This window comes from Ruegeria sp. CDSC025, from assembly GCF_059610805.1.
Genome location: NZ_JBXWOJ010000008.1, coordinates 114,052 through 168,896 on the forward strand (window position 1 = coordinate 114,052; position 54,845 = coordinate 168,896).

General features: G+C 57.7%; 60 protein-coding genes (2 of these 60 only partly in view). 27 read left to right on the top strand and 33 right to left on the bottom strand.

Annotated elements, in window-relative coordinates; translation table 11 throughout:
• The 3 genes in view from leuS to holA are tightly spaced (each overlapping or abutting the next) and all read left to right on the top strand, a layout consistent with a single transcriptional unit that may run on beyond the window.
• Positions 1 to 1,587, top strand: the 3' portion of a protein-coding gene (gene leuS, locus AC2FH8_RS13010) for a leucine--tRNA ligase (RefSeq protein ID WP_496689929.1). It extends 951 nt beyond the left edge of the window; the window shows 1,587 of its 2,538 coding nt (coding positions 952–2,538); its start codon lies off the left edge, out of view; it ends in the stop codon at positions 1,585 to 1,587.
• Entirely contained in the window at positions 1,574 to 2,077 is a 504-nt protein-coding gene (lptE, locus tag AC2FH8_RS13015; protein ID WP_142637105.1) for an LPS assembly lipoprotein LptE, read from the top strand. Before leuS ends, lptE begins: the two co-directional genes overlap by 14 nt.
• Complete coding sequence (holA, locus tag AC2FH8_RS13020; RefSeq protein WP_271949662.1) at positions 2,074 to 3,102, top strand: DNA polymerase III subunit delta; 1,029 nt, start codon at positions 2,074 to 2,076, stop codon at positions 3,100 to 3,102. Before lptE ends, holA begins: the two co-directional genes overlap by 4 nt.
• Here the strand turns inward: holA and AC2FH8_RS13025 are convergent.
• Positions 3,099 to 4,271, bottom strand: a complete 1,173-nt coding sequence (locus AC2FH8_RS13025) for a TIGR03862 family flavoprotein (protein ID WP_496689930.1) — start codon at positions 4,269 to 4,271, stop codon at positions 3,099 to 3,101. The two genes, holA and AC2FH8_RS13025, sit on opposite strands and share 4 nt — an antisense overlap.
• Before the next feature lie 47 nt (positions 4,272 to 4,318).
• On the opposite strand from AC2FH8_RS13025, the gene AC2FH8_RS13030 reads away from it, so the two are divergent.
• Positions 4,319 to 4,615, top strand: a complete 297-nt coding sequence (locus AC2FH8_RS13030; protein ID WP_496689931.1) for an HNH endonuclease — start codon at positions 4,319 to 4,321, stop codon at positions 4,613 to 4,615.
• On the opposite strand, the gene AC2FH8_RS13035 is transcribed toward AC2FH8_RS13030, so the two are convergent.
• The 3 genes from AC2FH8_RS13035 to AC2FH8_RS13045 are packed head-to-tail and all read right to left on the bottom strand — an operon-like array spanning position 4,616 to position 6,698.
• Positions 4,616 to 5,353 (bottom strand): VOC family protein, encoded by a 738-nt coding sequence (locus tag AC2FH8_RS13035; protein WP_496689932.1) that lies wholly within the window; start codon positions 5,351 to 5,353, stop codon positions 4,616 to 4,618.
• Complete coding sequence (locus AC2FH8_RS13040; RefSeq protein WP_142637113.1) at positions 5,350 to 5,958, bottom strand: enoyl-CoA hydratase/isomerase family protein; 609 nt, start codon at positions 5,956 to 5,958, stop codon at positions 5,350 to 5,352. Before AC2FH8_RS13040 ends, AC2FH8_RS13035 begins: the two co-directional genes overlap by 4 nt.
• The gene (locus tag AC2FH8_RS13045) at positions 5,955 to 6,698 is read right to left on the bottom strand and encodes an SDR family oxidoreductase (protein ID WP_142637115.1); all 744 of its coding nucleotides are present in this window, start codon (positions 6,696 to 6,698) and stop codon (positions 5,955 to 5,957) included. Before AC2FH8_RS13045 ends, AC2FH8_RS13040 begins: the two co-directional genes overlap by 4 nt.
• A gap of 139 nt (positions 6,699 to 6,837) precedes the next feature.
• Here AC2FH8_RS13045 and AC2FH8_RS13050 point away from each other — a divergent pair, with 139 nt between their 5' ends.
• The gene (locus AC2FH8_RS13050; protein WP_496689933.1) at positions 6,838 to 8,367 is read left to right on the top strand and encodes a DUF2125 domain-containing protein; all 1,530 of its coding nucleotides are present in this window, start codon (positions 6,838 to 6,840) and stop codon (positions 8,365 to 8,367) included.
• A gap of 35 nt (positions 8,368 to 8,402) precedes the next feature.
• On the opposite strand, the gene AC2FH8_RS13055 is transcribed toward AC2FH8_RS13050, so the two are convergent.
• Positions 8,403 to 9,137 carry an FkbM family methyltransferase gene (locus AC2FH8_RS13055; RefSeq protein WP_496689934.1) on the bottom strand — a complete coding sequence of 245 codons (735 nt, stop codon included), beginning with the start codon at positions 9,135 to 9,137 and terminating at the stop codon, positions 8,403 to 8,405.
• A 164-nt stretch (positions 9,138 to 9,301) separates the two neighbouring features.
• Between AC2FH8_RS13055 and AC2FH8_RS13060 the strand changes: the two genes are divergently transcribed.
• The 4 genes from AC2FH8_RS13060 to lpxK are packed head-to-tail and all read left to right on the top strand — an operon-like array spanning position 9,302 to position 13,652.
• Positions 9,302 to 10,648: a TldD/PmbA family protein gene (locus tag AC2FH8_RS13060; protein WP_496689935.1), complete on the top strand. Its 1,347-nt coding sequence runs from the start codon at positions 9,302 to 9,304 to the stop codon at positions 10,646 to 10,648.
• A complete protein-coding gene (locus AC2FH8_RS13065) occupies positions 10,635 to 11,435 on the top strand; it encodes an inositol monophosphatase family protein (protein ID WP_142637123.1) in 801 nt (266 codons plus the stop codon). The genes AC2FH8_RS13060 and AC2FH8_RS13065 overlap by 14 nt, the downstream gene beginning before the upstream one ends.
• A complete protein-coding gene (locus AC2FH8_RS13070) occupies positions 11,432 to 12,667 on the top strand; it encodes a 3-deoxy-D-manno-octulosonic acid transferase (protein WP_496689936.1) in 1,236 nt (411 codons plus the stop codon). Before AC2FH8_RS13065 ends, AC2FH8_RS13070 begins: the two co-directional genes overlap by 4 nt.
• A complete protein-coding gene (lpxK, locus tag AC2FH8_RS13075; protein WP_496689937.1) occupies positions 12,654 to 13,652 on the top strand; it encodes a tetraacyldisaccharide 4'-kinase in 999 nt (332 codons plus the stop codon). The genes AC2FH8_RS13070 and lpxK overlap by 14 nt, the downstream gene beginning before the upstream one ends.
• A gap of 36 nt (positions 13,653 to 13,688) precedes the next feature.
• On the opposite strand, the gene AC2FH8_RS13080 is transcribed toward lpxK, so the two are convergent.
• Together AC2FH8_RS13080 and AC2FH8_RS13085 are read right to left on the bottom strand one after the other, a co-directional pair.
• Complete coding sequence (locus tag AC2FH8_RS13080) at positions 13,689 to 14,351, bottom strand: DsbA family protein (protein WP_496689938.1); 663 nt, start codon at positions 14,349 to 14,351, stop codon at positions 13,689 to 13,691.
• 14 nt (positions 14,352 to 14,365) lie between these two features.
• Entirely contained in the window at positions 14,366 to 14,872 is a 507-nt protein-coding gene (locus AC2FH8_RS13085) for a DUF721 domain-containing protein (RefSeq protein WP_496689939.1), read from the bottom strand.
• Positions 14,873 to 14,953: 81 nt separating this feature from the next.
• Here AC2FH8_RS13085 and mutY point away from each other — a divergent pair, with 81 nt between their 5' ends.
• Positions 14,954 to 16,009: an A/G-specific adenine glycosylase gene (gene mutY / locus AC2FH8_RS13090; RefSeq protein ID WP_496689940.1), complete on the top strand. Its 1,056-nt coding sequence runs from the start codon at positions 14,954 to 14,956 to the stop codon at positions 16,007 to 16,009.
• Positions 16,010 to 16,067: 58 nt separating this feature from the next.
• Positions 16,068 to 17,204: an alkane 1-monooxygenase gene (locus AC2FH8_RS13095; protein ID WP_496677844.1), complete on the top strand. Its 1,137-nt coding sequence runs from the start codon at positions 16,068 to 16,070 to the stop codon at positions 17,202 to 17,204.
• Between the two features lie 84 nt (positions 17,205 to 17,288).
• Here the strand turns inward: AC2FH8_RS13095 and AC2FH8_RS13100 are convergent, their stop codons facing one another.
• From AC2FH8_RS13100 to AC2FH8_RS13115, 4 genes are all read right to left on the bottom strand, one after another.
• On the bottom strand, positions 17,289 to 18,671 hold the full coding sequence (locus tag AC2FH8_RS13100; protein ID WP_496689941.1) for an adenylate/guanylate cyclase domain-containing protein: 1,383 nt from the start codon (positions 18,669 to 18,671) through the stop codon (positions 17,289 to 17,291).
• A gap of 145 nt (positions 18,672 to 18,816) precedes the next feature.
• Positions 18,817 to 19,920, bottom strand: a complete 1,104-nt coding sequence (locus AC2FH8_RS13105; protein ID WP_142637139.1) for a site-specific DNA-methyltransferase — start codon at positions 19,918 to 19,920, stop codon at positions 18,817 to 18,819.
• Positions 19,921 to 20,026: 106 nt separating this feature from the next.
• The gene (rnhB, locus tag AC2FH8_RS13110) at positions 20,027 to 20,644 is read right to left on the bottom strand and encodes a ribonuclease HII (RefSeq protein ID WP_496689942.1); all 618 of its coding nucleotides are present in this window, start codon (positions 20,642 to 20,644) and stop codon (positions 20,027 to 20,029) included.
• A 109-nt stretch (positions 20,645 to 20,753) separates the two neighbouring features.
• Positions 20,754 to 21,242: a hypothetical protein gene (locus tag AC2FH8_RS13115; RefSeq protein ID WP_496689943.1), complete on the bottom strand. Its 489-nt coding sequence runs from the start codon at positions 21,240 to 21,242 to the stop codon at positions 20,754 to 20,756.
• A 175-nt stretch (positions 21,243 to 21,417) separates the two neighbouring features.
• Here AC2FH8_RS13115 and AC2FH8_RS13120 point away from each other — a divergent pair, with 175 nt between their 5' ends.
• The 3 genes from AC2FH8_RS13120 (at position 21,418) to AC2FH8_RS13130 (ending at position 24,032) form a co-directional block, all read left to right on the top strand.
• The gene (locus tag AC2FH8_RS13120) at positions 21,418 to 21,705 is read left to right on the top strand and encodes a hypothetical protein (protein ID WP_496689944.1); all 288 of its coding nucleotides are present in this window, start codon (positions 21,418 to 21,420) and stop codon (positions 21,703 to 21,705) included.
• Complete coding sequence (locus AC2FH8_RS13125; RefSeq protein ID WP_496689945.1) at positions 21,677 to 22,378, top strand: winged helix-turn-helix domain-containing protein; 702 nt, start codon at positions 21,677 to 21,679, stop codon at positions 22,376 to 22,378. The genes AC2FH8_RS13120 and AC2FH8_RS13125 overlap by 29 nt, the downstream gene beginning before the upstream one ends.
• An 82-nt stretch (positions 22,379 to 22,460) precedes the next feature.
• Entirely contained in the window at positions 22,461 to 24,032 is a 1,572-nt protein-coding gene (locus tag AC2FH8_RS13130) for a DUF427 domain-containing protein (RefSeq protein ID WP_496689946.1), read from the top strand.
• Between the two features lie 49 nt (positions 24,033 to 24,081).
• On the opposite strand, the gene AC2FH8_RS13135 is transcribed toward AC2FH8_RS13130, so the two are convergent.
• The 6 genes from AC2FH8_RS13135 to AC2FH8_RS13160 all read right to left on the bottom strand — a co-directional run bounded on the left by AC2FH8_RS13135 (position 24,082) and on the right by AC2FH8_RS13160 (position 27,804).
• Entirely contained in the window at positions 24,082 to 24,873 is a 792-nt protein-coding gene (locus AC2FH8_RS13135) for a DUF1217 domain-containing protein (protein WP_271949615.1), read from the bottom strand.
• A complete protein-coding gene (flbT, locus tag AC2FH8_RS13140; RefSeq protein WP_271949613.1) occupies positions 24,870 to 25,271 on the bottom strand; it encodes a flagellar biosynthesis repressor FlbT in 402 nt (133 codons plus the stop codon). Before flbT ends, AC2FH8_RS13135 begins: the two co-directional genes overlap by 4 nt.
• Positions 25,271 to 25,645 carry a flagellar biosynthesis regulator FlaF gene (gene flaF / locus AC2FH8_RS13145; protein ID WP_496689947.1) on the bottom strand — a complete coding sequence of 125 codons (375 nt, stop codon included), beginning with the start codon at positions 25,643 to 25,645 and terminating at the stop codon, positions 25,271 to 25,273. Before flaF ends, flbT begins: the two co-directional genes overlap by 1 nt.
• A gap of 77 nt (positions 25,646 to 25,722) precedes the next feature.
• Positions 25,723 to 26,970, bottom strand: coding sequence for a flagellin N-terminal helical domain-containing protein (locus AC2FH8_RS13150; protein WP_271949609.1), 1,248 nt, complete (start codon positions 26,968 to 26,970; stop codon positions 25,723 to 25,725).
• 209 nt (positions 26,971 to 27,179) lie between these two features.
• A complete protein-coding gene (locus AC2FH8_RS13155) occupies positions 27,180 to 27,539 on the bottom strand; it encodes a flagellar biosynthesis protein FlgN (protein WP_281973048.1) in 360 nt (119 codons plus the stop codon).
• Complete coding sequence (locus tag AC2FH8_RS13160; protein ID WP_142637161.1) at positions 27,532 to 27,804, bottom strand: rod-binding protein; 273 nt, start codon at positions 27,802 to 27,804, stop codon at positions 27,532 to 27,534. The genes AC2FH8_RS13155 and AC2FH8_RS13160 overlap by 8 nt, the downstream gene beginning before the upstream one ends.
• Positions 27,805 to 27,916: 112 nt before the next feature.
• Here AC2FH8_RS13160 and AC2FH8_RS13165 point away from each other — a divergent pair, with 112 nt between their 5' ends.
• From AC2FH8_RS13165 to AC2FH8_RS13175, 3 genes are read left to right on the top strand one after another with little or no spacing between them, the layout of a single operon-like run.
• A complete protein-coding gene (locus AC2FH8_RS13165; RefSeq protein ID WP_496689948.1) occupies positions 27,917 to 29,128 on the top strand; it encodes a flagellar hook-length control protein FliK in 1,212 nt (403 codons plus the stop codon).
• Between the two features lie 2 nt (positions 29,129 to 29,130).
• On the top strand, positions 29,131 to 29,796 hold the full coding sequence (locus AC2FH8_RS13170; RefSeq protein ID WP_496689949.1) for a flagellar hook capping FlgD N-terminal domain-containing protein: 666 nt from the start codon (positions 29,131 to 29,133) through the stop codon (positions 29,794 to 29,796).
• 54 nt (positions 29,797 to 29,850) lie between these two features.
• Positions 29,851 to 30,720, top strand: coding sequence for a phosphotransferase family protein (locus AC2FH8_RS13175; protein WP_496689950.1), 870 nt, complete (start codon positions 29,851 to 29,853; stop codon positions 30,718 to 30,720).
• A gap of 3 nt (positions 30,721 to 30,723) precedes the next feature.
• Here AC2FH8_RS13175 and AC2FH8_RS13180 read toward each other — a convergent pair whose 3' ends face one another.
• The 5 genes from AC2FH8_RS13180 to AC2FH8_RS13200 all read right to left on the bottom strand — a co-directional run bounded on the left by AC2FH8_RS13180 (position 30,724) and on the right by AC2FH8_RS13200 (position 36,009).
• The gene (locus AC2FH8_RS13180) at positions 30,724 to 32,025 is read right to left on the bottom strand and encodes an NAD(P)/FAD-dependent oxidoreductase (RefSeq protein WP_496689951.1); all 1,302 of its coding nucleotides are present in this window, start codon (positions 32,023 to 32,025) and stop codon (positions 30,724 to 30,726) included.
• Positions 32,022 to 32,840, bottom strand: coding sequence for an ABC transporter permease (locus AC2FH8_RS13185; protein ID WP_142637169.1), 819 nt, complete (start codon positions 32,838 to 32,840; stop codon positions 32,022 to 32,024). Before AC2FH8_RS13185 ends, AC2FH8_RS13180 begins: the two co-directional genes overlap by 4 nt.
• Complete coding sequence (locus tag AC2FH8_RS13190) at positions 32,837 to 33,727, bottom strand: ABC transporter permease subunit (protein WP_142637171.1); 891 nt, start codon at positions 33,725 to 33,727, stop codon at positions 32,837 to 32,839. Before AC2FH8_RS13190 ends, AC2FH8_RS13185 begins: the two co-directional genes overlap by 4 nt.
• Positions 33,727 to 34,854: an ABC transporter ATP-binding protein gene (locus AC2FH8_RS13195; RefSeq protein ID WP_281995444.1), complete on the bottom strand. Its 1,128-nt coding sequence runs from the start codon at positions 34,852 to 34,854 to the stop codon at positions 33,727 to 33,729. The genes AC2FH8_RS13190 and AC2FH8_RS13195 overlap by 1 nt, the downstream gene beginning before the upstream one ends.
• 69 nt (positions 34,855 to 34,923) lie before the next feature.
• A complete protein-coding gene (locus AC2FH8_RS13200) occupies positions 34,924 to 36,009 on the bottom strand; it encodes a polyamine ABC transporter substrate-binding protein (protein ID WP_281995445.1) in 1,086 nt (361 codons plus the stop codon).
• Between the two features lie 141 nt (positions 36,010 to 36,150).
• Between AC2FH8_RS13200 and AC2FH8_RS13205 the strand changes: the two genes are divergently transcribed.
• Both AC2FH8_RS13205 and AC2FH8_RS13210 read left to right on the top strand, forming a co-directional pair.
• Positions 36,151 to 36,834, top strand: a complete 684-nt coding sequence (locus AC2FH8_RS13205; protein WP_271949594.1) for a GntR family transcriptional regulator — start codon at positions 36,151 to 36,153, stop codon at positions 36,832 to 36,834.
• 75 nt (positions 36,835 to 36,909) lie between these two features.
• On the top strand, positions 36,910 to 38,307 hold the full coding sequence (locus AC2FH8_RS13210) for an aspartate aminotransferase family protein (protein WP_281995446.1): 1,398 nt from the start codon (positions 36,910 to 36,912) through the stop codon (positions 38,305 to 38,307).
• Positions 38,308 to 38,380: 73 nt separating this feature from the next.
• Here AC2FH8_RS13210 and AC2FH8_RS13215 read toward each other — a convergent pair whose 3' ends face one another.
• Positions 38,381 to 39,679 (bottom strand): lytic murein transglycosylase, encoded by a 1,299-nt coding sequence (locus AC2FH8_RS13215; RefSeq protein ID WP_496689952.1) that lies wholly within the window; start codon positions 39,677 to 39,679, stop codon positions 38,381 to 38,383.
• 62 nt (positions 39,680 to 39,741) lie between these two features.
• Positions 39,742 to 40,455, bottom strand: a complete 714-nt coding sequence (locus AC2FH8_RS13220; RefSeq protein WP_496689953.1) for a helix-turn-helix transcriptional regulator — start codon at positions 40,453 to 40,455, stop codon at positions 39,742 to 39,744.
• A 67-nt stretch (positions 40,456 to 40,522) separates the two neighbouring features.
• Between AC2FH8_RS13220 and AC2FH8_RS13225 the strand changes: the two genes are divergently transcribed.
• Together AC2FH8_RS13225 and AC2FH8_RS13230 are read left to right on the top strand one after the other, a co-directional pair.
• Complete coding sequence (locus AC2FH8_RS13225) at positions 40,523 to 41,236, top strand: glutathione S-transferase family protein (protein WP_496689954.1); 714 nt, start codon at positions 40,523 to 40,525, stop codon at positions 41,234 to 41,236.
• Complete coding sequence (locus AC2FH8_RS13230) at positions 41,233 to 41,631, top strand: DUF1801 domain-containing protein (RefSeq protein WP_496689955.1); 399 nt, start codon at positions 41,233 to 41,235, stop codon at positions 41,629 to 41,631. Before AC2FH8_RS13225 ends, AC2FH8_RS13230 begins: the two co-directional genes overlap by 4 nt.
• Before the next feature lie 31 nt (positions 41,632 to 41,662).
• Here AC2FH8_RS13230 and rnr read toward each other — a convergent pair whose 3' ends face one another.
• Genes rnr through dapE form a run of 3 tightly spaced genes read right to left on the bottom strand, consistent with a single transcriptional unit; the run spans position 41,663 to position 45,690 of the window.
• Positions 41,663 to 43,924 (bottom strand): ribonuclease R, encoded by a 2,262-nt coding sequence (rnr, locus tag AC2FH8_RS13235; protein ID WP_496689956.1) that lies wholly within the window; start codon positions 43,922 to 43,924, stop codon positions 41,663 to 41,665.
• Positions 43,925 to 43,971: 47 nt separating this feature from the next.
• Entirely contained in the window at positions 43,972 to 44,547 is a 576-nt protein-coding gene (locus AC2FH8_RS13240; RefSeq protein WP_281995450.1) for a TIGR04282 family arsenosugar biosynthesis glycosyltransferase, read from the bottom strand.
• A gap of 3 nt (positions 44,548 to 44,550) precedes the next feature.
• The gene (gene dapE, locus AC2FH8_RS13245; protein WP_281995451.1) at positions 44,551 to 45,690 is read right to left on the bottom strand and encodes a succinyl-diaminopimelate desuccinylase; all 1,140 of its coding nucleotides are present in this window, start codon (positions 45,688 to 45,690) and stop codon (positions 44,551 to 44,553) included.
• Between the two features lie 208 nt (positions 45,691 to 45,898).
• Between dapE and AC2FH8_RS13250 the strand changes: the two genes are divergently transcribed.
• Positions 45,899 to 46,957, top strand: a complete 1,059-nt coding sequence (locus AC2FH8_RS13250; RefSeq protein ID WP_496689957.1) for a transporter substrate-binding domain-containing protein — start codon at positions 45,899 to 45,901, stop codon at positions 46,955 to 46,957.
• On the opposite strand, the gene AC2FH8_RS13255 is transcribed toward AC2FH8_RS13250, so the two are convergent.
• Entirely contained in the window at positions 46,954 to 47,298 is a 345-nt protein-coding gene (locus AC2FH8_RS13255; protein ID WP_039539567.1) for a DUF8846 family protein, read from the bottom strand. The two genes, AC2FH8_RS13250 and AC2FH8_RS13255, sit on opposite strands and share 4 nt — an antisense overlap.
• Before the next feature lie 117 nt (positions 47,299 to 47,415).
• Between AC2FH8_RS13255 and AC2FH8_RS13260 the strand changes: the two genes are divergently transcribed.
• The gene (locus AC2FH8_RS13260) at positions 47,416 to 47,751 is read left to right on the top strand and encodes a cupin domain-containing protein (protein ID WP_142637196.1); all 336 of its coding nucleotides are present in this window, start codon (positions 47,416 to 47,418) and stop codon (positions 47,749 to 47,751) included.
• Positions 47,752 to 47,815: 64 nt separating this feature from the next.
• Here AC2FH8_RS13260 and dapD read toward each other — a convergent pair whose 3' ends face one another.
• Positions 47,816 to 48,643, bottom strand: coding sequence for a 2,3,4,5-tetrahydropyridine-2,6-dicarboxylate N-succinyltransferase (gene dapD / locus AC2FH8_RS13265; RefSeq protein WP_281973038.1), 828 nt, complete (start codon positions 48,641 to 48,643; stop codon positions 47,816 to 47,818).
• A 108-nt stretch (positions 48,644 to 48,751) separates the two neighbouring features.
• Positions 48,752 to 49,669 carry a serine/threonine dehydratase gene (locus tag AC2FH8_RS13270; protein ID WP_281995453.1) on the bottom strand — a complete coding sequence of 306 codons (918 nt, stop codon included), beginning with the start codon at positions 49,667 to 49,669 and terminating at the stop codon, positions 48,752 to 48,754.
• A 79-nt stretch (positions 49,670 to 49,748) separates the two neighbouring features.
• Here AC2FH8_RS13270 and AC2FH8_RS13275 point away from each other — a divergent pair, with 79 nt between their 5' ends.
• Positions 49,749 to 50,591, top strand: coding sequence for an LOG family protein (locus AC2FH8_RS13275; RefSeq protein ID WP_271949574.1), 843 nt, complete (start codon positions 49,749 to 49,751; stop codon positions 50,589 to 50,591).
• A gap of 3 nt (positions 50,592 to 50,594) precedes the next feature.
• Complete coding sequence (locus AC2FH8_RS13280; RefSeq protein ID WP_496689958.1) at positions 50,595 to 51,692, top strand: cystathionine gamma-lyase; 1,098 nt, start codon at positions 50,595 to 50,597, stop codon at positions 51,690 to 51,692.
• On the opposite strand, the gene AC2FH8_RS13285 is transcribed toward AC2FH8_RS13280, so the two are convergent.
• Entirely contained in the window at positions 51,693 to 52,076 is a 384-nt protein-coding gene (locus tag AC2FH8_RS13285) for a hypothetical protein (RefSeq protein ID WP_142637207.1), read from the bottom strand. It lies immediately after the preceding gene.
• Positions 52,077 to 52,236: 160 nt separating this feature from the next.
• Between AC2FH8_RS13285 and AC2FH8_RS13290 the strand changes: the two genes are divergently transcribed.
• The gene (locus tag AC2FH8_RS13290; RefSeq protein WP_271949567.1) at positions 52,237 to 53,157 is read left to right on the top strand and encodes a DnaJ C-terminal domain-containing protein; all 921 of its coding nucleotides are present in this window, start codon (positions 52,237 to 52,239) and stop codon (positions 53,155 to 53,157) included.
• Positions 53,154 to 53,492: a hypothetical protein gene (locus AC2FH8_RS13295; protein ID WP_281973035.1), complete on the top strand. Its 339-nt coding sequence runs from the start codon at positions 53,154 to 53,156 to the stop codon at positions 53,490 to 53,492. Before AC2FH8_RS13290 ends, AC2FH8_RS13295 begins: the two co-directional genes overlap by 4 nt.
• Positions 53,493 to 53,499: 7 nt before the next feature.
• Here the strand turns inward: AC2FH8_RS13295 and AC2FH8_RS13300 are convergent, their stop codons facing one another.
• On the bottom strand, positions 53,500 to 54,081 hold the full coding sequence (locus tag AC2FH8_RS13300) for a cytochrome P460 family protein (RefSeq protein WP_496689959.1): 582 nt from the start codon (positions 54,079 to 54,081) through the stop codon (positions 53,500 to 53,502).
• A 269-nt stretch (positions 54,082 to 54,350) separates the two neighbouring features.
• Positions 54,351 to 54,845, bottom strand: partial view of a dual-specificity RNA methyltransferase RlmN gene (rlmN, locus tag AC2FH8_RS13305; protein WP_496689960.1) — the final stretch only. 696 nt of this gene lie beyond the right edge of the window; 495 of the gene's 1,191 nt are visible here — the last part of the coding sequence; its start codon lies off the right edge, out of view; its stop codon occupies positions 54,351 to 54,353.

The window sequence follows — 54,845 nt, forward strand, 5'->3', positions numbered from 1 at the left end:
CTGCCGGTCTGGATCGCCAATTTCATCCTGATGGATTACGGCACCGGTGCCATCTTTGCCTGCCCGGCCCACGACCAGCGCGACCTGGATTTCTGCCGTAAGTACGGTTTGCCCGTCGTCGACACGTTCTTTGCGCTTGATAATGACACACCGGTCGACAAAACCGCATACGTTCCGCCGAAAACCGAAAAAGTCCGCTGGGTAAACCATTTTGCCGGGCTGACCGACGCCACCGGTGATGACGCAATCAACACCACCGTCGATTTCGCCGAAAAAGCGGGTTGGGGCGAAGGCGTTACCAAATACCGTCTGCGCGATTGGGGTCTGTCGCGTCAGCGCTATTGGGGGTGCCCGATTCCCGTGGTGCATTGCGAATCCTGCGGCGTGGTGCCCGAAAAGAAAGAAAACTTGCCGATCCGCCTGCCCGACGATGTCACTTTTGACAAACCGGGCAATCCTCTGGACCGCCACCCGACCTGGCGCGACTGCGCCTGCCCGTCTTGCGGTGCGCCATCCAAGCGAGAAACCGACACGATGGATACGTTCGTCGATTCGTCGTGGTATTTCGCCCGCTTTACGGCTCCGCACGCGGAAAAGCCGACCGATCTGGCCGAGGCTGAATACTGGATGAATGTCGATCAATATATCGGCGGCATCGAACACGCTATCTTGCACTTGCTCTATTCCCGCTTCTTTGCACGGGCGATGCAGATCACTGGCCATTTGCCGAAAAAGGCCATCGAGCCCTTTGGTGCCTTGTTCACCCAAGGCATGGTCACGCACGAGATTTATCAAACCCGCGACGCCAATGGCCGTCCGGTCTATCACCTGCCCGAGGATGTGACCGACGGCAAACTCGCCGACGGCACGGAGGTCGAAATCATCCCCTCGGCCAAGATGTCAAAATCTAAGAAAAATGTGGTCGATCCGGTCAGCATCATCTCGGCCTTCGGCGCGGATACCGCGCGCTGGTTCGTGTTATCCGATTCACCACCCGAGCGGGATGTGGAGTGGACAGCATCAGGCGCAGAGGCTGCATTCAAGCACCTGAACCGTGTCTGGAACCTCTGCGACAAGATCGGCGCGATGGACCCCGAGGCAAAAGGCGACGGGGATCAAGACCTGCTGCGCGAGATGCACAAAGCCATCCATGATGTGACGCTTGGTGTTGAAAGCTTCGGCTTTAATGCCGCCATTGCAAAGCTCTATGCGTTTACCAATACGTTGGCAAAATCCAAAGCGGGTGCAGCGGCCCAAAAGCAGGCGATAAAGACGCTGGCACAGTTGATGTCGCCGATGACACCACATCTGGCCGAAGATATCTGGGCGCATCAGGGCGGCGAAGGTTTGATCGCAACAGCCCCCTGGCCTGTCGCGGACGAAGCTATGCTGGTCGATGACACTGTAACCCTGCCGATCCAGATCAACGGCAAACGCCGCGCGGAAATCAGCGTTCCAAAAGATATGGACAAGGCAGAGGTTGAAAAAATCGCGCTCAGCACCGAAGCTGTGCAAAAGGCACTGGACGGTGCCGCGCCGAAGAAAGTGATCGTTGTTCCAGGTCGGATCGTGAATGTCGTTGTTTAATCGCAGAAGCCTTTTGTTGATGCCGCTGGCTGCTTGCTTGCTGGCGGCCGCATGCGGGTTCCAACCCGTTTACGCGCCGGGCGGAACAGGTGAAGCATTGCATGGTAAAGTTGCTGTAACTGAGCCAAATTCCGTGGAAAGCTATTTGCTTGTCCAGAATTTGGAACAGCGGCTGGGCCGGGATGCGAGCGCACAAAAGCTGTATGATCTGGATGTTAAGGTTGCTACGGCCACGCAATCTGCAGCGATCACGACTACCAACGAGACGAACCGGTATACAATCGAAGGGCGCGCGGAATTTTCCCTCAGGTCCGCTGAAACCGGGCGGATTCTGGTATCAGGAAATGTCCATGATTTCGTGGGCTATTCCGCTGCAGGCTCAACCGTCTCGACGCTTGCGGACGAACGTGACGCGACCGAGCGGCTGATGATCATCCTGTCCGATCAAATCGTGAACCGCCTTTATGCAGCACCGGGCCTGACCCAATGAAGCTCAGCCCGCGCGAGGCTGAGGGGTATTTCGCCAAACCGGACGCGGGCAAGGCAGGGTTGTTGATTTACGGATCCGATGCGATGCGTGTGGCCTTGAAACGGCAACAGGTCTTGTCAGCCCTGCTGGGAGAAGGCGCCGAAGAGGAAATGCGCCTGACCCGAATGCCAGGTGGTGATCTGCGCGGGGAACCGGCACTGTTGCTGGACGCGGTCAAGGCTGTCGGGTTCTTCCCCGGCCCACGTGCAGTTTTCGTCGAAGATGCAACTGATGTCGCCGCCCCAGCCATCATTACCGCATTCGAGGATTGGGCAACGGGCGACGCTCAGATCATCGTGACTGCCGGGCAGCTCAAACCCAGCTCAAAGATCCGTAAGGCATTCGAGTCGCATCCCGCAGCCTATGCCGTTGGGATCTATGACGATCCGCCCTCTAGGGCCGAGGTTGAACGGGTTCTGGCACAGGCCGGAGTCAATAACATTCCACCGGATGCAATGTCGGCCATCACCGAACTTGCCACGGCCATCAGCCCCGGGGACTTTACGCAAACCATTGAAAAATTGTCTCTTTACAAGCGCGGAGACGATACTGAATTGGCTCTCGAAGATATCGAGGCCTGTGCACCCAGCTCGACCGAGGCCGCTCTGGACGATGTCCTGAACGTGGTCGCCGAAGGCAGAGCCGGAGAGATTAGCCCGCTGATACGACGGCTGCAATCGCAAGGTACAAATGCGGTCAGCCTGTGTATCGGAGCAACCCGGCACTTTCGAACGCTTTACGCCTGTGCCGCCGATCCCGGTGGTGCGGCACAGGGCGTCGGCAAGCTGCGCCCACCCGTCTATGGAAAGCGGCGTGATCGTATTCTGCGACAAGCACAGGGATGGGGGGCACCCAAACTGCAGACCGCTTTGACCGTTCTGACTGATACGGATCTGTCATTGCGGTCAGCTGGGCAAACGGCCCCAGCCATGGCTTTGGTCGAACGTGCCATGATCCGTCTGGCGATGCTGGCAAAGTCGCGTTAAGCGGTCCGCGCCAGCCAGTTTGCAGCTGATCGCCCGGCCCATCGCCCTGTCGCCAGACAGGCAGTTAGCAGATAGCCACCGGTCGGAGCTTCCCAATCCAGCATCTCGCCGGCACAGAACATTCCGGGCCTGGATTTCAGCATCAACCCTTCGTCCAAAGCGCCTTGCCGAACACCTCCGACGGTTGAGATTGCCTCATCCATTGGCCGCAACCCCGCGTGGCTGAGGGGCAGAGATTTCAACGTTTCGACACTCAGACCGCTTCCCCTGTTCATCTCGTGATACAGAGCGATCTTTTGCGGAGACAGATGCAGAGATTTCTTCATCCATTGCGACTGCGTCGTCTTGGATTTCTTGGCTGCAATTTTCTGCTGCAAGGTAGTTACATCCAGATCGGGAACCAGATCAACACTCAACGGCGCTCCTTCTCGCAAAGCGGGCGTCAGGGAATAGAGCCCTCCGCCTTCAAGGCCTTTGGATGAAATCGTCGCCTCGCCGCGACTGATCACACCCCCGGCAGTCCACCCAACGGATTTGATCGCAGCCCCGTAATGCGGCTGCATATGTGCGCTCCACTCCACCGACAGGGCCGAGTTCGCCGGGGCAAATGGCGACAGGTCGACACCCGCCCCTTGCAACAGTGGGGCCCAAGCTCCATCCGATCCCAATCGCGCCCAGCTTGCGCCGCCCATGGCCAGAATCGTCGTGTCAGCCTCAATCTGTCGGTGACCTTCCGGAGTATCGAATTCCAGAGCATCGCCGTTCCATCCGGTCCACCGCCATCGGGTTTTGATTTGCACACCAGCCGCATCAAGACGCCCCAGCCAAGCCCGCAACAGGGGTGAGGCCTTCATAGCCTTTGGAAACACCCGCCCCGTTGAGCCTGTAAATACCTCTTGTCCCTGATCACGCGCCCAGTCCTGAACGGCGGCAGCATCAAATTCCGCCACCATAGGGCGTAGCCACTCAGCAGCGGGTCCATAAGACAACAAAAGTGTTTCGAGCGGTTCATTCTTGGTTAGGTTCAGGCCAGACTTCCCTGCCATCAAGAGTTTTCGGGCAACCGAGGGTTTGGCCTCGGCCACCAGCACATCATGACCTGCGGCGGCAAGTTCACCCGCCGCCATCAGGCCCGCTGGCCCGCCTCCGATCACGACGGCTTGTGCCATTGCTGTCCTCTTGCCTTTCGCGCCCTGCGGCGCGACGTTACGCTAATATGACCGACCGCGAACCGATCTGCCCCCTCTGCGACCGGCCGATCCCCGATGGGAACGGCAGCCTGCACCATCTGATCCCAAAACTGAAAGGGGGCAAGGGCGGCCCCACGGTTTTTCTGCATGTGATCTGCCACAAAGAGATCCACGCCACCCTGACCGAAGCGGAGCTGGCACGGGGTTTCAAAACGATCGATGCTTTGCGCGCCCACCCTCGCCTAGAAAGATTTCTGAACTGGATTCGCAAACGGCCCCCTGATTTTCGATCGAAAGTGCCGCGAAAACGACGTGGCCAGTGATCAGCCCGGCAGGACCGGGTCGCCAAATGCATCATGGCCGGGCTGGGCCAGGCCCTGCATCTCAAGCCCCCGAAAATCGGGGGCCCGAGCAAACGTAGCACCTGCGCTGTGCTGAAACTCGAGCGTGGTATAGGGGCGTTTCCAAAGCCATTCGCGGTTCTCAACAGACCACAGGTCGGCATTAGGGGGAACCTCGTCGGTGAAAGCATAAAAGTGCAGATCGAACCCATATTGTGCCACATCCTGCACAGATAGCAGCTGCATCCCCTGTGCACGACAAAAGGCATCCTCGGCCGCGATATTCCCGGTGCGCAAGGTGATCTGTCCAATACGCGCATCCGCGAAAGGGGCCTTGGGATCGGCGATACCGTCCGGGCGATTGCCACGGAAATCGTGTTGCAGCAGTTCGATCACGAAACCCTCGGGATCAGTCAGGTGGCACATATAGCCGATATCCAGAAACTGGTCCGGCTCTGAAACCTCGATGCCTTTTTCGCGCAAATAAGCGGCAGCCAGATCAACATCCGGCAGGGTGATGCCGATCTTCCAATATCTCTGGCCCCGATCATGTGTGTACCCGCCGCCGCCCGGCATCAAAAGCAGATCGGCATCCTGCCCGGCATATCCCAATCGCAGGCTTGCGCCCTGCCGGCGTGCAGTCATACCCATTGCATCCCCGTAAAACTCGGCAAGACGATCCGTGTCAGCCACGCGCAGACGCAGGGCAGACAACCTCATGAACATAACCGCGCAATACCGGTCGCAATTTCAGGATTGGCGGCGACACTGTCAGCCACCAGATCAAGGGAGGTCTGCATCAGGTCTTCAGGTGCAACCACGCGATCGACCAGCCCAAAGGCATAAGCCTCATCCGCAGTGATCTTTTGCCCGGCCATCAAGATCATCTTTGTCCGAGCCGGACCGATCAGGGCCGCCATGCGTGCGGGATCAGAGGGTTGTGGCAGAAAACCCAGCTTCATCACCGGATAAAAGAACTTGGCTTCCGGTACGGCGATGCGGATATCGCAGGCCAGAACCATGCCATTGGCTCCACCAGCCAGCGTTCCGTTCAGTGCGGCAACCGTCAGGCAGGGTAACGCGGCGATAGCAGCCGACAACCGCTCCCACAGATCCGAGGTCGCCAGGCCGGCACGCGCCTCTTCCAGATCGGCGCCGGCGCTGAACACTTTGCCAGCCCCGGTCAGGATCAGCGCACTTGCGTCGGTCGCGGCCTCGGCAATCTCGCACAGCTCGGTCAGCATCGCACCGGTCAGCGCATTTGCCTTGTCGGGGTTGTTGAGCGTGACTGTCCACAGCCCGTCTGCTTTGTTCAATTCAATCACGTCAATCCAACCCTTTGCCGAATATCCTCACGCCGCAGCGAAATTTCGGTGCCTAGAAACTCATCCGCGTCTGACGAACACATCCACAACAGCGCCCGCGCCGGCCAATCGGCGGGGATATGATCGGTCCAATCCAACTGGCTGACGGCGTTGATCCCGCTGGCCTTGATGACCCGCTGCATATCGGTTGCAACCGTGCCGGGCGACAGGCCCATGGCGCGGATCCCATTTGAGGATTCCTCAAGATGCAGACATTCCGTCAGCATCTTGGCCCCTGCCTTCGAGGCGCAATAATGGCTCCAGGCCTCGACTGGGTTCGACGCCGCACCGGAAGAGACCGTCAGGACAGTGCCGCCGCCCGCGGCACGCATGACCGGCAGCGCGGCGCGCATTCCATGAAATACGCCTTTGAGGTTGATGTCGATCGCTTTACCCCAAGACGCGACATCGGCGCTGGATAAATGGAAAATCGGGTCAATGACACCAGCATTGCCTATCAGAACATCCAGCCCGCCAAACTTGTTTACGCACTCTGCCACGGCCAGCTCGACCTGGGCGAAGTCACTGACGTCGCAGGCCAGTGCAATAGCGTTTTCACCAAGCGACGACGCCAGTACCTGAATTTGATCCCGATTACGCGCCACTAGCACGACATTAGCCCCTGCTGCGGCAAATACGCGCCCTGCCTCGGCCCCGATGCCGCGACTGGCCCCAGTGATCAGTACGGTTTTCCCCTGCATAAGGTTCCAGTACCTCCATTGTCCTGAGAATTAATGAACCTCTATCCTGCGAACGGGGAATGGGTCCAGCCCTTCCCCCTTGACGCCCGCCGCCACCGGCATCACCATGCGCGCAAATTTGATCAAGAAGGGTTCTATGATGTCCGTTTTTCTCCGCCGCACCTGCGGCGCAGTTCTGGCCTACACTGTCATTTCGCAGGGGGCGCTTGCCGACGTTACCCCACAGGAAGTCTGGGATGACTGGCAGTCCTATCTGGCGCAGATGGGCTATACTGTTTCAGGTGACCAGACAGATACCGGCAATGGTATCACCATCGAAAACCTGACGATGTCGATGGACCTCCCGGAAGAAGAGGGATCGTTCAGCATGGCCATGCCTGAAATGACCCTCACCGACAATGGCGACGGTAGCGTCAATATTGGTGTCCCGGAAAGTTTCCCCATGACCGTCACCGGCAATGTCGATGGTCAGGACGAGTCATTTTCAGTCGATATCGAATACGTCCACAGCGGGCTTGTTATGACCGTCTCTGGCGATCCGGATGATGTGACTTACGATTACTCTGCAGACAGCCTTGGAATCAAACTGGGTAACATCGAAGTCGACGGTGAAACGTTGCCGCCCGATGTGGTTGGTGGCTACCTTGAAATGGCGGATGTGAGCGGCACCTCGCAAATGAAGATCGGCGAAAACCGCGATATCGACCAAAGCTTTACCGCATCAGAGATGACCTACAGCTTGGCATTTCAGGATCCCGAAAGCGAAGACGCCGGGAAATTCGACGGCACGCTTGGCGATCTGGCCTTCGACGGCACCAGCATCATCCCTTCGGATTTCGATATCTCTGACCCGCAGGCATTCTATGACGCTGGTTTTGCCTTCTCGGGTCTCTTTACTTACGGATCGGGCCAGTCTTCGATGGCGGGCAGCAGCGAAGGCGAAGACTTTTCGATGGCCAGCGAATCCGAAGGCGGACGGCTTTCCGGCAGCATCGACGCGAACCGAATTGCTTATGACGTCGAACAAAACAGCGCCAAAATTGCTGTAACCACTGCGGAACTGCCCTTTCCAATCGAAATTGCCATGGAAAGTGGCGGTTTCAAGTTCGAATTCCCGGTACAGGAATCCGAAGAGATTCAACCCTTTGGGCTGGCGATAAACTTGACGGACTTCACTATGTCAGACGTTCTGTGGAGCATTTTTGACCCCGCAGCCGCCCTGCCACGCGATCCGGCCACGATTGCGCTGGACCTTTCCGGTACGGCCAAAGTGCTGACCAACTTCTTTGACCCCGAGGCCGTAGAGGCGCTTGAGTTTGCGGACGAAGCGCCGGGTGAATTGCACTCTCTGACAATCAACGAGTTGCTGGTCTCTATGGTCGGTGCGGAACTGTCCGGCGATGGCGACTTCACCTTCGACAATTCCAACACTGAGGAACTGGGCGGTCTGCCGACGCCCGCTGGCGTTGCGAACCTGCAACTGGTTGGAGCGAATGCCCTGATCGACACTCTGATCGGTATGGGTCTGATTGCCGAGCAAGACGCAATGGGCGCGCGAATGATGATGGGTCTCATGGCAGTGCCAGGGGAAGAGCCCGACACGCTGAATTCGACAATCGAGTTCAAGGAAGATGGTCAAATTCTGGCCAATGGACAGCGCATCAAATAAAAGAAACAGGGAAGGCGGCCCGGCTGCCTTCCCTTTTACGACGAGCGCCGGCGAACACGCCGGAACAGCACCGACCCACCGCTGCTGACACGTTGATCGTAGGCAAACCCAAGTGCCGAAAGATGATCGAAACAAGCCTTGATCCCATGCAATCCGATCTTACGGGTGTGGACCTCAAGATAGACTTTCTGGACATTCACAAGATCGACCCCGTCGAACAGAAACTTCTCGCCCCCTTCGATATCGACGATCAGCACGTTGGCTTCAAAGTCCCGCAGAATTTCTGACAGAGGACGTTCCGGCACGCTGACCTCACTGACATAGTCCGGATCAGGGTCCAGAGATGAGGACCAGAACGGTTCACGTATGTAAAATCGGGCGGTTCCGGGAACCCGTGTATCGCCGAGAGCAACCGCGTTCACCACCTCGACATTCGCAATGTCATTTGCCTTGTGGACACGGCCGATGAATTCACACAGCGTCGGGTTCGCCTCGATGCACTTTGCGTGGCGTACACCAAGTTGTGTCACCAGATAGGACGAGATGAAGCCGATCCCAGCGCCCAGCTCTACCACTCGATCCTTCGCGTCGATGAATTTCGGCAGACCGGTCACTTCGTCTTTTTCGTAACGCTCGGCCAGGATTGAACGCTTGACCTTAGGCGTAATGATCTGCGGATCATCGGGGATCGTAACCCCGCGCAGCGATAGATTGTTCTGCATGTTCTGGCCTGCCCGTTCTTCCTGCCCAGTCGTCTCATTCTCATCCACTTGGATCAACTACTAACCTACGGCTACGGACAAAACAGCGGAATTATTGCAGCCACATGCGAAATTCGCCTTTCTGGCCTTTCTGCAAAACCCCGAAAATGACCGCAGGTCTTGCGGGACGGACGGGCGGACGATAGGTCCAAAGAAACAAGACCGGAGGCCACATGATGCGCACACCCGAAGAGATCAGCCAACACCTGCTGGATGCGGCTCGTAAGGCCGGGGCCGAGGCCGCGGATGCCATTGTGCTGGAGGAGTCTTCGGTCTCGGTCGAGGTACGATCCGGTGCGCTTGAGGCCGCCGAACGGTCCGAGGGTACCGATCTGGGGCTGCGGGTGTTTCTGGGCCAAAGACAGGCCATCGTCTCTAGTTCAGACAGCCGGTCCGAAACTCTGACAGCCATGGCCGAACGCGCCGTCGCTATGGCCCGCGAAGCCCCCGAAGACCCGTTTACCGGCCTGGCGAATGAGGCTCAGTTGATCCGGGATTGGGACATTCAGGCATTGGAACTGTGCGATCCCGCGCCGGAGCCCACAGCTGAAGATCTTCTGAATGATGCGCTGGCGGCGGAATCTGCGGCGCTGGCGGTTGAAGGCGTCTCACAGGTTTCGGACGCTGCGGCCGCCTATGGCACCCATCGGGTGCATCTGGCAGCCACAAACGGCTTTTCCGGCGGGTATGAGCGCAGCAGCCGGTCAACCTCCTGCGTAGCGATCTCGGGCCAGGGTACCGGGATGGAGCGCGATTATGACGGCGACAGCCGCACATTCCAAAACGATTTGCGCAGCCCGGACCAGATTGGTCGGACCGCAGGCGAACGTGCTGTGGCGCAGGTTGGCGCGCGCAAGCCTGCAACAGGCGTCTATCCGGTTCTGTTCGATGAACGGATTTCATCTTCGTTGATCGGGCATCTTCTGGGCGCCAGCAATGGTTTCTCCATCGCGCGCGGCTCGTCCTGGTTGTCGGATTGTCTTGGACAACAGATTCTGCCGGAACATCTTTCGCTGATCGAAGACCCACATCGCCCGCGCATGTCAGGGTCGCGCCCCTTTGATGCCGAAGGCCTGCCCACACAACGCCGGGCGATCATCGAAAACGGTGTATTGACGGGCTGGACATTGGACCTGTCCAGCGCACGCAAGCTCAAGATGGCCTCGACAGGAAATGCTACGCGTGGCGTGTCCGGGCCTCCGTCGCCCAGCAACTGGAACCTGAGCCTGACACAGGGCGAGCACAGCCGCGCAGAGCTGCTGCGCGATATGGGCACCGGATTGTTGGTAACGTCAATGATCGGATCGACCATCAACCCCAATACAGGGGATTATTCCCGTGGTGCCTCGGGGTTTTGGATCGAGAATGGCGAGATTACCCACCCGGTCAACGAATGCACCATCGCCGGGAACCTGCGCGATATGCTGCTGCGGATCATTCCGGCCAATGACGCCCGCCCCTATTTGTCGCGCGTGGTTCCATCGCTGCTGATCGAGGGAATGACACTTGCCGGCAACTGACCTGCCCCTGCTGATTGAAGCCGCGCGCGAGTCCGGAAAGATCGCAACCCGGTATTCCGGGTCAAAAGCACAACGCTGGGACAAGCCCGATGGCGCAGGCCCGGTGACCGAGGCTGATCTGGCCGTGAACGCGATGCTCGAACAGCGTTTGCCCTCTGCCCGACCGGGTTACGGATGGCTCAGCGAAGAGACCGAAGACACCCAGCACCGCCTGTCCCGGGACCGGGTTTTTATCATTGACCCGATCGACGGCACCCGTAGCTTCACCGAAGGTTCCTCGACCTGGGCGCATTCTCTGGCTGTGGCGGAACACGGTCAGGTGACGGCGGCGGTCATTTACCTGCCCTTGCGTGACCTGTTGTATGCGGCGGCCAAGGGCCAAGGGGCCACACTAAACGGCGCGCCGATTGTCGTATCGGACACCCAAGACATCACGACGGCCGAGATCCTGGCGGCGAAACCCAATCTGGACAGCCGGCACTGGTGTCAGGGCCGGGTTCCTCAATTCCGTCGAAACTATCGCCCGTCGCTTGCCTATCGGTTGGCATTGGTCGGGCAGGGTCGCTTTGACGGAATGTTGACACTGCGCCCCAGCTGGGAATGGGACATCGCGGCAGGGGATTTGATCGTCCAAGAGGCAGGTGGCATATGTACGGACCGGCTTGGCGCCCCACTGCGCCTTAACAACCCACATCCGCGCCTGAATGGTGTCATCGCGGCAAACCCGCCATTGCACCGGCAACTGGCGGATCAGATTGACCCAGACAGTGCGGGCATTGCGCCATGAGCAAATCGCGATCCCTTAGTCTAGCGGCCTATCGCGTGCTTTCGTGGGGCGTACCCGGCAACGGGGACCAACCCTATGTGCCCCGACCATCAGGAGATCTGATCTGGATTCACATTGCCAATCCGGGTCGCCTTCACGCGATGATGGATTTCTGCCACAGACTGCTGCAGTCGCGCCTGGGCCTGTCGGTTGTCCTGTCGGCCCCACCCGAAGCGGACCTGAGTCAGTGGGACTGCGCGAAATACATACTTGTGAACCTTCCTTCGGAACAAACCGGCGCCGCGCGGGTGTTTCTGGACCATTGGCGCCCGAATATTGGCATTTGGGTTGGCGGCGGGCTGATGCCCAATGTGATTACCCGTGCCCACGAGCGCGAAGTGCCGTTGATCCTGATCGAAGCTGAAATCGACCTGAACACCGCGCGTGGGACCCGGTGGCTGCCCGATATCAGCCGGTACACTCTCGATTGCTTTCAACGAATTCTGGCTACCAGCAACGAAACGGCCCGGCAGATCCGCAAACTGGGAATCGCCTTCACCAAGGTCAGCGAGGCGCCTCCTCTGCTGATAAGTCCGAACCCTTCTCCGTGGCCCGAAGACGAACTGATCGAAACCAATCACGCCTTTTCAAGCAGACCCATCTGGCTTGCGGCCTGGGTGAAGGATAAAGAGTTCATCTCGGTCCTCAGCGCCCACCGTCAGGCCATGCGGATGCTGCCCCGGTTGACCCTAATCCTGCATGTCGCCGACATACAGGAAGCCGCCCCACTGCACAGGCGGCTCGAAGCCATGGACTTGCGCTGCATCAACTGGGACGATGGCGGCATGATTGAAGATACCACACAGATCGTCTTGTCCTCGGACCCAGAGGATTTGGGCTTGTGGTACCGTGTTTCGGCAGTGTCCTTTATCGGCAACTCGCTCGAACGGGGCGACGGGGGACAGGATCCGTTTGGTGCGACCGCCCTGGGATCGGCTGTCATACATGGCCCACATGTTGACCAGCATCAGACAGCCTACGATCAGCTGGACCAGGCAGGCGCCGCTTTGACGGTCAGAACCGCAACCGAACTTGGGGATGCCGTGGTAGAATTACTTGCGCCTGACCGCGCGGCGGATATGGCTTTAGCAGGCTGGCAGATCGTGACCGACGGCGCGCCGCAATCAGATCAGCTGATCGAACTGGTACAGGACTATCTGGACGAACGGAGCACCGACGATGCGGGCACCTGACTTTTGGAATACCGCTCCGGATCAGTTGGACCTCAGGGCCCGGCTGCTGTCCCCGTTGGGACGGGTTTATGCGGCGGCGACAGCCCGCAGACTGGCCTCGGAAACAGGTTTCAACCCAGGCGTCCCCGTTATCTGCATTGGAAACCTGAATGCAGGCGGGACCGGCAAAACACCAACCGTGATCTGGATGATCGAACAGCTGCGGGACGCGTGGCATCAGACCCATGTTGTCACCCGAGGCCACGGCGGCGCGCTGACAGGACCTGTGCGCGTCGATCCTGGCAAACATACGGCGGCAGAAGTCGGGGATGAACCGCTGCTGCTGGCCGCATTTGCGGATGTCTGGGTGGCCAAGGACCGCGCCGCGGGCGCAAAAGCCGCTGCCCAGACCGGGGCAACGGTAATCCTGTTGGATGACGGGTTTCAGAACCCTTCGGTTGCCAAAGATTTTTCGGTCATCGTAGTGGATGCCGAACATGGTTTCGGCAACGGATTGTGCCTGCCTGCGGGTCCATTACGCGAGCCTGTTGATGTCGGATTGCAACGGGCCGATCTGGTGTTGTCGCTGGGCGGCTCAGACGCGCAGACACAGTTCGCCGCCCGCTGGGGGGGGAATCTGACGGTTCCACATGCGACCGGTGCGGTCGAACCGCTGCAGACCGGAATGGATTGGACGGGCACGCCGGTTCTCGCCTTTGCAGGAATTGGTCATCCGGAAAAGTTCTTTGCCACATTGCGCCAACAGGGCGCCAAATTGCTGCGGGCCGAAGCGCTGGACGATCACCAGCCCCTGACACCGGCCCTGATGATACGGTTGGAAAACGAAGCGCGCCTGCTGGGCGCTCAGATGGTCACAACGGAAAAAGATGCGGTTCGTCTGCCAGCCGCGTTTCGCAGCAAGGTCATCACCCTGCCCGTCCGGCTGAATATGGACGAGGGCGGCCGGGTCAAACAGTTGCTACTGCAGGTCGCGCCTTCGCCCTGAAGGCGACCGGCCCTGACAGGCCGGTCGTGTTTGGATTTAGCTGCCCAGTTCGGCGTCGATCAGCTTTTTGAATTCTTCATAAGACTGATTGTCGACCTTCTTACCGTTCACAATAAAGGATGGGGTTGCTCTGATGTCGTCGCGTTCTGCGTTCTCCTGATACCAAGCCACCAAGGTCTGCGCACGATTTCCGTCCTGCAGGCAAGCATCAAGCTGGTCATTGGTGATCCCAGCTAAACGTCCGATCTTGCGCAGTTCATCCACGATCTCCGCAGGTCCACCGGCACGGGTCCATTCAGCCTGATCCTTGTAGATCAAGTCGGAGATGCCGAAGAACTTCTCGGGGCCGCCACAGCGCGCAACCATCGAGGCCCAAAGACCATATTTGTCAAAATACACCTCACGGTAGGTGAATTTGACCTTGCCGGTGTCGATATAGTTCTTCTTCAGCTCTTTATACGTCCCCTGATGGAAGGTCGCGCAATGGGGGCAGGTGTAGGACGCATATTCGACGATCTCGACCGGCGCATCCGCCGAGCCCTGAACCATTTCGATGATGGTCGAGGTATCCAGATCGGTCTGTTGTGCCTCGGCGCTGCCAACCAGCGGGTTGGACGGAGTAGAATTCGACTGCGTCAGCCAATAGCCGCCTGCGGCTATGGCGATGGCGGCGCAGATTCCGGTTGCAATACGGCTCATGAATCAGCCCTTTCTCAGCGTTTTTGCTTGGATAAAACGTTACGGCCCAGACGTTCAAGGGCTGTACGCAGATCGCCATCATGGACGCCCTGCGCAGCCCGGTCTGCCTCGGCTGCAATTTCTGGTTCGATTGTGGGTTTCGCCTGTTTCGGCTTGTGGTCGAAGCTGGCCTGCCCCTCGGCAAATCCTGTAGGAGCCGTCTGGGTGATGCGCACCCGACTAATCGCATTATAGCCATAGACCGCATTCACCTTACCGCGCAGCTGTTCCTTCTGCATTTCCAGCATCGGCGCCTGCGGGCCGGTGGTCAGCACTGTCAGCGTGGCCCCCATACCGCCCTTGCCATAGCCTACGTTAACCGGCCGCGCGATCGAGGCCACATCCTGTCCGACGATCTCGGCCCAATGGGTCAACAGGCGTGAAACGGCGAATCCCCGGCTTTCCCCGGCGCGCCTAATCTGGCCGTTCAGCAATGTCGCAGTACGTTTAAAGCCACGTGTCGAAGAACGTCTGGGCTGCATCTGGTTTCCAACTCCTGTCTCTCTATTGTAAAGGGCAGAACACCGGGCGCCAGCGAAACCCGACAAGGAGATATGTAAAACTTGCGTGACACCCACGAAATTGACTTCAACGATGAATTGCTGGCCTGGTACGACCGCAATGCCCGTGAAATGCCATGGCGCATCGGTCCTGCCGATAGGTCTTCCGGAATGCGTCCTGACCCCTATCGGGTTTGGCTGTCCGAAGTCATGCTACAGCAGACAACTGTGGCAGCGGTGCACGACTATTTCCTGCGGTTCACATCCCGGTGGCCGACAGTTGAATCACTGGCCGCAGCGCCTGACGAGCAGGTCATGGGGGAATGGGCCGGTCTGGGATATTATGCCCGCGCCCGCAATCTGCTGAAATGCGCGCGCGTTGTGGCTGAAAGTCATGATGGCTGTTTTCCCGACTCACACGATGAGCTGCTGAACCTGCCGGGCATAGGCCCGTATACAGCCGCCGCGATTGCAGCCATTGCCTTTGATCGTCCGGAAACCGTGTTGGACGGCAATGTCGAACGTGTCATAGCCCGCCTATACGACATTCACGATCCGCTGCCGGGGTCAAAACCACAACTCAAGCAACGTGCAGCTGCATTGACCCCAGCGGTGCGTCCGGGCGACTATGCACAGGCCGTGATGGATCTGGGTGCGACTGTCTGCACCCCAAGATCCCCGGCATGCGGGATATGTCCAATGCGCACGCGTTGCCGCTCCCACGCTGCGGGTACCCAGGCCGATCTGCCCCGCAAAACACCGAAAAAGCCAAAACCCACACGTTATGGCCATGTCTACATCACCCAGACAGCGGACGGGGCGATGTTGCTTGAACGCCGCCCAGACAAAGGGCTTTTGGGCGGTATGCTGGGATGGCCGGGATCCGAATGGTCCGATGCGCCGTCTGACACCGCGCCGTTTGCGGCGGACTGGCGGGTTCTACCGGGCGAAGTGCGCCACACGTTCACGCATTTCCACCTGATCCTGCAGGTTTGGGCAACCTCTTTACCGCCCGGTGCGGCACCGGAGGACATGATCTTGCTTGATAAACATGCCTTTCGGCCCAGCGATCTGCCGACGGTCATGCGCAAGGCATTTGACCTCTGGCGCAACCAGTAACACATTATGCTGAAACACGATCTACGGATAGTCTGTCCCGCGTCGACCGGAGCTTTTGATGATCGCATCTGAAACATTGACTCGCTGGCAATCCACCCTTCCATTCTGGGTCTCGTTTTTGCTGATTCCATTGATTTGGGCCACGGCCTTTGTGGGTGGCTGGTGGGTCTTGCTGGTGCCGCTTTCAACATGGTGGATATTTGCCGCGCTGGATCAGCTCACCGGGCTCGACCTCGAAAATGCGGACCCAGATACGCCGGACAGCATGTTGCGCTGGTATATCCTGCTGACCAAAGCCTGGGTTCCGGTACAGTTCCTGACCCTTTACGGGCTGCTTTGGTATGTGACGCACAGCTCTCACCTGTCTTCGCCAGAAAAGATCGGCCTGTTCTTTGGCATGGGTGTGATCTCGGGGACGATTGGAATCAACTACAGCCACGAACTGATGCACCAGAAGGGCCGACTGGAGCGCGGGCTTGGCGACATCCTGCTGGCCATGGTCTTGTACTCGCACTTCCGGTCCGAACATTTGCTGGTTCACCACCGCTATGTCGGAACCCCGCGCGATCCGGTAACAGCACGATACAACGAAGGCTTTCATCGCTTCTATCCGCGCGTTCTGTGGCAATGTCTGGCCTCCGCCTTTCATGCAGAGCGCGAGAAACTGGCGCGCAAGAACCAACCCTGGACTGACCGCGCAAACCCGTTCTGGCGGTATTGGATGTTACAGTGTGGTATGCTGACCCTGGCAGGTTTGATTGGAGGATGGTCCGGCCTTGTCCTGTTCCTGATTCAGGCCGGCGTCGCCATCTGGCAGCTTGAACTGGTGAACTATGTCGAACATTACGGGCTGACCCGAAAATATCTGGGCCAGGGGAAATACGAACACGTCCTGCCCTGTCATTCGTGGAACGCGTCGCAAAAAGCGTCGAACTGGCTGCTGATCAATCTACAGCGCCACTCGGACCATCACTACAAACCCAACCGTCGATTTCCACTGCTTCAACATCACGATCAGAACACCGCACCACAACTGCCCTACGGATACCCAGTGATGACGATCGCCGCGATGATCCCACCGCTCTGGCGGCGTGTCATGAACCCCCGTGTGCGGGATTGGCGGCGCAGGTACTACCCCGAAGTCACAGACTGGCAACCCTACAACAAGTCACAAAACCCGATGCCAGGGTCCTGACCGCAGCGCGCCTCGGCGCGCTGCCCGGCCCAACGACTGGCCCTGCGTCTTTGATGCGTGATCCATCGACGAGAGAGCCCTGAGCTACATCACCCAGATATCCATCGGGTATTCAACACCGCGCACAGGGTGGCCCTTGTTTTCGGTAAATTCGGCTGTCAGTTCGGAGGCACTGCTCCCTTCCTGCTCAAGCTGCAGGCGCACCGCATCACTCAGCACGATCCGGACCTGCAGCTCGCGGGTCATTGCCTCAAGTTTCGCAGCGACATTTACCGCATCACCGATCACAGCAAATTCCAGACGGTTGGCGCCAATATCCCCCAGAACAACCGAGCCATAATGGACACCGATGCCAACATGAATCTCGGGCTCTCCGGCACGTCTACGTTCTATGTTCCACCGGTCAATCACAGTCACCATGCCGCGCGCGCAGGATACCGCGTTGGTCGCATCCAACGGTGTCGTCACCGGGGTCCCGAAAGTTGCCATAAGACCATCGCCCAAGTACTTGTCCAATGTCCCATGATGGCGGAACACTTCGGCCTCCATCCTGGCGTGAAATCCACGCAGCACCTCGATCACGTCATAAGGATCACGACCCGCCGCATATTTGGTGAACCCCACAATATCTATGAAGAGCACTGCGACATTCTCTTTTCGCACCTGTTTGAGCGGATCATCATTTTGGCTCAGTTCCTCCACCACATTTGGTGAGAAATATCGCGACAGGTTCGCTCGTTCCCGTTCCAACCCAGCATTGGTCATCAGCAGATGATTGAGCCGCCGCATCGACACGCCCAGCGTCACCGCCACCATCAGGAACACAATCACTTGCTGTATTCGGTCGTGAACCTCAAAGCTGTTTGGATCCAACATCTCGGCTACATCCGGATACCCCTGCAAGGCCTCGGCCACTTTCTCACTTATGCCGGGAATCGGAAACGCAACCCACCAGGCGATCACCCATCCGGTAGTCCAGATTATTGCAGTCCATGTGCCTATGGCAATCACCGTGCGCCAGGAATAGGCCATGGTTCCTGCTGCAAGAATGACGAAGAAATACTGAAAGTTGTCAAACCGGAATTGCATTGCCAATGGGCGCACATCATCGCTGAACGGGTTGGGAATGATCATTCCCAAAGTCATAATCAAAAGGTCAACAAAGATTAGTAGCAACTCTGTCCGAGATTGCCCTACACGGCCTGCCCGTCGGATCATCCAACCATTTGCGCAAATCAGCAAAAGGATGAAATGATACCAAAGGACCTCCCAATGCGGGTTCAGGTATATCAGCAAAAGGCCAGTCAGACCCATTGCGATCCAGCGGGCCCGGACAGCAAGCTCCAGCCCCTCGCGCTTGTGCCGTTCCAGCGCAGCTTCGGTGTATTTATTCTCGATTTCTACTTCGTTCGGACGGGTGAAAAAGAACCGCCTAGCCCGAGGTTCGCTGGCTGCTGTGTCCGACATTGCGAAAGCTCCTACACTGCGCCGATTGCTTCAATAGGCTCATATCGGAACTCATCAGGGAAAGAAACAAAAGACCCCGCCGTTGATCGGCGGGGCAAGGCTTAGTGCCTTGTGTCAGGCCACAGGCACCGGCGGTATTGGTCTATCAGTTGTGCATCTCGGACCGGATCTGCTGACGCAAGACGTCGATCGGCACGGTTTTGCCGTCGCGCTTGAAGCACCAGTAGGTCCAGCCGTTGCAGGAGGGCGCATTCTCGAGATGGGCGCCAACCTGATGGATCGAACCCTTGATATTTTGCCCCACCAGTGTCCCATCGGCGCGGACCTTGGCCTTGTGACGCTGGTTCATGGAATAGAGTTCCTCGCCCGGGCGTAGCATGCCGCGTTCGACCAACTGGCCAAAGGGCACGCGTGGCTCGGCGCGTTTGCTGGCGCTGACCTCCAGCGCCTCGCGGTCGAATTTACGCACTTTCGCGATGCGCTTTTCGGCCACTTTGCGATAACTTTCTTCGCGCTCAATCCCGATGAATTCGCGACCCAGCATCTTGGCCACGGCCCCTGTAGTCCCGGTGCCAAAGAACGGGTCCAGAATAACGTCACCCGGATTGGTTGATCCAACCAGCACGCGGTGCAGCAATGATTCCGGTTTCTGCGTCGGATGCGCCTTGTCGCCGTTTTCATCCTTGAGCCGTTCATGGCCAGTGCAGATCGGCAGCACCCAGTCGCTGCGCATCTGGACGCCTTCGTTCAACGCTTTCAGTGCCTCATAGTTGAAGGTGTATTTCGCCCCTTCACGCTTGGAGGCCCAGATCATTGTCTCATGCGCATTGGTGAACCGCTTGCCACGGAAATTCGGCATCGGGTTCGATTTACGCCAAACTACATCGTTGAGGATCCAATACCCAGCATCCTGCAACGCAGACCCAACACGGAAAATGTTGTGATACGATCCAATCACCCAGATCGCGCCATTGGGCTTCAGCAGGCGATGGGCCGCCTTCAGCCATTCCCGCGTGAACTGGTCGTAGACGCCAAAGCTGGAAAACTGGTCCCAGTGATCATCGACTGCATCCACTTGGCTGTTATCGGGGCGGTGCAGTTGCCCTTTCAACTGCAGATTATATGGGGGATCGGCAAAAATCAGGTCAACCGAAGCCTCGGGCAGACTGTTCATCACTTCGATGCAGTCCCCGGATAGGATCGTGTTTACAGGGAGCGCTGTCGCGCCCTTTTTGGTAGTCGTTGTCATATCGCTGCCTCAAGTTCCACGGCGCTTATGCGCTCATTTGGTTGAGACAAGGATGAGTCAAAGACGATTCGCCGTCAATTTCTTTTTTGAATCAGCGGCTTACGATTTACTCTTGATACAACATATTGTGGACGGGCTTGAACGAAACTCTATGGTGAGGGGTCACACCAAGATTTCGCAGCGCATCCTTGTGTTGTTTTGACGGATAACCGGCATTTGTCTCCCAGCCGTATCCCGGATGCTGTTGCGCCAAATCCACCATCAGTTGATCGCGCCAGTTTTTGGCAAGGATCGAAGCTGCGGCGATCGACACGGAATGGGCATCGCCTTTGACCACTGCTTGCGCCGGAATGGCCAGTCTGCGCGGAATCATATTTCCGTCGATCAACAGATAATCAGGGGGGGGATCCAGCGCCGCCACCGCGCGCTCCATTGCCAGATGCGAGGCACGCAAGATGTTGTGCTCATCAATCTCGGCCACCGAAGCCTCGGCCACCGCGAATTCGGCGCAGCCACGCAGGGCAGTATCCAATGCGGCCCGGCGCTTGGCCGAGAGTTTCTTTGAATCGTTCAGACCTTGGGGAATTTCCGCGGGGTTCAGGACCACCGCCGCCGCCACAACAGGACCGGCCAGCGGACCTCGGCCAACCTCATCGACACCGGCAATCCGCAGATATCCCTGCGCAAGAGCGGCTTTTTCAATCTCATAATCTGGTGTGGTCATGTTTTGGGAAAATCCTGTTTTCCCCCATTGCGCAAGAAAAAAGAGAGGACAGCAATCGCTGCCCTCTCCGACGTGATGCTTCTAAGGCACCACTCCTGCTCGAACCGTATTACTTGTAAACGACGCGGTATCCCTGTTGGCGCAGGCACGCGGGTTCATAGGCCCGCTTGACCTTATTGCCATTCCAGAAACCGACCTTGCACTTTTTGGGCAGGCTATTGGCGTATTTGTAGTGCTTATCCAGGCAGCGCGTCCCCAGAAGCGGGCGCTTTTTGCCATAGCCCTTGAAGGTTTCCATGCACCGTTGCGGCAGACTATAGCGCGCAACGCGCTCGGGCAAGGGACGGATATGGTTCGGCCGATGCCTGGGGGTCCTCTGGATGTGCTGTTTGGGGGCCTGATACACGTGGTTGTAGTTGCGGGTAACCTTTTTGCTGTCGCCTTGCTTGTCAAAATGATGGATGGCAGCGCCAATCAAGGCAATCGCCGCCAGCCCGCCAAGAATATCTTCTGCATCAGCGGCACGGGCCTGGGATGCAGAAACGCCGGTGATTGCGACTGCAGAGGCGATGATCAGAGCGATGAATTTCTTATGCATGGTGCTGTCCTTTCGGGTACTCGGTGGACGTGATGACAGTCCGTAAATTCGATAACCCGACATTGGGGGTGTCCCCTTCAGACAAGCAATAACGCCGTTTTGTTATCTGATATCAGACCGCGAAACCCCTTTGCGTTATTGAATATCAACCAAAGCCATGCGCAGGATGCGGCCTATGAAACAGATCCTCTCTTCTCTGGCCATCGGGGCCCTGATATCGCTTAGTTCCATGGCGTCAGCAGCGGACTGCTATGCCGATTACAAGGCCAAGCAGGACAATCCGTTGCGCCTGCATTATGGCGTCATGCAGGTTTCGTCCTGCGGCAAAGGAAAAGCCAAAAAAGAGGTCGCGCAACGGCTGCGCGGCTCGGGCTGGACCCTGCTGAACGTCATGTCCGTTTTTGGGCCGGAAGGGTTGGATAAAAGGAAGGCCAATGCCGGAAAATTCTATCTCCGTTACTGAGGCACGGCGCTCGGGCGTCAGGTTGGTTGGCGCGGGCATCACGGTAATCGTTGTCATACTTGTGGCCTCTGCCGCCTTTCTGTTGTGGACATTGCCAGATGCAAACGCGTTCAATGCCCGCGTCGAACGTCTGTTCGTCGAGAGTGATCTGACCTCGCAGACCGAGATTCGCCTACTCGAGATTCTGGCCCAGTCCGGCACTGCCTTTGCCGATACATTGTCCAGTTACCGCATGGTTATCTTTGTTTTGCTGGTTTTCGCCACTGCAATGCTGATTGCTGCGCTGGTGTTTCTGGTCATGCTGGTGCTGTTGAACCGACGCATGGCACAGATTGAGCGCACTGGGATTCAGGTCACTTCACTTTTGATCAGCCGGGAAGAGAATACCGTCTATCTCAATAACATGGATTTCAAACTGACAGCGTCGGCGATGGAAACCCTGTCAGTTCTTGCCGAATCCCGGTTGGATGACGAGGTTCTATCCGGCATTCAGATCGAGGCGATGATTTCCGGCAAAAGCACAGCTGATTGTGACGAGGCTGCTGGCGCGACGCGGATCAAGCGCCTGCGCGATGCTTTGGGCAATCAGATGGTCAGCGAGTTGCTGGTCAAGAACATTGCTAAAAAAGGCTATATGTTGTCGATCGAAAAAGACGTCATTCAGATGATTTGATATTGGGAAAATCCTGCTCTGCCCCTTGGAAAACACGGATCAAACGCCCATCCTATAAAGACCCGTGCCGGGGAGGATGATTATGAACGTTCACGTGACTCCAAATATCAAAGGCTATGGGATCTCGGTCGAACCACTTGTCGGCCGTATCGCAATCTACCGGGATGAGATCCTTCTGGCTGAAAGCTTTGATGCCAAGGTAATGTACGAAACTCGGTTGCCGCCGATGATCTACATCCCCCGTCAGGATGTACATGTCGATCTCAGCGATGAGACCGAACTTCAGACATTCTGCCCGTTCAAAGGCACCGCCACTTACCACGATGTCGTTCTGGCGGATCAACGATTGGCCAACTCCGTCTGGGCCTACGAGAACGCCCTGCCCGAAAGCGCCGCGATCCAGGGCCATATCGGCTTTATGCCCACCGCATATACGCGGATTGAGCTGGGTGAAAACAACCTGCGCAACCCGGAAGACGGCAATATCAGCGGGCCGCTGATTGATTGGCTGATGCGGGGGGCCAGTGATCTAAGCACGCCCGAAGCATTCACCAAAGCGCTGGCCGAGAAGATGCTAGAACATGGAATTGCCATTCAGCGCCTCAGTATCCTTGCCTGGTCCCTACATCCGCTGATCGCGGGCAAACACTATATTTGGGAAAAAGGTGAGGCCGAGATTTCGACCAATGTGCCCACCTATGAAATCCACGACCACCCCGCCTATATCAACAGCCCTCTGCGCCACGTGTCCAACGGTATGGGCGGCGTGCGCCAAAGGCTGAATGACGAGAACCCTCAGCACAGCTTTCCAATCATGGAAGACCTGCGCGCCAAAGGGGCGACTGACTATGTCGCGATGCCCCTGCCATTTTCAGACGGGCGCACCAATGTCTTGACGCTGACTTGCGATCACCCCGACGGGTTCACAACGGCCAATCTTGGGCTGGTGTTCGAATGCTCCTCGGTGATTGCCCGGTTCTACGAAGTCTTCATGCAGCGCGAAAACGCCCAGGTATTGCTGGAAACCTATGTCGGAAAGCGGACCGGAGCGCGTGTCCTGGGCGGAGAAATCCGTCGTGGCGACGGGGATGAGATTGATGCAGCCATCATGTTCTGCGACTTGCGCAATTCTACCCTGTTGGAAGAAAAGCTGGGCCGCGCCGCCTATATCAATCTGCTGAATGACTTCTTTGAAACGGTCTCGGACATCGTCGACGAAAACGGTGGTGAAGTTCTGAAATTCATCGGGGACGCTGTTCTTGCTGTATTCCCGGCAGGCGAAGATTCTGCTTTAGCCCGCGAAAACGCGCAGCGATCAGCAGTTGGAATCGTTGAAAGGTTAGGAGAGCTGCGCAAGTCTGGGTCCGACATGCATTGCGATTGTTCGATTGGCGTCGCCTATGGGCGCGTAACCTACGGCAATATCGGGTCGCGCGAACGGTTGGACTTCACCGTGATCGGACAAGCTGCGAACGTCGCCGCCCGACTTGGGGAATACAGCAAGATCGTAAATCACAGGATTGTTGTGACCAAAGACATCGTGCCGGCCTGTACAGACGCTTTGCCACTTGGAGAGGTCAAGCTGCACAACGTGTCACAACCCGTGTGCTCATACGCGCTCAAAACCTCGGCGGACGCGATTCTGAACGGATAGTCGCGCGAAGTTGCGTTTGATACTCACGCATCTTGCGATAGGGACAGCATTATCCGCCCAGCAGAAGCAACGCGGTTTGGGCCGGGGAAATTGTGCTTTGAAGCTGCGTGATCTGACTGCGCGCAAGGTATCTGTCGGTCAAATCCCCGATCGCCTCTTCATCCGCGAACTGCGCTAAATCGTCAGATCCAGTCAGGTTCGACAACCTATCCTTGAACACCTCAAGCTGCTTGTCGATGTCCAACTGACCAAAGCTTGAGGGCAGCCCAAGCGCCGTCTCCATCATCTTTCGCAACGGCGGAAGGCCCATCAAGTCGAACCATTTCGTGTCACCACTGCTGTCTTGCGATGCCAACTCAGCCAGCGCATGTTGTGCATACAGGGATATGCGCATTGACTCGTCCTGTTCACCCACGGCGACCTCAAAGCGTGAGGTCACGTTGTCCCGGGCAATATCCTCCATAAATGTCGAAAGAATGGTTCTTCGAATTTCGCCAGGGCCCAGTCCAAATGCCTCAGAGAATTCACGGTATCTTTTATCAGATAGGCGATTGGACAATGCATCATCTGCGCTCGTTCCATCTGACAGGATTTTCTGGATGAAATAGCGGTTGTCGATGTCGCTCTCCAGACCAAATGCGCCCAAGGCAACCTGTAGCAGCCGGCGGTCAGAAACCAGATCTTCAGCCGTCTGAACCTTGCCGATGTTTTCCCGGAAATACGTCGCCTCACGCTCATTGACCGACGAAGAGGAAAAGCTGTTCAACTGGCCTTCGTAGGTGCGTTGAAGGAACCGCCAGCCAACAATGCCACCTGAGGGTATGACCGGCTGAAAGGTCATTGCTGGTAGGCCATGAGGCGCTCTTCTCGCGGTAGCAGAGCACGCAGGGATTTAAGGCATTTGTAATACTGCTCGGCCAACAAGGCTTCGGTTGCCTCGGCCAAAACTCTGCGGCTGTCCGCATCCGTAAACACTTGGCTCAACTCTTCCACCCGACGCAGCAGTTGTTGGCGGGCGCTTTCAGCTTCCATGTCTCCAGACAGAACCAGTTGCGTCGCATAGCACACTCTGCGAACGGGTGTGTTCACCTCATCAGGATGTATCGCATCGCGCAAACGCAGGACATTTGCCTGTGGTGTCATGATTGAAAACCGACTTCTACGATCGCCGTTTTCCACAACTACACCATTAATCAGCACCCGTTCTTTTGGGGCAAGCTTCAATACCAAACCCGCCATCAGTTCGCACCCATTTGCCGAAGGCCTTTAAGAACGGCCATGTTTATTTCCAGAAGGGGCTCTACCGAAGCCTTATTGCTGAGTATCTGGCTGCTGTGCTGTTCGGTGAACTCAGCAAGATAGAAAATCCGGGCGCGAAGGTCATTCGGCAAGGCGTTATTGGAATCGGCGACCCCGTTTGCCAACACAGACCAAAGCCTCCGGTTTTCATGCAAAGCCTGAACAAACGCTTCAAAGTCGGTTTTGTGCCGCGCGGCCGCAGCCTTCAACCGATGCGTGATCTTGGAAATCGCCTCATATTCCGTATCACGCGGTGTGCGCGTCGGAGCAGCGGCCTGCGCATAGACGCGTTGTGCAAGAGTTTGCGGTGTCACTTGAAATCCTTCCAAAAGGCCGTCTTACGGCGGTCAAAGCCGGGGCGCGTCTCCACGCCCCGGCCAGGGTCCTGAACTTAGCGGAACAGAGACAGGATCGACTGCGGCGCCTGGTTGGCAATCGACAACGACTGCGTTGCCAGTTGCTGCTGTACCTGCAGGGCCTGCAGACGGGCCGAAGTTTCTTCCATATCGGCGTCAACCAGCGCTCCGATACCGGACTTGAACGAGTCAGAAAGATTCGAGATGAATTCTTTCTGCGTTTCGATCCGGCCCTGAGACGAACCAAACGCCGCAGATGCATCAATGGACGTGTCGATCAAGGTTTCGATAGTGCCCAGCGCCGCCTGAGCACCAGCATCTGTCGAAACATCAATCGAAGCCAACGCCCCCAGGCCACCTGCATTGGCATTGGTGAACTGCGCCGAGACAGTAACGTCCCGATCAGCGTCGGCGCCAGCCGTCGCAGCACCGGTTACAAATGTCAAAGTGCCCGGGTTGGCCGAGTCATAGTCGATTGCGACACCCGTGATCCCCAAGGAATCGATCTGATTTTTCAGGCCAACGGCAACAATGGCATCCGTATAAGCGGCGTCATATGTTCCAGATGGGTCCAGATCAGCAGCTTGCACCGTGTAGGACGCAACCTTGTCACCAATAGTGATCGAGATCTTGTCACCAGCAGCAAAGTTGTCCGTTGAACTGTCCACCACGATATCGCCGGTTCCACCAGCTTTGTCCATCGTGAAGCCCGCGGCGTCATTGTCGGTTGTGACGTTGTCCGAGCCGGCCAGAACACCTTTGCTGGCATACCCACCTGTGGACAGGTTCTGCGAAGCCACCGAAATCGAAGATGCGGTTACGTTGCCACTGGAGTCACGATCCAGAGACGACAGGATCGAGGCTGTACCCGCCGAACCGTCAACCAGGTTAAGCCCGTTAAACTGCGCCGCTCCAACCACCGATGCGATCTGATCTTTAAGAGCAGTCACGTCGTCATTGATTTTGCCGCGGTCAACGTTGTCTTCCTGTGCCGCAACGATCTTCTCTTTCATCTGGGACAGCAGGTCAGTGACTGTCTCGGACGCATTCCGGGCCACCGCAACGGTCGATTCACCCAGTGCCAAACTGTCTTTGATGGCGTTGAACCCCTTAACGTCCGACTCCATGACTTTGGAAATCGCCCAGACGGCTGAATTGTCCTTGGCTGTGGCGACGTCCTTACCAGTTGAAATCGCGTTCTGGGTCTGCGCCAGGTTCCTGTTGACCGATTTCAGGGTTTGCAGCGCAACCATTGCGCCGTTGTTTGTCAGAATGCTGGACATAGCTTTCTTCCTTTTCCGTTCGGGCCTTTTGCGCCCTTGCTTACCCCGCAACATGTACGGGCTTTGACGTCTTTCTGATCACTGCGACCCGCCGTCGGGCTTTTCGCGCCATCTGAGTTTCCAGATGCAGGATCACCTTTGACGCCGATCTCCTAACGGAGTGCTAAGACTCGAAAATCAGAAAGCTCGGATTTGATTCAATCCTCGCGCTAGGCCCGCTTTTCCAGCTTTGCGTGACTGCGAACGGTAAAATCGCTGCGTTGCCCATCCGCTCCATAAGTACTGAATTCCTGACGCACTCGGCGCAGTTCAGCCATGCGCCCGGCAACCGCCCGAATCCCTTCGGCCGCGCTGTTAAGCAGAGCCTGATTCCGGTCGACTTTCTTTTGAACCCCGATCAGTTCATCACTATCAATCACCTCAAGATCATTGATCGCACCGATCAGCTTTTCCTTTTCCGGGACCATGTGATTCAACCGATCCAGATCCCCGGTCACCAAGGCGTTGCGTTCAAGGTCCAGAACTTCTTCAAGAGATTTGATCAGGTCATGTTCAGACTTGTTAGGCATTGGTATTCTCCATCATGGACTGAAACAGGATTTCGGACAGGCCAACACCGCCGGACCTGGCAAGCTGCAGTGCCTGCTGCTGAACAAGAAACGATGAAAACTGGTCTTCACCCGCACCGCCGCCGAACGAATCTCGGGATTCGCCCAGACCTGCGGACTTAAGCATTTCAGACAGGAACGCCGCCTCAAGCTCTACCGCAGCATCTTTCAGCTTTTGCTCAACAGACAAGGGCTGCGGCGCCGCTGGAATACCAGATAGCTTCATAGCTTTCTCCAAAAATTGCATCGAACTTTCTGGATCAAAGATGAAAGCGGTTAAAATAAACGTAACTTCCTGCGGGCAAATTCCTGGTTACGCAAACCGGAGCCGGAGCAAAATGCCCAACCCTCTTATATTGTCCACACCCTCGACCGCCAGCGCCGCAAAATCTGAAACTGCCGCCAAGGGACACCCAATCTCGGAAGCGGCTGACACCTTTGCTGAGGTAATGGAGCAGGAATTGCAGCGTTCCGAAGGTGACAGCTTGAATGAGGACGTGCCCGAACTGACCAATAATGCCGAGGTGCAGGTTGAAGAGGATGTGGTCGAAGAAGACTCTGTTGATCTTGCGACCAGCCTGTCGGGAAAACCTGTAACTGACCCGCCCACCCGCGCGTCGGCGCAGGACGAAGAGATGGCACCTGAGGAAACGCCGACATCGCTGCCCGAACCTGACAAGGCCGTAATATTCGCAGCGCCAAACAATGCGGCCCCCGATCCTAGGGGTGATGCGCCTGGAAACGCGGCGCAGCGCGCCCGATCTGAGGTTCCGGCTTTGTTGCAGGCGAAAACCGCACAGCAAAAACCGGAACACAATCTGCCGCAAACCACTATTGCAAAGGGCTATCGGACCAAGGCGTCGATACCCTCGGATTCTGCGCCCGGAAAACCCGAAGTGCCAGAACCAAAGCTGGTTTCGCGAGATACACCCGATGCGGCTCAGGCTCCCAAAGCCACCGGTTCACCGCCGACAACACAATCCGTTCCGACATTTGTTCAAATACAACTGATGGCGTCTGCCAAGGTGCAGGACGTTGATTTGGTATCAGACCCGGATGCCGAGGGGATTCTGCCCGCGCGCGAAAGCCAGCCATTTTCAACGGCACGAGATACGTCAGCAAGCCATCAGCACTTTTTAACCTCAGCACGGGCAGAAACGGCGCGGGCAATCGCGGGGCAAATGGCCGCTGCGATACATGCAAGACCACAATCCGGCACGATTGAACTGACCTTGAATCCGGAAGAGCTGGGCAAGATCTCAATCGTCATGAATGGCCGGGATGACGGGTTGCAGATGACGATCGCAGCCGAGCGGCCGGAAACTCTGGAAATGATGAGGCGACATCTTTCGGTTCTTGAGGCTGAGTTCAAAAACCTCGGGCTTGGCGATCTGTCTTTCAATCTGGGTGGTTCGTCAGACGGCCAGTCCGAAAGCGCGGATAGACACGCAGATTCCGGTCTGAATACAACCCAGACCGAAATGGATCAGGCCAGCGAGCCGGTCTTAACCCGGATCGGCCATAGTGGCCGCGTTGATATGAGGCTTTGAGCATGATCACACCCGCACAGAATACAGGCGCTAACGCCACACAGACCCAATCTTCGGCGCAATCTGGAACGTCCGGTCTGGCCTCGGATTTTGAAACCTTCCTTCTGATGCTGACCGCCCAGGCCCGCAACCAAGACCCGCTGGAGCCGCTGGATTCATCAGAATACGCCTCGCAACTGGCTCAGTTCTCGATGGTCGAGCAGCAGGTTCAAACCAACGATCTGCTCTCAGCGCTTGCCTATTCGCTTGGCAGCGTAAACCTTGAAGAGCTTGCCAGCTGGGTCGGGATGGATGTGCGAACCGCCTCGGCCTTTCATTTCGACGGTTCACCAGAAACGCTGTATGCGCAGGCCGACCCCGGGGCGGACAGCGCCTATATGGTGATCCGCAACGAGTCCGACGAGGTCGTTGAACGCATCGCTGTTTCAACGACGGAATCCGAGTTTGTCTGGGCCGGAACCGATGACGATGGCGCCCCGTTACCGGCAGGAAATTACACTGCAACGATGGAAAGTTATGACGGCGATGAACTGCTGTCTGAACGCATCGCCGCAGCTTATAATCAGGTTCTGGAGGCGCAGGTCGGCACTGATGCAGTGTTGCTGACGCTTGCTGGCGGAGAGGTGGTGCCAGCAGGAATAGTCACTGCGGTGCGAACAGGAGCTTGATCTACGGTTAACGACAGGCGAAACCAAGGCAATGCCCGACTCGTTGACTGATTGGTGATCTCCCTGCCTCAAATACCGTCCCCACCGCGCGACCTCGTTGCTCAACTTGTCAGGCTCGGATTTGCCAGCGCTGGGGCACAGTTCGAAACTCTGTATGGTGGCAGGACAAACCGGGTGTGGAAGGTGCTGGGCGACGACAGTGATCAAGTATTGAAACTGTACCGCTCGGACCTGGAAAACCCATTGTTTCGCAACGATCCCGCATTGGAAGCGGCCTGTCTGCGGGCACTGGCTTCTTCTGGGGTTGTGCCGCGATTGCGGGCAACGGGACAAGATGACAACGGATATTGGGTGTTCTACGACCACGCACAGGGCACCCCCTGGCGGTCTGACCCGGCCCCAGTGGCCCGGTTGCTGCACCGCCTGCATTCGCTCAACCCAAATATAGAGAACGCACCCACCGGTAAAAACGGTAGCGCAGATCTGGCCGAACATGGTCAAAGCATTCTGGCGATGTGCACATCGGATCGACGGGCTCAGCTGGAAAAGATGCAACCACAGCATCATATTTTGCGGTCGGATCACACTTGCCTGATTCACGGCGACCCGGTGGCGGGAAACATCCTCGTCGCATCCTCGGGGCTGACGCTGATTGACTGGCAATGCCCAGCCGTTGGTGATCCTTGCGAGGACCTTGCGCTGTTCCTGTCACCCGCCATGCAATATCTTTACAGAGGTGCGGTTTTGACCGTTGAAGAGCAAAAGTCCTTTCTTTCGGCGTATGACCGGCAGGAAACCGTAAACCGCTACCGGTCTTTACGCCGCTGGTACGGGTGGAGGATGGCGGCCTACTGCCTATGGCGCGCAGAACATGGGGCATCAGATTATGAACAAGGGCTCGAGCTGGAACTGGCCGCTTTGTGAATGTCAGAGGTCGGCCAGTGCCATTAGCGCATAGGCTGGCGGCATCAGCGCCCGCCGCCAGGACCCAAGTGGAAAACGCCGCGGGGGTCGGGCCATTGGCTCAGGCAATTCCGCATCCTGTCCAAGCACCATGCGACTAAGCGCCCGCCCACAATAGGTACCCATCGCGACGCCGTTTCCATGATAGGCCAGCCCAGCAAACATCCCATTCTGACCCGGAACGGGCCCTGCGAACGGCGTCAGGTCCTGGGTAAGGCACACCATCCCTGACCACATATTGGTCACGTCCACATCGGCCCATGCCGGAAACATGGCCTTGAAATCACGCTGCACCTTTTGCCGGATCGCAGCCTCGGCCTTAGGTGATGAGCGCAGGCCACCGCGCATCCCAAACAGAAACCGTCGATCCGGCATAAGACGAAAATAGTGCAGGAGATTTCGTGTATCGTAAGACATCTGATCCGAGGTCCAGCCCTGCGCCGATACCTCAGCCTCGGTCAACGGGCGGGTCACCAGAACGGTTGATTGCGCTGGCATATAGCGCCCAGACAGCCATTCAGGCATGTTTTCACTGGAATATCCGTTGGTGCATATCAGTACATTCGACGCTTTGATCCGTCCTGACGCGGTTCGAACATCAAAGCTCGCGCTGGTTTTGGTGATGTCTCTGGCCATGGTTTTCTGAAAAAATCGGACCCCAACGGAAGCGGCCGCATTTGCAATGCCGAACAGGTATTTCCGGGGGTTCAGACCAAATCCGACCGGCACGCTATAGCCCCCGAAAAAATCCCCACCCAACCCGAGCCCGGGCAGGTCGGCTGCCTCATGCAAGCAGCCCCCGTCATCCGCAGAGCGTCGCAATTTCTCCATGGCGCGGGCGGTGTGGGCCAGGGCGGTCTCGCCCTTGGAATGAACGTCCGCTTCGATCTGATGCGCCTCAAGCAGGTCGGCGACAAGATTGACCGCATCCACTTCGGCCCGGGCAAAGCTTTCGGCCCCCTCGACCCCATATCGCCGAGCCATGCCACGATCGCTCAGCTTTGACCCACCTCGGCAGCAAAACCCACCATTGCGACCCGAGGCACCCCACCCCGGCGTCTCCGCCTCGAGAACTGCGACGGATAGGCCTGCCTGCCCCAGGAAAAGCGCGGCTGTAACACCTGTGAACCCGCCGCCGATGATGGCGACATCCACGCTCAGATCATCCTGCAACACCGGCCAGTCTGGTGCTGCGATAGTTTCATCCCACCAGCACCCTGATCGCGGTCCAGATCCATAGGTATACTCAGGGAACAGACGTTTCATTCCGCACGCACTGCCGCCATCTCATCCTGTTTTTGCCGGACCATCGCGCGCTTGGTGACCAAAGATGCTGCTATGACACCGACCGTCACGACCGCAATCATGATCGTGGATAGCGCATTGATTTCAGGGCTGACGCCCAGCCGCACAGCTGAGAAAATCTTGATCGGCAGAGTCGTGGCTGACGGGCCCGATGTGAATGATGCGATCACCAGATCATCCAGCGACAGCGTAAAAGCCAATAGCCAGCCTGAAATCACCGCCGGGGCGATGATCGGCAGGGTGACAAGACGGAAGGCTTGTGCGGGTGAGCACCCAAGATCCAACGCTGCCTCTTCCAGAGACTGATCAAACGTGACCAGACGTGAGGATACAACAACCGACACGAAGCACATTGAAAAGGTCGTATGTGCCAGCACGATGGTCAAAATACCCCGGTCCAGTCCAATTCCGATGAACAGCAGCAAAAGCGACAAGCCAGTGATCACTTCGGGCATCACAAGAGGCGCATAGATCATGCCTGAAAACAGAGTCCGGCCAAAGAACCGCCCACCGCGTACCAGCACATAAGCCGCCGCCGTACCCAGAATGGTGGCTAGGGTCGACGAGAATACTGCAACCCGCAAGGTGACCCAGGCAGCATCAAGAAACGCTTCGTTCTGGACCAACTCACCATACCATTTGGTCGAAAATCCAGCCCAAACCGTGACCAGTTTGCTTTCGTTAAAAGAGAAGATGATCAAAATGAGCATCGGGATATAGAGAAACGCGAAACCAAGCGTCAACGAGACGACGTTGAACCAGCTTAACCTGTTCATTGCTCAGCCTCCGTCTGTTTCTGCTGGTTGCGCTGGAACAGCACGATGGGAATCACAAGGATCAGCAACAGCACAACTGCCACGGCACCGGCCACCGGCCAGTCGCGGTTCGAGAAGAACTCCTCCCACAACACTTTGCCGATCATCAATGTCCCGGATCCCCCGAGCAATGATGGGATCACAAATTCGCCGATCACCGGAATCATCACCAGGAAACAACCCGCGATGATACCCGGGCGTGACAAGGGGATCGTTATCAGCCAGAAGGCCTGAATACGCGAACAGCCCAAATCCTCTGCGGCCTCGATCAGCGACTCGTCCATTCGTTCAAGCGCGGAATAGATCGGCAGAATCATGAAGGGCAGATAGGTATAGACGATACCGATATAGACAGCTGTGTTGGTGTTCAGAATGGTCAGCGGGGTCGAGATGATGCCCGTCCACAGCAGCAGTTGGTTCAGGTAACCTTCGTTGCTGAGAATACCCATCCAAGCATAGACCCGGATCAGGAACGACGTCCAGAACGGCAGAATTACCAACATCATCAACGTCGGGCGCCACTCAGCCGGTGCGCGGGCCATGCCATACGCGATAGGATACCCCACCAGCAAAGTCAGTATGGTTGAAATCAACGCGATTTTGACACTGGACAGGTAAGCTTTCCAATACAGGTCATCTTCGGTTAGCCAGACGAAATTCTCAAAATCCAGCTGGCTGAAGAAATCCCTGAGCCCGGCCCAGCCCTGAGATAGATCCAGTGTCGGCGTGTAAGGCGGGATGGCCAGCTCCGTGTCCGAAAGCGAGATTTTCAGAACGATGAAAAATGGCACCAGAAACAGCGCCAAAAGCCAGACATACGGGACGGCGATCAGAAGGGCGCGGCGCATCAATCCGCCAACAGAACCGCGGCGGTGGCTGTCCAGGACAGCCAGACCGGGTCTTCCCATGTAAAGGAACGACGCGAAATGCGACGGGTATTTGCCGTCTGCGCCTTGATAATCGTGCCGTTATTCAGTTCGACGTGATAAGTGGACAGATTGCCCAGATAGGCAATGTCAAGCACCTTGCCCTGCACTGCGTTGATTGCATCCGCAGGACGATCAACCGAGATCGTCACCTTCTCGGGGCGGATCGCCAGATGACATAGCTGGCCGCTCGAAAACTCTGTGGTCGAGGACGCAGTCAAAGGTGCCTGACCTTCAGCCCAGTCAATCTGATAGGTCTCATCGGCGCTTGCCGTGGCTCGGCCCTGGATGATGTTCACGTCGCCAATGAAATCGGCCACATAGACCGAACTGGGATTCTCATAAATCCGGTCGGGTGTCGCCACTTGTATCAGATTACCCTGATCCATTACCGCAACCCGGCTGGCCACGGTCATCGCCTCTTCCTGATCATGGGTCACGATCACAAAGGTGGTGCCGGTCTTTTCCTGAATATCCATCAGCTCGAACTGCGTATCCTGTCGCAGTTTCTTATCCAGCGCCCCCAAAGGTTCGTCCAGCAACAGCAGCTTCGGCGCTTTTGCCAGGGATCGCGCAAGCGCCACGCGCTGACGCTGACCACCAGAGATCTGGTGCGGTTTGCGACGGGCGAATTGTTCAAGCCGGGTCAGGCGCAACATCTCTTCGACACGATCCATAAGATCATGCTTTGGCATATTGTCCCGACGCAGACCAAAGGCGATGTTTTCCCAGATAGATAGATGCGGAAACAGCGCGTAGGATTGGAACATCATGTTCACAGCCCGTTTGTTCGGTGGAATGGGATCTATATCCTGCCCGCCCAGCAGAATATGCCCTTCGGTCGGTTTTTCAAACCCGGCCAACATTCGCATCATCGTGGTCTTGCCGCAGCCCGAGGGCCCTAGCAGAGCAAAGAATTCTTTCTCAAATATATCCAAGGACAGATTGTCGATGGCCGTGAACTCACCAAACCGTTTGGTGACATTCTGGAACTGGATCAGAGGTTTCGCCTGTGGGTCTTCCCACGGCACAAAAACAGTAGAGTTCAAAACGGCCCCCGTTCGGCAATCTGAAAAGAATGGCAGGGCGGTTGGTCCGCCCTGCTGAAACAAGCCGGATCAGGTGCCCGATTTGATCTTGGTCCACAAACGGGTCACGACCCGCTGTATCTTCGACGGGTAAGGCGTCGTGATATAGAGGTTTTGCATGGTCGCATCATCCGGATAGATGGCCGGATCACCGATCACGTCTTCCTCAAGAAGTTCTTGCGAAGCCTTGTTGCCATTGGCGTAGTAAACATAGTTCGAGGCCGCCGCCATATTGTTGGCATCCAGAATGAAATTCAGGAATTTATGCGCACCCTCCGGGTTCGGAGCATCAGCCGGAATCGCCATCTGGTCGAACCACATCAACGACCCTTCAGCAAAGGGATGGTACTCAATTTCAACACCATTATCGGCTTCAGCCGCACGATCGCGGGCCTGCAGGATATCACCCGACCACCCCACGGCGACACAGATGTCGCCATTGGCCAATGCGTTGATATATTCCGAGCTGTGGAACTTCTGAATGTGCGGTCGAACGCTGGTCAAAACCGCCTCGGCCTTGCCAATAACATCTTTGTCATGGCTGTCCGGGTCTTCACCCAAATATTGCAGAACCATCGGAATGATTTCTGCCGGAGCATCCAGGAAATGAACGCCGCAGGATGCAAGTTTCTCCATATTCTCGGGTTTCAGAACCAGATCCATGCTGTTCAGCGCAACATCCTCGCCCAACGCTTCCTGCACTTTTCCAACATTTACACCAAGCCCGGTTGTGCCCCACATGTAGTTGATAGAATAGGCGTTGTCCGGATCATACCCGGCAGTACGTTCCTGAATCACATCCCACAGATTGCCTGAATTCGACAGCTGTGCAGCGTCAAGCGCCTGAAAGGCTCCAGCCTGGATCTGACGCTGAAGGAAAGTACCCGAAGGCACCACCACGTCATAGCCTGATCCACCGGCCAGCATCTTGGTCTCCAATACCTCGTTGCTGTCAAAAACATCATAAATCAGAGTCAGACCGGTATCTTCCTCGAACTTTGTCAGAAGCTCTTCGTCGATATAGTCGGACCAGTTGTAAACACGCACCTCTTCAGCGAAGGCCGCCGAAGTCCCCAATGCGATGACCGCTGTCATGGTCAGCGTTTTGATTGTCATATTATTCTCCCTGCAAGTGTACGCGCTATTTTCCCGTTTTTTTGGATTTGATCAAGTTTTGCGTTTTCGCACGATCCGTCGTATGGTTTCACGAGGTCAGAAACCTGACAAGTCAACATAGCGGGAAACAGGGCAAACCACTTGGATTTGATCAAAAATAAGGCATCCAGCACTGACGGTGCGCGTGAAAAACGACCTGCGCATGAACAGGTCTATAATACCCTCAGATCACAAATCATGTACGGTGAATTGGTGCCGGGGCAACCCGTCACGATCCAGGGTCTCACTGATTCGCTGGGTGTTGGAATGACCCCTGTGCGGGAGGCGATCAGGCGCCTGATATCCGATGGTGCTCTGGTGTTTCAGGGCAACCGCCGAGTGAGTGTTCCTCTTCTGACCGACGGCGACGTCGAACAGATGATTTATTCAAGAATCAAAATAGAATCAGAGCTTTCGAGGCGTGCAACTGCGAATGTGACACCTCAGGACATTGATCATCTTGAGCAGATCGACCAACGTCTGGATCGCACTATCAGCGATGGAGACGTCAGCGGCTATCTGCGCCTCAACCACCGGTTTCACGAAACGCTTTACGGCCATGCAAACGCCCCGATTCTCAATGATCTGGCCGAGCGCCTGTGGCTTAGATTCGGGCCGTCTTTGCGCGTTGTATGTGGTAGATTCGGCACTCAGAGCCTGCCGGACCGCCACAAGGATATCATTTCGGCGTTGCGCAATCAGGACGCGGATATGGCAGCAAAAGCAACCGCACAAGATATCGAACAGGGCATGGAGCTGATGGCAGACGCCTTAGTCAACGCTTAGATCTGTCCGATTCGATTGACAGGAAAAAATTTGATCATATTGTAGCTGCCAATCGCTCTTGCAGGAGATTTTCCGATGTCGACCATCACAAACCATTTGCCCACGGCCCAGCTGCAGGCCTTGGACGCCGCCCACCACATGCACCCTTTTTCGGCCAATGGCGCCCTAGGGAAAGAAGGCGCGCGCGTGATCACCCGTGCGAAGGGCGTCTACCTTACGGACAGCGAGGGTGAAGAAATACTCGATGCAATGGCGGGCCTGTGGTGTGTCAATATCGGCTATGGTCGCGATGAACTGGCCGAGGTCGCAGCCCGCCAGATGCGCGAACTGCCGTATTACAATACCTTTTTCAAAACGACCCACGTCCCTGCCATCGCGCTGGCCGCGAAGATCGCGGAACTTGCGCCGGGCGATCTGAACCATGTGTTCTTTGCAGCCGGCGGGTCTGAGGCGAATGACACAAACATCCGTCTGGTTCGGACCTATTGGGCCGAAAAAGGCCAGCCCGACAAGAACATCATCATCAGCCGCCATAACGCCTATCATGGCTCTTCGGTCGGCTCGGCGTCGTTGGGCGGCATGGCAGGGATGCACGCGCAGGGTGGAATCCCGATCCCGAATATCCACCATATCAACCAGCCAAACTGGTGGGCCGAAGGTGGCAGCATGTCACCCGAAGAATTCGGCCTGGCCCGCGCGCGTGAGCTGGAAGAAGCAATCGAGGAGCTGGGCGAAAACCGCGTCGCGGCCTTTATCGCCGAACCCGTTCAGGGCGCAGGTGGCGTGATCGTTGCACCGGATACCTACTGGCCTGAAATTCAGCGCATCTGTGACAAATACGATATCCTGTTGATCGCGGATGAGGTCATCTGCGGCTTTGGCCGCACCGGCAATTGGTTCGGGTCACAAACCGTCGGCATTCGCCCCGATATCATGACCATCGCCAAAGGCCTCAGCTCGGGCTATGCGCCGATTGGCGGATCCATCGTAAGCGATGAAATCGCCGAGGTCATTGGTGGCACCGAGTTCAATCACGGCTACACCTATTCCGGCCATCCGGTCGCCGCCGCCGTGGCACTGGAAAACCTGCGCATCCTCGAAGAAGAAAAGATCGTCGAGCATGTCCGCGATGTGGCCGCGCCGTATCTGAAGGAAAAATGGGAGGCGCTGGCCGATCACCCGCTTGTGGGCGAGGCCAAGATCGTCGGCATGATGGCCTCGATTGCGTTGACCCCGGACAAGGCCAGCCGCGCCAAATTCGCCTCCGATCCGGGTACAGTCGGCTATATCTGCCGCGACCGCTGCTTTGCGAATAACCTGATCATGCGCCATGTGGGCGATCGGATGATCATCTCTCCTCCGCTGGTTCTGACACCCGCGGAAATTGATGAGATGCTCGTACGCATCCACAAATCTCTGGACGAGGCACAGGCCGAGATCATCGCACAGGGCCTGATGAAAGCGGCCTCCTGACCCGCGCAGCTTCATCTGGCTGAAAATACCTCGGGGGAGGCGCCGTCAGGCGACGGGGGCAGAGCCCCCTCCCCTACCTCAACCGCTCTAACAGCGGCGCGGACGCATAGCCGTCCGGCAAAAGCCCCTGTGCTAGTTGATAGGCCCGAACCGCCTCGGTGGTGTTCGGGCCGGTGCGCCCGTCGATCCCCTGCGTATCGAACCCGGCTTCGGTCAGCCGGAGCTGCAATTCCTTCTTCTCAGCAAAGCTCAACGCCCGATCACCCCGAGGCCACTCGGCCTGAAACGCCGCGCGACCCGCCAGACGGTCGGACAAATGTCCAATGCCGATCACATAGGCATCTGCACCGTTGTATTGCTCGATCACGCGGAAATTTTCGAAGACCATCAATGCAACGCCTTCACCACCCGCTGGCAACAAGATCGCTGCCTGACCATGATCCGCAAGCGGCTGTCCATCCCACGCAACCACGCCCAGCGCCGCCCAGTCTGACGGCAGCAGCGTGTAATCGCGTCTCGCGGCCGCAAAATCGAACCCGGCGGGCAGGCGCACTTCAACACCCCATGGCTGTCCCTTGGTCCACCCATGACGCGCCAGATAGGCCGCTGTCGAGGCCAGCGCGTCGGTCGGGTCATCCGCCCATATATCCCGCCGCCCATCACCGTCGAAATCCACGGCGTGATCCAAAAACGAGGTCGGTATGAACTGCGTATGCCCCATTGCTCCGGCCCAGCTTCCGATCATCGTTGCGGGGCTGACATCGCCTACCTGAATGATCCGCAAGGCGGCAATCAGTTGCGTTTCAAAGAACTCAGCCCGTCGGGCATCAAAGGCCAGCGTCGCAAGCGAACGGATCGTCTGATCCGACCCCCGAAATGTGCCGAAAGATGTCTCAAGCCCCCAAATCGCGGCCACGACCTCTTTTTCGACGCCATACTGCGCCTCAATCCGGGTCAGCACCGCGGCATGGCGTTCCAACCCCGCGCGACCGTCCGCGACGCGCCGATCAGAAACGGCCGCATCCAGATAGTCCCAGATGGGCTTGGTAAACTCAGCCTGATTACGATCGCGCTTGATGATGTCCTTGTCATAGGCCAGCCCCGCAAGCGCGCGGTCCAAAGTCCCGGGCAGGATGCCCTGCGCCTGTGCCCTCGCCCGAAAATCACCAAGCCACGCCTGAAACCGGGCGCTTCTTTCCTCTGACACGCGATACATTTCCTCCGATGGTCGGACGACCGGTCGGATTGAGACTGTAAGATCAGCCGACGCCAATTGTATCGGCTGTGGCCCTTCCGGGCTTTTGATGGACTCCGCCTGTACGATGGATGCCCATAATGCTGCGGTCATAACGCCGCTTACGCATCTACGCATTCCGAATTTCCTGATAACTGCTCAACCACAGGATAGCGCAAAAATGGCAAATCTCAAAGCGCTCAGCTTTCCGAGTCGCGGTCTCTCGCCTCTCGCTCGGACCGCAGCCGGTTCAGAGCTTCGCGCAGCAGGGGGACCCGATTGGGCCGGAACGAGGCCCCGGTAATCTGCATCTCTTGCATGCGATCCAACCGAAACACGCGGAAATCCTGCCGCAACAGACACCAGCTGATCAGCACGCTGGCGCGGTCCATGTAAACGATGCTCAACGGATTTACGCGGCGATGGGTCTCATCGCCTTTGGCATCCCAATAGGAAAATTCGATCGTCTGTTCGTCCCAGGTGGCCCGCCGCAGTTCAGCAACATCCACCGTTGGTTTCGCCGGCCGGTCAAACCGTGTGGCGGTCAGCACCGCATGGCTGAGGCGCTGAGACTGGCGCGGTGGCAAACGACCCTGCAGCTTGCGTAGGACTTCGCTGGCAGCCTCTGAGAGGCCGGGATCACCAATGGATTGTACCTCGCGCAGGCCAAGCACCAGGGCCTCAAGCTCATCATCGGTGAAGCCAAGCGGTGGCAGGGTGGCGTCCTCGATCAGGGTGAACCCGAACCCCGCCTCTCCGTCGATCACGGCGCCGAGGCTGCGCAATGAATCGATGTCTCGGTGAATCGTGCGCGGCGAAACGCCCAGATCCTGAGCCAGCTCAATCGACGTTCTTGGCGACGGGCCAGAGCGCAAGGATTGCATTAATTGGAACAAACGGGCGGTGCGGGTCATAATGCAGGTTACTTTATCTCTAATGACAGAAATTGTCATTAGGCCGGCGTACTCATCACATATCCCCATGATGGAGCCCAAGATGCTGACCCTTTTGACCTACCCCTCCGCCTTTGGCCTGTTCAGCGCCAGCCCGTTTTGCGTGAAAACCGCACTAATGCTACAAACATCGGGCCAGCACTGGCAGCGATCTGATCTCCTTGATCCGCGCAAGATGCCGCATCAGAAGCTGCCGGTTCTGTGCACGCCCCAGCGTCTGATCCCCGACAGCGACCTGATCCGCGACTGGCTTGAGGCGCAAGGTAGTGATTTTGATCACGGGCTGAGCGATCTGCAAAAAGCTCAATCTCGTGCTCTGATCCGCCTGACCGAAGAGCATCTGTATTTTCAGATCGTTCAGGACCGTTGGGCGAATGACGAAGTCTGGCCAACCCTGTACAAGACCTTTTTCGCAGGCATCCCCGCCCTGATCCGCAAACCGGTTGCCAATTCTATCCGCAAGAACGTTGTTAAAGGATTGGGGTTTCAGGGCGTCTCTCGATTCTCAGATGCGGAACGTAAGGACAGGCTGGAACGCGATCTTGAGGCGATCTCGGCCTATCTGTGGCAGTCGACTTATCTGATGGGAGAAACCCCGACCTCAGTGGATATGAGCGTGGCCCCGATGCTTGCCGCGATGCGCGCGACGCCGGCCAATACACCGCTGACCCAGCGGATCAAACAGGATAAGCTGTTGAGCGACTACATAGACCGGATGGAGCAGGCGATACCGCTGTCATGACACAATTTGACGATCCCGCAGTGGCAGCGGCCTATCAAGCCCTGCCCGAAGGCACACGTGTCGGGGCGCTTGCGCTGCGTCAGTTGATCCTGGAAACCGCCACTTCGTTGCCCCGCGCGCAGCCGTTGCAAGAGGCATTGCGCTGGGGGCAGCCCGCCTATCTGGCGCCCAAGGGATCCACGATCCGATTGGGCGGGCACAAAGCAGCCCGCTTTGCCCTGTTCGTGCATTGTCAAAGCCGGTTGATGGGCGATTTCACCTCGGCCTTTCCGGGCGAAGATCGGATAGACGGCAACCGCGCTGTTCTGTTTGATGACCCGGGTCAGATCGACGCCACCCGCCATGGCTGGCTGATCGCCCGCGCGTTGACCTATCACCTTCCCGGAAAAGGCTGACTTACATTCGCCTTGTTCCCGAGATGCGAAATCACTTCTGACGGCGTTTGCGTTCCACCTTGCGTTTGATCTTGTCCTTCTTGCGCTTGGTGCTGACCGCCTTGCGTCGCGTTGGGCGCTTGGATGCCCCTCCGCGCCCCGTCGGCAGGGCCTGATCGTCGATCGACAACAGCTCCAACTCCAGCCCGCCCGTCACAGGTGTCGCCTCGGTCAGACGCACGGTGACGCGTTGGCCGATGGCTATGATCAGCCCGGTGTCCGACCCCATCAGGGTTCCGGCCTCGCGGTCGAAATGGAAGAACTCGCGCCCCAAGGATCGCACCGGTACCAGACCGTCCGCGCCGGTCTCGTCCATTTTCACGAAAGCCCCAAACCGGGCGATACCACTGATCCGACCCGAGAACTCAGTCCCAACACGCTCGCTCAGATAAGCCGCCAGATACCGGTCGGTCGTATCTCGTTCCGCCATCATCGAGCGGCGTTCGGTATCCGAGATATGAGTGGCAGTTTCGTCCAGCCGGGCGATCTCATCCTCGGTCAGCCCATCGGTACCCCAGCCATGGGCCGAGATCAACGCGCGGTGCACGATCAGGTCGGCATAGCGCCGGATGGGCGAGGTGAAATGCGCGTAATTCCGCAGCGCCAGCCCGAAATGGCCGAAATTTTCAGCGTTGTAATAGGCCTGCGCCATCGACCGCAGGGTGGTCAGATTGATCAACTCTGCATCCTCGGTGCCCGCAGCCGCATTCAGCAGTGCGTTCAGGTGGCGGGTCTGCAACACCTGCCCCTTGGCCAAATTCAACCCCGCCGCCTGAGCCGTTTCCCGCAGGCTTTCCAGCTTCTCGGGTGCTGGTTCTTCGTGGACACGGAACAGCAGCGGGCGGCGCTTGGCGATCAGGGTTTCAGCCGCAGCGACATTGGCGAGGATCATGAACTCTTCGATCAGCTTATGCGCGTCCAGACGGTCGCGGAAAGCCACGCTTTGAACGTCGCCCGTATCGCTCAGGATAATCTTGCGTTCCGGCAGGTCCAGTTCCAGCGGTTGCCGCACACCCCGCGCCTTTTTCAGTGCAGCATAAGCAGCATAGAGCGGCTTCAATACGGTCTCTAACAGAGGCCCGGTGCGGTCATTGGGGGCACCATCGATGGCCTCCTGCACCTCGGCATAATGCAGCGAGGCGGCGGAGCGCATAAGCCCCCGCACGAACCGGTGGCCGATCTTGTTGCCCTCGGCGTCGATCTGCATCCGCACGGCGATACACGCGCGCGGGACGCCTTCGTGCAACGAACACAAATCACCGGACAGCCGATCCGGCAGCATCGGCACCACGCGGTCGGGGAAATAGCTGGAGTTGCCCCGCTTGCGCGCCTCGCGGTCCAGCGCCGTACCGGGCTGCACATAGGCGGCGACGTCAGCAATGGCGACCCAAATAACATGCCCCCCGGGGTTCTTAGGATCATCGTCAGCATGGGCGAAACAGGCGTCATCATGATCCCGCGCGTCTGAGGGGTCGATGGTCAGCAGCGGCATATCGCGCAGGTCTTCGAGCCCTTTCAGGCCAGCGGGTTTGGCCTTGTCGGCCTCTGCAATCACTGTGTCGGGAAAGTCATCGGGAATGCCATGCTGATGAATGGCGATCAGCGACACGGCCTTGGGGGCCGACGGGTCGCCCAGCCGTTCGACAATGCGGGCACGTGGCAGGCCCATGCGGGTCTTGGGTCCGGCCTGTTCTGCCTCGACCAGCTCACCGTCTTTTGCACCCAGTACGGCACCTTCATTGACCAACCACTCGTTCTGCCCGGCCTTGTCGATGGGCACGATCCGTCCGCCCTCGGTCCCTTTGCGGAAGATACCGACGATCTTGCGCGGGTTGGTTCCGATCCGGCGGATCAGGCGGGCCTCGTAATTATGGTCTTCCTCATGCACCACGGTCAGACGGGCCAGAATGCGGTCGCCTTCACCCAGCGCCGGGTCACTGGCGCGAGTGATCATCAGAACAACCGGCTCGACCCCTTCGCCATGCCATTCCAGCGGGCGCGCGAACAGATCACCATCGGCATTCGGCGCCTTCACCTGCAACACGCTGACAGGCGGCAAACGATCCGGGTCACGATAGCTGCGATTGCGCTTTTCAAGATGCCCTTCGGCCTCAAGTTCCTTGAGGATCCGTTTCAGGTCGATCCGATCCGCGCCCTTGATGCCAAAGGCTTTAGCAATGTCGCGTTTCGAGGTCAGGGTGGGGTTCGCTGAGATCCAATCGAGGACCTCTTGCTTGGTAGGGATGCGAGTCATGATTTCGGCCTATCACGGAGATGCGGCGGCGTCATGACCAAAAAGGGTCAGGCTTGCAGATCAGCAACCGTGTCGACATCGCGCAGCTGATCCAGCATCTCCACCCGGCATCCGGGGATCGAGGCCAGCGTGTCGGCCAGCGCATGTTCCGTCGACCAGCGCACGTTTTGAAACAGGCTGTGTGGCAGGGCACCAATGCGTTGCGCCCCGACCAGCCAATATCCGCCATCCGGGGCCGGACCAAACACCATCTGGTTGCGCCCCAATGCCCGGAACGCGCGCGCGATATGCCCCCGTGTAACCCCTGGGATATCCGCACCGATCAGACAGACTGGCCCTGTTGGCATTTCCCGCAGCATCCGCCCCATACGATCGCCTAGATCCCCACTCCCCTGTGGCGCACGTGGCAGATCAGCGGGCCAGATGCGGCTGGTCAGCCCTTCGCGGTCCGGCGAGACCGCCAGCACGATCTGCCAGCGCGGATCGCGCAGGCGCCGGATCAAAGAGCGGGTCTGATGCCGAAACCACCACGCCGCACCGACCATACCGATATCGCGCCCCAACCGGGTTTTGACACGGCCCGGGCGCGGTTCTTTCGCCATGATCACCAGGGTGCGCTGCATGAATCAGGAAAAATAGTCGGTCAGGATACGAGTATAGACCGCCTTGAGCTGTTCAATCTGCGCCACCTCAACGCATTCATCCACCTGATGCATGGTTTTGCCGACCAAACCAAATTCGACAACCGGACAATGATCCTTGACGAAACGCGCGTCCGAAGTACCCCCAGTTGTTGACATCTCGGGCGTGACCCCGGTTTCAGCCGCAACCGCTTTGGCCACCAATTCCGACAGAGGGCCAGGAGGGGTCAGAAAGCTTTCGCCCGATATCTTGATCCGCACATCAACATCAACGCCAAACGCGGCGGCTACATCGCGCGCCTGCGCTTGCAGCCAATCGCTGAGGCTGGCGCCGGAATGCAGGTCGTTGAACCGGATGTTCACCGCCCCGCTGCACTGTGCCGGGATGACATTTGTGGCGGAATTACCCGTGTCGATCGCCACAACCGCCAGCGTCGAGGCGTCAAAATGATCAGATCCCCGGTCCAACTCGTGACTGGCCAGCCTGTCCATCAGCCGGGCCATGGCGGGCAGTGGGTTCTTTGCCCGGTGCGGATAGGCCGAATGGCCCTGCACACCTGTTACGGTAAACCAGGCGGTCATCGAGCCGCGACGGCCAATCTTCATCATTTCACCCATCCTGTTCGGGCAGGTGGGTTCACCGACCAGGCAGACGCTCATCCGCTCGCCGCATTGATCCATATGGTCAAGCAGGGCGGTGGTGCCATGCAGCGCATCAGCCTCTTCGTCACCCGTGATCGTCAGGATGATCGCCCCGTCGGGCGGCGTGTCGCGTACAAAATCCACTGCCGCCGCTGCAAAGGCCGCCACACCCGATTTCATGTCAGTGGCCCCGCGTCCATACATGAACCCTTCCCGGATTTCTGCCCCGAAAGGCGGTGTGGTCCAAGCGGCCTCGTCGCCCACCGGAACAACATCGGTGTGACCGTTGAAACCAAAGCTTCGGGCGTGACCTTTTGCACCCCATCGCGCAAACAGATTGCTGATGCCGGCGCGATCAACACGGGTACAATCAAACCCCGCCTGCGACAGGACATCCTGCAGCAGGACAAGGGCACCGCCTTCTTCAGGTGTGACCGATGGGCAACGGATCAGGTCGGCCGTCAACGCAATCGGATCTGTCATGGTGGGCCCTTTCCATAAAATTTCTTTCAGGTTCGCGCACAGATTCAACGAATTGGCCCGATTGCCAACCCCAACAGGCCAGAAACCGCGGGCTTTTTCCACCTTGTATCGAACTGACACCCCCGGAAAACATGGGGCCTTACGCTGCGATTGCCTTGTCTGCCGGTTCGAATATGCGCTAGAGGGCCGCGAAACAGGTGATTTTACGATGACACGTGCTCTTTTCGCATTGATCTGCCTGACTTTCGCCGTTCTCGGCCAGCAAAGCCAGGCCCAGACGCTGACGGTTTCGACCGTGACACGGCCTCCGTTTTCTTTTGTCGAAGATGGAGCCCAAACCGGATTCTCGATGGACCTGCTTGAGGCGTTGGCTGAATCCCTGAATTGGGACTATTCCATCCAACGTTCCGACGCCTTTGGCGACATGCTGGGCGCAGTGCAGGACAGATCCGCCGATCTGGCCATCGCCAATATCTCGATCACTGCTTCGCGAGAAACGCAGATGGACTTCAGCCAGCCGATTTTCGAGGCTGGTTTGCAGATCATGGTGCCATCGGACGCGGTGCGCCGCCCGTCACTGCTACATGCGTTACTGTCGCGCGAATTGTTCATTGCTATCGGGCTTGCCTTTGCCATCCTTCTTGGCGGCGGCATGCTGATGTGGGTGTTCGAGCGCCGCTCGCAGCCCTATTTCGACCGCAAGCTAGACGAGGCCTGGTTCCCCTCATTCTGGTGGGCCTTGAATCTGGTGGTCAATGGCGGGTTTGAGGAACGAATGCCGCGCACGCCATTTGGTCGAATTCTGGGTGTAGTGCTGGTTGTATCTTCGCTGTTTATCGTCTCGGTCTTCACTGCGCGGATCACCTCGGTCATGACAGTGGATGCAATCAGTGGCAGCGTGAATTCGATAAATGACCTTTACGGCAAAGAGGTCGGAACAATCTCGAATTCAACCGCTGCTAACTTTCTGAACCGCCGCGAGATCGAGTTTACCAACTATGATGGGCTCGACCCCATGCTTGAAGCCTTTCGCAACGAGGAACTGGACGCCATAGTGTTCGACGCGCCGATCCTGTCCTATTTCGCCGCCCATGAAGGACGCCGGATCGCCTCGATGACAGGCGGTATATTCCTGCGCGAGAATTACGGCATTGCCTTCCCTACCGGGTCCCCGCTGGTCGAAGACGTCAACCAGGCGCTGCTGGCGCTGCGCGAAGACGGCACCTATGACGAGATTTATCGCAAGTGGTTTGGGGCGCGGAACTAAGCCGTCTCTTCATCCCCGAAAAACGGGGTCATCTGCGCCACGATCACTGCATTTTCATCCAGCGCGCGCTGCATCAGGGCCCGTTCATCCGGGTCGATCTCGTGACCTTGCGCTTCACGTTCAGCCAAAGTGCCATAGCCTGTGACATCCAAAGGCGCGGTATCTGCCTGTTTCAGGATCGCCACCGTTTCGCGCACGGCCTCGGCCTCGTCGACGCCGCTGGCAAAACACATCAATGCCGCCCCGGTTGCGCCGTCGGGCAGGCCATCGCCATCCTTGCGACCGATCTGCACAAGCAGGGTATAGACCTGCTGACGCGAAGGTTTCTTTTGCTTTTCCATGCAAGGGGCCATAGCCGCGCACCTGCCTGCGGTCAAGCAGCCGGGGAATTGCAGTGGATCGCCTGTGCCGCCATAGTGCCCGCAGTAACCTGACACCGATCACAAAAGGACGTTGCCATGACTTATCCGGATTTCATCACAGGATTCCCAAGCCTCGACGTGCCCTTCCCCGAAGATGTGGTGCAAACGGCCGTGATCAGATCAGACGCGGGGCTGGTGGCGTTTTTTACCTTTCTTCAGGATTTCGAACTGCCCCTTCATTCCCATCTGGCACAATGGGGAACTGTGGTCGAAGGTGAGATTGAGCTGACCATTGGCGATGAAACCAAGAGCTATGGCCCCGGTGACAGCTATTCGATCCCCGCAGGAGTGGAGCATGGCGGCAAGATCAAAGCCGGGTCGCGCGTCATTGATGTGTTCGAAGAACCGGACCGCTATCCGGTCAAAGGGTAAGCGATAACAAAAAAGGGCCGCAGCGGATCGCGCTGCAGCCCCCTTGTTTGATCCGCGCCCAGTATTAGTCGCGCAGCAGCTCGTTGATCCCGGTTTTCGAGCGGGTCTTTTCATCCACCCGTTTCACGATCACGGCGCAGTAGAGGTTGATGTTGTTCTTGGACGGCATCGAGCCCGCAACAACCACCGAATAGGGCGGAACTTCACCATAGGTGACCTCGCCGGTTTCGCGGTCGACGATCTTGGTCGATTTGCCGATGAACACGCCCATGCCCAGAACCGAGCCTTCGCGCACGATGCAGCCTTCGACCACTTCGGACCGGGCGCCGATAAAGCAGTTGTCTTCGATGATGGTCGGACCCGCCTGCATCGGTTCCAGAACGCCGCCGATCCCAACACCGCCCGACAGATGGACGTTCTTGCCGATCTGCGCGCATGAACCGACGGTGGCCCAAGTATCAACCATTGTGCCCTCGTCCACATAGGCACCCAGGTTCACAAATGACGGCATCAGAACCACGCCGGGCGCAATAAAGGCGGATTTGCGAACGACGCAATTCGGCACCGCGCGAAAGCCAGCGGCCCGCCATTGGTTTTCACCCCAACCCGCGAACTTGCTGTCCACCTTGTCCCACCAGCCGCCGTCCTGAGCGCCGCCGGTCTGGATTTCCATATCCTTGATGCGAAAGCCCAGCAGAACCGCTTTTTTCGCCCACTGGTTCACATGCCAGTCGCCGCTGTTCTGCTTTTCCGCCACCCGCAGCGACCCGCTGTCCAGCGCGTTCAGCGTATCTTCGATCGCTTCGCGAGTCTCGCCGGTGGTGGCGGGGGTGATGGCATCTCGCGCCTCCCAGGCGGCTTCGATGGCGGCTTCCAGTTGCGCGTTGGACATTTGGCGGCTCCCTGCAGATTCTGTTCACGCTTGTGTTGCCTATACGCAAGCGACGGACTGGCTGCAATGCGACGCTGAGCGCGCGCTTTGCGGCTGTTTGTTGCGGTTTCAGCCGTTCAGAGGGTCCGGTGAGATGTTTCCACCACAGATCAGCACCGCCACCCGTTCGCCCGGCTCTGGCGTGTAAGCCCCCGATAGCAGCGCAGCCAAGGCTGTTGCGCCCGCTGGTTCCACCAGAACGCGATGCGCCCGCCACAAGGCCTGCTGCGCTTGAGAAATGGCCTGATCACTGACCAGAACCGATTGCACGCCCTGTGCCAGATCGAAACAAATTGAGCCGATCCGCCGCGCGCCCAGCGCATTTGCCGCAATGCCCGAGACGGACACATCCACCGGTTCTCCCGCCTGCAGGGCTGCATTCAGCGCGCAGGAGGTTTCCGGCTCAACCGCCACGACCTTGCGCGTGCCTTGCAGCCAGGCCAGCGCCCCGGCGATCAGACCGCCACCGCCCACCGCGATCAATACGGTATCCGCTTTCAGGCCCTGTGCCTCCCATTCGGCAAAGCAGGTTCCCTGCCCGGCGACCGTAGCGGGGGCGTCATAGGCGTGAATCTGCATCGCGCCCGACGCATCCTCATACGCCTGCGCCGCAGCAAGAGCGTTGGCATATTCTCCCGGCACCACGCTCAGATCTGCGCCTGCCTGTTCAATCAGCGCAATCTTGGACGGCCCTGCCAGTTCCGGGACAAAAATCTTGGCCGGATAGCCTAGCGCCTGTGCCGCATAGGCTGCGGCTGCGCCATGATTGCCGCCCGATGCGGCCACAACACCAGCCTCGGGCACATCCGAACTGATCAGAGTGTTAAACGCCCCGCGCGCCTTGAAACTGCCGGTGTGCTGCATATGCTCCAGCTTCATTTCCACCGAATAATCGAGACCCAAGACACGGCTTTCCATGACTGGCGTCACTTGTGCATAGCCGGTTATGCGGTGCTGTGCCGCCAGTATTTCGCTCTTCCAATTCATTCTCATCTTTCCGTGACTGGCACTCTGCGCCCGAACCCTATAGCTGTTTGGAAAACACGCAAGCAGGGATCGTTACCCCATGAGAGAAGACCGCCTCAGCCCGTTTCGCGACGCGCAGACCGACCGTTCGACCGCAAGCGAGGTACCCGACACCCCGCAAACCCGCTCACCCGCCTATCGCCTTGCCTTTGCCGATGAGGATTTCCTGTGCCGGGATGAGCTGCGCCCTGTGCGCCTGCAGCTGGAACTGCTCAAGCCCGAGATGATCATGACGGAGCGTGAGATCACCTCGACCATCGTCATGTTCGGCGGCGCGCGTATCCCTGAGCCGTCACAGAAACACACCGCGCGGACGGAAACGCTGGCCGGGCTGTCGGAATATTACGACGAAGCGCGCGAGTTTGCCCGGTTGATGACCGAGAAATCGAACGAAACCGGCGGGCGCGAGAATGTAATCGTCACCGGCGGTGGCCCCGGCGTGATGGAGGCTGGCAACCGCGGCGCGCAGGATGCGAACGGCTGTTCCATCGGCCTGAACATTGTGCTGCCGCATGAACAGGCACCGAACCTGTACGTTACGCCCGAGCTCAGCTTTAACTTCCACTATTTCGCCATCCGCAAGATGCATTTCCTGATGCGCGCCCGCGCCATCACCATCTTCCCCGGCGGCTTTGGCACCATGGATGAGCTGTTCGAGTCCCTGACCCTGATTCAAACCGGCCGTATGGAGCGTGTGCCCTTCCTGCTATTCGGTCGCGCGTTCTGGGAAAAGGTCATCAACTGGGAGGCGCTGGCCGACGCCGGCACCATCTCGGACGAGGATCTAGACCTGTTCCGGTTCGTCGATACCGCGCAAGAGGCGGTCGACATAATCGATAAATGGGAACCCACCCCGCCCCGTGACGAAATACCGGGGCGCTAAACGATGGGGCGCAAGACCGGCGAGATGCTGCATCTGCGGGGCAACGCACTGACCAAGGGCGAGCCCGTGGCCCTGCCCCTGACCCAAAGCAGTATGTTCCACCTGCCCGGCGCGCCGGACGGGCATGATTTCTACGGTCGCGTCAACAACCCAACCTGGGAACATCTGGAACAGGTTCTCGCCCATCTTGAAGACGCCCCCTGCCTGGCTTTCCCGTCGGGCATGGCGGCGATTTCGGCCGCGTTGTTTGCCACGGTCAAAGCCGGGTCGCGCATCCTAATCCCGTCGGATGGCTATTACGTCACCCGCGTGCTGGCCGACCGATTTCTGTCTGGTCTGGGTGTCATAGTGACAGAACGCCCGACAACCGCCTTTTCCGAAGGTGGGTTCGACGGCTTCGATGTGGTCTTTGTCGAAAGCCCCTCGAACCCTGGCCTGGATATGATGGACCTGCCAGCCATCGCGTCGTCCGTGCGCGCGGCAGGCGGCATCACCATTGCCGACAACACAACCCTGACGCCACTGGGCCAACGCCCGTTGGATATGGGCCTAGACATCGTCGTATCCTCGGACACCAAGGCCATGGGCGGGCATTCCGATCTGCTGATGGGACATGTGGCCAGCCGGAACGCAGATATCATGGAGCGGGTCGAGGAATGGCGGCGTGTCTCTGGCGCGATCCCCGGTCCGCACGAGGCCTGGTTGCTGCATCGCGGGTTGGAAACGTTGGATGTTCGGTTCGACCGGATGTGCAGCTCGGCCCAGGTGTTGGCGGAACGGTTGGCAGCGCATCCAGCTGTAAAATACATCCGCTATCCCGGCCTGCCGGGCGACCCGTCCTACACCTTGGCACAGGCTCAGACCACGCGGTTCGGATTCCTTCTTTCGATCACGTTGGAAACCCAGGCCAAGGCCGAAACCTTCATCAACACCTGTCCAATGCTGCGCCCTGCGACGTCTTTTGGCGGCGTTCATAGCTCGGCCGAGCGCCGCGCCCGTTGGGGCGACGACGTTGACCCCGCTTTTGTCCGTCTGTCCGTGGGATGCGAGCCGGTGGTTGAGCTTTGGCAGGCAATCGATGCCAGCCTGAACGCACTGTAATTACTTTTTGGGCGTGCGCAGCTCGGTGAACACGTAGATCGGCAGCACTACGCTGGCGATCAGCGCGCCCAGCCAGACCAGCAGTGTCGCAGCCAGCAGGTTGGAAATTCCGCCAACCGTCAGCCCATTGGTCACCAGATCGGTCACAAGCAGGCCGACAAAGGTCACGATCAACGCGATCCCGCCTTTCAACGAAGGCGCCCTTTTCTCACCCAACTTCAGGATTAGCGGCTCGGCCACCACCTGCACCAGCGTGAATACGATCACCACAACGATGAATGAAATCGGCTTGATTGCAAAACCGGTCAGTAGCAAAGCGGCCAACATTAACCCAATGGCATTGCCCGCCAGCAAGGCCAGAACCGATTTAAGTCTGCGCGTCATCGGCTAATCTCCGTCAATGAATAATATGAAACAGCCTGATAGTATCAGAGATTACGAAACTTGCGAACCAATTTAGCCACCGGTTCTTTTTGACCTGTTGAAATCACGTGATAAAATACCTTCATCATGATCAGCCCTTCCCCCATCCATGAGAGGTGAGATGAGCGACGATCCCTATGCCGCACTTGGCGTGGCCAAAGATGCCAGCGACGCTGAAATCAAAAAAGCGTATCGGCGCATTGCCAAGGAATGCCACCCGGACTTGAAACCCGGGGACGCCGAGGCCGAAGCCAAGTTCAAGGCCGCCGCCGCGGCCTATGATCTGTTGAAAGATCCTGAGACGCGCAAACGCTATGACAATGGTGAGATTGATGCCTCGGGACAGGAACGCCCGCAACAGCAATACTATCGCGATTACGCCGAAGCCGCCGGCAACCCCTATCGCGGGCAGGCGACGGACCCCGACGACATGTCGGATATCTTTGCCGAATTCATGCGGGGTCGCGGCGGATTTGGTGGGCAAGGCGGCCGCGAGTTTCACGCGCCCGGCCACAATCTGAACTTCACGCTTCAGATCAGCTTTCTGGATGCGGTGTTTGGCGCCAGCCAGAAACTGACCCTGCCGGATGGGGACCGGATCGAGGTCAAGATACCCGCAGGGATCACAAGCGGTCAGACCATTCGCCTGCGGGGCAAGGGTGCCGCTGGCTATGGTGAGGGGCCGCGCGGCGATGCGCTGGTGACAGTATCAGTCGCGGATCATCCGGTATTCGACCGTCAGGGAAATGACATTCACATCACGCTGCCCATCACGATTGATGAGGCGGTGCTGGGCGGCAAAGTGGCGGCGCCCACGATCGATGGGGGTGTAAACGTGACCGTCCCGGCGGGAACCAGCAGCGGCAGAACCCTGCGCTTGCGGGGTAAGGGCGTGAAGAAGCGCGGCTCGGCCGAACGGGGCGACCAGTTGATCGAGCTGACCATTTCAATGCCCGATCAAATCGATGATGAGTTGAGGCAATTTATGGATTCATGGCGAGAAACCCACCGCTATGACCCACGCAAAGGAATGCCGTCATGACCCGCACCCTGACCGAAGAGGAACTGATCACCGCCGTAGCCCGGCTGACTTCGACCCGATTGACAGAATATCTGGCCGCCGAAATCGTGATCCCCGAACAAACAGATCGCGGATTGGTCTATCACAGCCTCGACGTTGCCCGGCTGGAGTTGGCCTGCGAGTTGCACGACCAATACGAAATGGAGGCAGACGCAGTGTCGATGATGATTTCCCTGATCGACCAGATGCATGGGTTGCGCGCAGAACTTCGAGAGGTCCTGAACGCCGTCGCAGCGCAGCCAGATCCGGTTCGTCAGCAACTGATCAAAGTGATCGGCACCGCGAGATTTGGGTGAGAGAGGCCTAATTGTCGACCAGATATTCTTCGGGAACGAAGAATGTGTAATCTCGGTCGGCAACCGCCTCGTGGCAATCGTGGCAATACGCAACTGCGTTGGCGCGATCCCCCATCGTGTCCCCAAACACTGACCCATCCGGCATGACCATGATATAACGCCAATCAGCCGTAGCAGGGTTGGCGCCCTCGGCCAGTTTCTGCATGACGAACATCGCGCCGGGATGGCTTTTCCCCTCATCCGTAACGGTCACGCTGTCCTTGGCCAGCACAGACCCCACCGGAAGCTTTTCGCCTTCCGTCAAGGTTGCATAATTATACGCCATCCGGTTTGCATAGCTGTTCACAAATCGCCGACCATGGGTTTCAGATATATAGGGCGCATCGTTGTACAGCGGCCAGTTTTGGTAATTCAGAAGCAGATCCAACTGCGCTGCGGCATAGCCGCGTGCCATCCGGCGCTGCAACGAGTCATAAATTTCACGCGCGTCGTCCTTGGTCAGATCAGCCGGATTTTCGATAGCCAGATGAGCATCCTCATCATTTGACTGCGCAACAACATCAGTTACGGCGACGGCCGCACAAGCCAAAACTAAAACAAAATTAAAGTACGGAATTTTCAATCGAAACATCATAGAGATAACCCAACTCGTAACCTGTTATGCCGCAATCGGCACACGGAGCTGAAATACAAGGTAGCCGCCGTGAACGAATTTGCCACATGCCAGCCACCGAACTCACCCTATTGTGCGCAAGTGAGCCTGGTGCATCCACACCTAGCCAATGAAACATATCAAATTTTGCATTCGATAGACAGCGCCCCAAAAATTAATTTTGCGACGCTCTTCTATTCAGCCGCTTATCCGCGGTCGAGACCGGCCTCGGCCTCAATCTGCTTGCGCGATTTACGGGCGCGTTCGGTGGCCGATTTCAGCTGACCGCAGGCCGCCATAATGTCCTCGCCCCGCGTCTTGCGGATGGGCGAGGCATACCCGGCCTGATAGATGATATTGGCAAAAGCCCGAATACGATTGTTTGAGCTGCGCTTATACGGCGCGCCGGGCCATTCGTTGAACGGGATCAGATTGATCTTGGCCGGGATTTTGTGGCGCTTGATATGTTCGATCAGACGATGCGCATCCTCATCGCTGTCATTCACACCATCAAGCATCACGTATTCAAACGTAATCCGTTCCGAATTGGAAACCTTGGGATAGCTGGCCAAAGCCTGCAGCAACTCTTCGATATTCCAGCGTTTGTTGATCGGCACCAGCACATCGCGGACTTCATTGGTCGTCGCGTGGAACGAAATTGCCAGCAGGCAGCCGATTTCCTTCGCGGTACGCGCAATCTC

What these genes read in the sequence shown, in the direction of transcription:
- lptE (WP_142637105.1), top strand. Translation starts at nt 1,574, where the DNA reads ATGTCGTTGTTTAATCGCAGAAGCCTTTTGTTGATGCCGCTGGCTGCT.
- holA (WP_271949662.1), top strand. Translation starts at nt 2,074, where the DNA reads ATGAAGCTCAGCCCGCGCGAGGCTGAGGGGTATTTCGCCAAACCGGAC.
- AC2FH8_RS13025 (WP_496689930.1), bottom strand. Translation starts at nt 4,271, where the DNA reads ATGGCACAAGCCGTCGTGATCGGAGGCGGGCCAGCGGGCCTGATGGCG.
- AC2FH8_RS13030 (WP_496689931.1), top strand. Translation starts at nt 4,319, where the DNA reads ATGACCGACCGCGAACCGATCTGCCCCCTCTGCGACCGGCCGATCCCC.
- AC2FH8_RS13035 (WP_496689932.1), bottom strand. Translation starts at nt 5,353, where the DNA reads ATGAGGTTGTCTGCCCTGCGTCTGCGCGTGGCTGACACGGATCGTCTT.
- AC2FH8_RS13045 (WP_142637115.1), bottom strand. Translation starts at nt 6,698, where the DNA reads ATGCAGGGGAAAACCGTACTGATCACTGGGGCCAGTCGCGGCATCGGG.
- AC2FH8_RS13050 (WP_496689933.1), top strand. Translation starts at nt 6,838, where the DNA reads ATGTCCGTTTTTCTCCGCCGCACCTGCGGCGCAGTTCTGGCCTACACT.
- AC2FH8_RS13060 (WP_496689935.1), top strand. Translation starts at nt 9,302, where the DNA reads ATGATGCGCACACCCGAAGAGATCAGCCAACACCTGCTGGATGCGGCT.
- AC2FH8_RS13070 (WP_496689936.1), top strand. Translation starts at nt 11,432, where the DNA reads ATGAGCAAATCGCGATCCCTTAGTCTAGCGGCCTATCGCGTGCTTTCG.
- lpxK (WP_496689937.1), top strand. Translation starts at nt 12,654, where the DNA reads ATGCGGGCACCTGACTTTTGGAATACCGCTCCGGATCAGTTGGACCTC.
- AC2FH8_RS13080 (WP_496689938.1), bottom strand. Translation starts at nt 14,351, where the DNA reads ATGAGCCGTATTGCAACCGGAATCTGCGCCGCCATCGCCATAGCCGCA.
- AC2FH8_RS13085 (WP_496689939.1), bottom strand. Translation starts at nt 14,872, where the DNA reads ATGCAGCCCAGACGTTCTTCGACACGTGGCTTTAAACGTACTGCGACA.
- AC2FH8_RS13095 (WP_496677844.1), top strand. Translation starts at nt 16,068, where the DNA reads ATGATCGCATCTGAAACATTGACTCGCTGGCAATCCACCCTTCCATTC.
- AC2FH8_RS13100 (WP_496689941.1), bottom strand. Translation starts at nt 18,671, where the DNA reads ATGTCGGACACAGCAGCCAGCGAACCTCGGGCTAGGCGGTTCTTTTTC.
- AC2FH8_RS13105 (WP_142637139.1), bottom strand. Translation starts at nt 19,920, where the DNA reads ATGACAACGACTACCAAAAAGGGCGCGACAGCGCTCCCTGTAAACACG.
- rnhB (WP_496689942.1), bottom strand. Translation starts at nt 20,644, where the DNA reads ATGACCACACCAGATTATGAGATTGAAAAAGCCGCTCTTGCGCAGGGA.
- AC2FH8_RS13115 (WP_496689943.1), bottom strand. Translation starts at nt 21,242, where the DNA reads ATGCATAAGAAATTCATCGCTCTGATCATCGCCTCTGCAGTCGCAATC.
- AC2FH8_RS13120 (WP_496689944.1), top strand. Translation starts at nt 21,418, where the DNA reads ATGAAACAGATCCTCTCTTCTCTGGCCATCGGGGCCCTGATATCGCTT.
- AC2FH8_RS13125 (WP_496689945.1), top strand. Translation starts at nt 21,677, where the DNA reads ATGCCGGAAAATTCTATCTCCGTTACTGAGGCACGGCGCTCGGGCGTC.
- AC2FH8_RS13130 (WP_496689946.1), top strand. Translation starts at nt 22,461, where the DNA reads ATGAACGTTCACGTGACTCCAAATATCAAAGGCTATGGGATCTCGGTC.
- AC2FH8_RS13135 (WP_271949615.1), bottom strand. Translation starts at nt 24,873, where the DNA reads ATGACCTTTCAGCCGGTCATACCCTCAGGTGGCATTGTTGGCTGGCGG.
- flbT (WP_271949613.1), bottom strand. Translation starts at nt 25,271, where the DNA reads ATGGCGGGTTTGGTATTGAAGCTTGCCCCAAAAGAACGGGTGCTGATT.
- AC2FH8_RS13150 (WP_271949609.1), bottom strand. Translation starts at nt 26,970, where the DNA reads ATGTCCAGCATTCTGACAAACAACGGCGCAATGGTTGCGCTGCAAACC.
- AC2FH8_RS13155 (WP_281973048.1), bottom strand. Translation starts at nt 27,539, where the DNA reads ATGCCTAACAAGTCTGAACATGACCTGATCAAATCTCTTGAAGAAGTT.
- AC2FH8_RS13160 (WP_142637161.1), bottom strand. Translation starts at nt 27,804, where the DNA reads ATGAAGCTATCTGGTATTCCAGCGGCGCCGCAGCCCTTGTCTGTTGAG.
- AC2FH8_RS13165 (WP_496689948.1), top strand. Translation starts at nt 27,917, where the DNA reads ATGCCCAACCCTCTTATATTGTCCACACCCTCGACCGCCAGCGCCGCA.
- AC2FH8_RS13170 (WP_496689949.1), top strand. Translation starts at nt 29,131, where the DNA reads ATGATCACACCCGCACAGAATACAGGCGCTAACGCCACACAGACCCAA.
- AC2FH8_RS13180 (WP_496689951.1), bottom strand. Translation starts at nt 32,025, where the DNA reads ATGAAACGTCTGTTCCCTGAGTATACCTATGGATCTGGACCGCGATCA.
- AC2FH8_RS13185 (WP_142637169.1), bottom strand. Translation starts at nt 32,840, where the DNA reads ATGAACAGGTTAAGCTGGTTCAACGTCGTCTCGTTGACGCTTGGTTTC.
- AC2FH8_RS13190 (WP_142637171.1), bottom strand. Translation starts at nt 33,727, where the DNA reads ATGCGCCGCGCCCTTCTGATCGCCGTCCCGTATGTCTGGCTTTTGGCG.
- AC2FH8_RS13200 (WP_281995445.1), bottom strand. Translation starts at nt 36,009, where the DNA reads ATGACAATCAAAACGCTGACCATGACAGCGGTCATCGCATTGGGGACT.
- AC2FH8_RS13210 (WP_281995446.1), top strand. Translation starts at nt 36,910, where the DNA reads ATGTCGACCATCACAAACCATTTGCCCACGGCCCAGCTGCAGGCCTTG.
- AC2FH8_RS13215 (WP_496689952.1), bottom strand. Translation starts at nt 39,679, where the DNA reads ATGCGTAGATGCGTAAGCGGCGTTATGACCGCAGCATTATGGGCATCC.
- AC2FH8_RS13220 (WP_496689953.1), bottom strand. Translation starts at nt 40,455, where the DNA reads ATGACCCGCACCGCCCGTTTGTTCCAATTAATGCAATCCTTGCGCTCT.
- AC2FH8_RS13225 (WP_496689954.1), top strand. Translation starts at nt 40,523, where the DNA reads ATGATGGAGCCCAAGATGCTGACCCTTTTGACCTACCCCTCCGCCTTT.
- AC2FH8_RS13230 (WP_496689955.1), top strand. Translation starts at nt 41,233, where the DNA reads ATGACACAATTTGACGATCCCGCAGTGGCAGCGGCCTATCAAGCCCTG.
- rnr (WP_496689956.1), bottom strand. Translation starts at nt 43,924, where the DNA reads ATGACTCGCATCCCTACCAAGCAAGAGGTCCTCGATTGGATCTCAGCG.
- AC2FH8_RS13240 (WP_281995450.1), bottom strand. Translation starts at nt 44,547, where the DNA reads ATGCAGCGCACCCTGGTGATCATGGCGAAAGAACCGCGCCCGGGCCGT.
- dapE (WP_281995451.1), bottom strand. Translation starts at nt 45,690, where the DNA reads ATGACAGATCCGATTGCGTTGACGGCCGACCTGATCCGTTGCCCATCG.
- AC2FH8_RS13250 (WP_496689957.1), top strand. Translation starts at nt 45,899, where the DNA reads ATGACACGTGCTCTTTTCGCATTGATCTGCCTGACTTTCGCCGTTCTC.
- AC2FH8_RS13255 (WP_039539567.1), bottom strand. Translation starts at nt 47,298, where the DNA reads ATGGAAAAGCAAAAGAAACCTTCGCGTCAGCAGGTCTATACCCTGCTT.
- AC2FH8_RS13260 (WP_142637196.1), top strand. Translation starts at nt 47,416, where the DNA reads ATGACTTATCCGGATTTCATCACAGGATTCCCAAGCCTCGACGTGCCC.
- dapD (WP_281973038.1), bottom strand. Translation starts at nt 48,643, where the DNA reads ATGTCCAACGCGCAACTGGAAGCCGCCATCGAAGCCGCCTGGGAGGCG.
- AC2FH8_RS13270 (WP_281995453.1), bottom strand. Translation starts at nt 49,669, where the DNA reads ATGAATTGGAAGAGCGAAATACTGGCGGCACAGCACCGCATAACCGGC.
- AC2FH8_RS13275 (WP_271949574.1), top strand. Translation starts at nt 49,749, where the DNA reads ATGAGAGAAGACCGCCTCAGCCCGTTTCGCGACGCGCAGACCGACCGT.
- AC2FH8_RS13280 (WP_496689958.1), top strand. Translation starts at nt 50,595, where the DNA reads ATGGGGCGCAAGACCGGCGAGATGCTGCATCTGCGGGGCAACGCACTG.
- AC2FH8_RS13285 (WP_142637207.1), bottom strand. Translation starts at nt 52,076, where the DNA reads ATGACGCGCAGACTTAAATCGGTTCTGGCCTTGCTGGCGGGCAATGCC.
- AC2FH8_RS13290 (WP_271949567.1), top strand. Translation starts at nt 52,237, where the DNA reads ATGAGCGACGATCCCTATGCCGCACTTGGCGTGGCCAAAGATGCCAGC.
- AC2FH8_RS13295 (WP_281973035.1), top strand. Translation starts at nt 53,154, where the DNA reads ATGACCCGCACCCTGACCGAAGAGGAACTGATCACCGCCGTAGCCCGG.